Source organism: Paenibacillus shenyangensis (genome assembly GCF_000346635.1).
Taxonomy (GTDB): Bacteria; Bacillota; Bacilli; order Paenibacillales; family Paenibacillaceae; genus Saccharibacillus; species Saccharibacillus dauci.
The window spans coordinates 1-57,671 of the sequence record NZ_AOIG01000018.1 but is presented as its reverse complement, the minus strand read 5'-3'; the positions used below and the strand labels follow the sequence as shown (position 1 = coordinate 57,671).

47 protein-coding genes, 3 tRNA genes and 1 riboswitch (1 of these 51 running past the window's edge) are annotated in these 57,671 nt (G+C 46.9%); of the genes, 18 read left to right on the top strand and 32 right to left on the bottom strand.

Translation table 11 applies throughout. The features are described 5' to 3' along the window. On the bottom strand, positions 1–488 hold the 5' portion of the coding sequence (locus H065_RS0115325; protein WP_017813962.1) for a lantibiotic immunity ABC transporter MutE/EpiE family permease subunit. 265 nt of this gene lie to the left of the window's left edge; only the first 488 of its 753 coding nucleotides appear in the window; its start codon is at positions 486–488; its stop codon lies off the left edge, out of view. Next, on the bottom strand, positions 485–1,198 hold the full coding sequence (locus tag H065_RS0115320; RefSeq protein ID WP_017813961.1) for a lantibiotic protection ABC transporter ATP-binding protein: 714 nt from the start codon (positions 1,196–1,198) through the stop codon (positions 485–487). The genes H065_RS0115325 and H065_RS0115320 overlap by 4 nt, the downstream gene beginning before the upstream one ends. A gap of 220 nt (positions 1,199–1,418) precedes the next feature. On the opposite strand from H065_RS0115320, the gene H065_RS0115315 reads away from it, so the two are divergent. The 3 genes from H065_RS0115315 to H065_RS26045 all read left to right on the top strand — a co-directional run bounded on the left by H065_RS0115315 (position 1,419) and on the right by H065_RS26045 (position 3,031). After that, positions 1,419–1,928 carry an antibiotic biosynthesis monooxygenase family protein gene (locus H065_RS0115315; RefSeq protein WP_017813960.1) on the top strand — a complete coding sequence of 170 codons (510 nt, stop codon included), beginning with the start codon at positions 1,419–1,421 and terminating at the stop codon, positions 1,926–1,928. 286 nt (positions 1,929–2,214) lie between these two features. Further along, the gene (locus tag H065_RS0115310; protein ID WP_036630103.1) at positions 2,215–2,562 is read left to right on the top strand and encodes a TM2 domain-containing protein; all 348 of its coding nucleotides are present in this window, start codon (positions 2,215–2,217) and stop codon (positions 2,560–2,562) included. 7 nt (positions 2,563–2,569) lie between these two features. Then, a complete protein-coding gene (locus H065_RS26045) occupies positions 2,570–3,031 on the top strand; it encodes an NINE protein (protein ID WP_152425908.1) in 462 nt (153 codons plus the stop codon). Between the two features lie 184 nt (positions 3,032–3,215). Here H065_RS26045 and H065_RS0115300 read toward each other — a convergent pair whose 3' ends face one another. From H065_RS0115300 to H065_RS0115290, 3 genes are read right to left on the bottom strand one after another with little or no spacing between them, the layout of a single operon-like run. Then, a complete protein-coding gene (locus H065_RS0115300) occupies positions 3,216–5,072 on the bottom strand; it encodes an ABC transporter ATP-binding protein (protein ID WP_017813957.1) in 1,857 nt (618 codons plus the stop codon). Beyond that, positions 5,053–6,876, bottom strand: a complete 1,824-nt coding sequence (locus H065_RS0115295; RefSeq protein ID WP_017813956.1) for an ABC transporter ATP-binding protein — start codon at positions 6,874–6,876, stop codon at positions 5,053–5,055. Before H065_RS0115295 ends, H065_RS0115300 begins: the two co-directional genes overlap by 20 nt. Before the next feature lie 35 nt (positions 6,877–6,911). Further along, positions 6,912–7,613 (bottom strand): FHA domain-containing protein, encoded by a 702-nt coding sequence (locus H065_RS0115290; RefSeq protein WP_017813955.1) that lies wholly within the window; start codon positions 7,611–7,613, stop codon positions 6,912–6,914. A gap of 228 nt (positions 7,614–7,841) precedes the next feature. Between H065_RS0115290 and H065_RS0115285 the strand changes: the two genes are divergently transcribed. After that, complete coding sequence (locus H065_RS0115285; protein ID WP_017813954.1) at positions 7,842–8,054, top strand: hypothetical protein; 213 nt, start codon at positions 7,842–7,844, stop codon at positions 8,052–8,054. Positions 8,055–8,266: 212 nt separating this feature from the next. Here H065_RS0115285 and H065_RS0115280 read toward each other — a convergent pair whose 3' ends face one another. Continuing rightward, positions 8,267–8,512 carry a DUF6953 family protein gene (locus H065_RS0115280; RefSeq protein WP_017813953.1) on the bottom strand — a complete coding sequence of 82 codons (246 nt, stop codon included), beginning with the start codon at positions 8,510–8,512 and terminating at the stop codon, positions 8,267–8,269. 115 nt (positions 8,513–8,627) lie between these two features. On the opposite strand from H065_RS0115280, the gene H065_RS0115275 reads away from it, so the two are divergent. Next, a complete protein-coding gene (locus tag H065_RS0115275; protein WP_017813952.1) occupies positions 8,628–9,074 on the top strand; it encodes a DUF6376 family protein in 447 nt (148 codons plus the stop codon). A gap of 153 nt (positions 9,075–9,227) precedes the next feature. After that, positions 9,228–9,782: a GNAT family N-acetyltransferase gene (locus tag H065_RS0115270; RefSeq protein ID WP_017813951.1), complete on the top strand. Its 555-nt coding sequence runs from the start codon at positions 9,228–9,230 to the stop codon at positions 9,780–9,782. Positions 9,783–10,000: 218 nt separating this feature from the next. On the opposite strand, the gene H065_RS0115265 is transcribed toward H065_RS0115270, so the two are convergent. Next, positions 10,001–10,336: a DUF4870 domain-containing protein gene (locus H065_RS0115265; protein WP_017813950.1), complete on the bottom strand. Its 336-nt coding sequence runs from the start codon at positions 10,334–10,336 to the stop codon at positions 10,001–10,003. Positions 10,337–10,785: 449 nt separating this feature from the next. Here H065_RS0115265 and H065_RS0115260 point away from each other — a divergent pair, with 449 nt between their 5' ends. Then, the gene (locus H065_RS0115260) at positions 10,786–12,564 is read left to right on the top strand and encodes a helix-turn-helix transcriptional regulator (RefSeq protein WP_026136263.1); all 1,779 of its coding nucleotides are present in this window, start codon (positions 10,786–10,788) and stop codon (positions 12,562–12,564) included. Positions 12,565–12,641: 77 nt separating this feature from the next. On the opposite strand, the gene H065_RS0115255 is transcribed toward H065_RS0115260, so the two are convergent. The 5 genes from H065_RS0115255 to H065_RS0115235 form a co-directional block, all read right to left on the bottom strand. Further along, on the bottom strand, positions 12,642–14,636 hold the full coding sequence (locus H065_RS0115255; protein WP_017813948.1) for a serine hydrolase domain-containing protein: 1,995 nt from the start codon (positions 14,634–14,636) through the stop codon (positions 12,642–12,644). Positions 14,637–14,847: 211 nt separating this feature from the next. Further along, positions 14,848–17,286: an arabinan endo-1,5-alpha-L-arabinosidase AbnB gene (abnB, locus tag H065_RS0115250; protein ID WP_017813947.1), complete on the bottom strand. Its 2,439-nt coding sequence runs from the start codon at positions 17,284–17,286 to the stop codon at positions 14,848–14,850. A 447-nt stretch (positions 17,287–17,733) separates the two neighbouring features. Beyond that, complete coding sequence (locus H065_RS0115245; RefSeq protein ID WP_017813946.1) at positions 17,734–18,399, bottom strand: HAD family hydrolase; 666 nt, start codon at positions 18,397–18,399, stop codon at positions 17,734–17,736. A 108-nt stretch (positions 18,400–18,507) separates the two neighbouring features. Next, a complete protein-coding gene (locus H065_RS0115240; RefSeq protein WP_017813945.1) occupies positions 18,508–19,596 on the bottom strand; it encodes a C40 family peptidase in 1,089 nt (362 codons plus the stop codon). A 139-nt stretch (positions 19,597–19,735) separates the two neighbouring features. After that, complete coding sequence (locus H065_RS0115235) at positions 19,736–20,383, bottom strand: hypothetical protein (RefSeq protein ID WP_152425907.1); 648 nt, start codon at positions 20,381–20,383, stop codon at positions 19,736–19,738. A 221-nt stretch (positions 20,384–20,604) separates the two neighbouring features. On the opposite strand from H065_RS0115235, the gene H065_RS0115230 reads away from it, so the two are divergent. Continuing rightward, entirely contained in the window at positions 20,605–21,450 is an 846-nt protein-coding gene (locus H065_RS0115230) for an AraC family transcriptional regulator (protein WP_017813943.1), read from the top strand. Between the two features lie 58 nt (positions 21,451–21,508). Here H065_RS0115230 and H065_RS0115225 read toward each other — a convergent pair whose 3' ends face one another. Next, positions 21,509–22,285, bottom strand: coding sequence for an AraC family transcriptional regulator (locus H065_RS0115225; RefSeq protein ID WP_017813942.1), 777 nt, complete (start codon positions 22,283–22,285; stop codon positions 21,509–21,511). A gap of 299 nt (positions 22,286–22,584) precedes the next feature. Here H065_RS0115225 and pyk point away from each other — a divergent pair, with 299 nt between their 5' ends. After that, positions 22,585–24,000, top strand: a complete 1,416-nt coding sequence (gene pyk, locus H065_RS0115220) for a pyruvate kinase (protein ID WP_017813941.1) — start codon at positions 22,585–22,587, stop codon at positions 23,998–24,000. A 105-nt stretch (positions 24,001–24,105) separates the two neighbouring features. Here the strand turns inward: pyk and H065_RS0115215 are convergent, their stop codons facing one another. Continuing rightward, positions 24,106–25,194: a methyl-accepting chemotaxis protein gene (locus tag H065_RS0115215; RefSeq protein WP_443146861.1), complete on the bottom strand. Its 1,089-nt coding sequence runs from the start codon at positions 25,192–25,194 to the stop codon at positions 24,106–24,108. A 470-nt stretch (positions 25,195–25,664) separates the two neighbouring features. Between H065_RS0115215 and H065_RS0115210 the strand changes: the two genes are divergently transcribed. Next, complete coding sequence (locus H065_RS0115210; RefSeq protein ID WP_017813939.1) at positions 25,665–26,009, top strand: MGMT family protein; 345 nt, start codon at positions 25,665–25,667, stop codon at positions 26,007–26,009. A 200-nt stretch (positions 26,010–26,209) separates the two neighbouring features. On the opposite strand, the gene H065_RS0115205 is transcribed toward H065_RS0115210, so the two are convergent. Beyond that, positions 26,210–26,545, bottom strand: a complete 336-nt coding sequence (locus H065_RS0115205) for a cupin domain-containing protein (RefSeq protein ID WP_017813938.1) — start codon at positions 26,543–26,545, stop codon at positions 26,210–26,212. 386 nt (positions 26,546–26,931) lie between these two features. Beyond that, positions 26,932–27,720: an SDR family oxidoreductase gene (locus tag H065_RS0115200; protein WP_017813937.1), complete on the bottom strand. Its 789-nt coding sequence runs from the start codon at positions 27,718–27,720 to the stop codon at positions 26,932–26,934. Between the two features lie 367 nt (positions 27,721–28,087). Here H065_RS0115200 and H065_RS0115195 point away from each other — a divergent pair, with 367 nt between their 5' ends. Next, complete coding sequence (locus tag H065_RS0115195; RefSeq protein WP_036630085.1) at positions 28,088–29,197, top strand: HD-GYP domain-containing protein; 1,110 nt, start codon at positions 28,088–28,090, stop codon at positions 29,195–29,197. Here H065_RS0115195 and H065_RS0115190 read toward each other — a convergent pair. The 3 genes from H065_RS0115190 to H065_RS0115180 all read right to left on the bottom strand — a co-directional run bounded on the left by H065_RS0115190 (position 29,194) and on the right by H065_RS0115180 (position 34,806). Continuing rightward, positions 29,194–32,628, bottom strand: a complete 3,435-nt coding sequence (locus tag H065_RS0115190; RefSeq protein ID WP_017813935.1) for a DEAD/DEAH box helicase — start codon at positions 32,626–32,628, stop codon at positions 29,194–29,196. The two genes, H065_RS0115195 and H065_RS0115190, sit on opposite strands and share 4 nt — an antisense overlap. Before the next feature lie 70 nt (positions 32,629–32,698). Further along, positions 32,699–33,280 carry an MOSC domain-containing protein gene (locus tag H065_RS0115185; protein WP_017813934.1) on the bottom strand — a complete coding sequence of 194 codons (582 nt, stop codon included), beginning with the start codon at positions 33,278–33,280 and terminating at the stop codon, positions 32,699–32,701. 374 nt (positions 33,281–33,654) lie between these two features. After that, a complete protein-coding gene (locus H065_RS0115180; RefSeq protein ID WP_017813933.1) occupies positions 33,655–34,806 on the bottom strand; it encodes an iron-containing alcohol dehydrogenase in 1,152 nt (383 codons plus the stop codon). 272 nt (positions 34,807–35,078) lie between these two features. On the opposite strand from H065_RS0115180, the gene H065_RS27925 reads away from it, so the two are divergent. Beyond that, positions 35,079–35,219: a hypothetical protein gene (locus H065_RS27925; protein WP_193746782.1), complete on the top strand. Its 141-nt coding sequence runs from the start codon at positions 35,079–35,081 to the stop codon at positions 35,217–35,219. Positions 35,220–35,342: 123 nt separating this feature from the next. Here the strand turns inward: H065_RS27925 and H065_RS0115175 are convergent, their stop codons facing one another. Together H065_RS0115175 and H065_RS28275 are read right to left on the bottom strand one after the other, a co-directional pair. After that, positions 35,343–35,963 (bottom strand): VC0807 family protein, encoded by a 621-nt coding sequence (locus tag H065_RS0115175; RefSeq protein WP_017813932.1) that lies wholly within the window; start codon positions 35,961–35,963, stop codon positions 35,343–35,345. A 227-nt stretch (positions 35,964–36,190) separates the two neighbouring features. Next, a riboswitch (TPP riboswitch) is annotated at positions 36,191–36,295 on the top strand. Continuing rightward, a complete protein-coding gene (locus tag H065_RS28275) occupies positions 36,262–36,495 on the bottom strand; it encodes a hypothetical protein (RefSeq protein ID WP_238557968.1) in 234 nt (77 codons plus the stop codon). (Overlaps the previous riboswitch by 34 nt.) Positions 36,496–36,747: 252 nt before the next feature. On the opposite strand from H065_RS28275, the gene thiC reads away from it, so the two are divergent. Next, positions 36,748–38,490 (top strand): phosphomethylpyrimidine synthase ThiC, encoded by a 1,743-nt coding sequence (gene thiC / locus H065_RS0115170; RefSeq protein ID WP_017813931.1) that lies wholly within the window; start codon positions 36,748–36,750, stop codon positions 38,488–38,490. 456 nt (positions 38,491–38,946) lie between these two features. After that, complete coding sequence (locus H065_RS0115165) at positions 38,947–40,209, top strand: alkaline phosphatase (protein ID WP_017813930.1); 1,263 nt, start codon at positions 38,947–38,949, stop codon at positions 40,207–40,209. A gap of 88 nt (positions 40,210–40,297) precedes the next feature. On the opposite strand, the gene H065_RS0115160 is transcribed toward H065_RS0115165, so the two are convergent. From H065_RS0115160 to H065_RS26040, 8 genes are all read right to left on the bottom strand, one after another. After that, positions 40,298–41,314 (bottom strand): proline dehydrogenase family protein, encoded by a 1,017-nt coding sequence (locus H065_RS0115160; protein ID WP_017813929.1) that lies wholly within the window; start codon positions 41,312–41,314, stop codon positions 40,298–40,300. Between the two features lie 139 nt (positions 41,315–41,453). Next, positions 41,454–42,251, bottom strand: coding sequence for a helix-turn-helix transcriptional regulator (locus H065_RS0115155; RefSeq protein WP_238557971.1), 798 nt, complete (start codon positions 42,249–42,251; stop codon positions 41,454–41,456). A 171-nt stretch (positions 42,252–42,422) separates the two neighbouring features. Further along, positions 42,423–43,019, bottom strand: a complete 597-nt coding sequence (locus tag H065_RS0115150; RefSeq protein WP_026136259.1) for an esterase/lipase family protein — start codon at positions 43,017–43,019, stop codon at positions 42,423–42,425. 291 nt (positions 43,020–43,310) lie between these two features. Next, positions 43,311–46,397 (bottom strand): beta-galactosidase, LacZ type, encoded by a 3,087-nt coding sequence (lacZ, locus tag H065_RS0115145; protein ID WP_017813926.1) that lies wholly within the window; start codon positions 46,395–46,397, stop codon positions 43,311–43,313. A gap of 360 nt (positions 46,398–46,757) precedes the next feature. Continuing rightward, the gene (locus H065_RS0115140) at positions 46,758–47,582 is read right to left on the bottom strand and encodes a carbohydrate ABC transporter permease (protein ID WP_017813925.1); all 825 of its coding nucleotides are present in this window, start codon (positions 47,580–47,582) and stop codon (positions 46,758–46,760) included. Next, positions 47,575–48,504 (bottom strand): carbohydrate ABC transporter permease, encoded by a 930-nt coding sequence (locus H065_RS0115135; protein WP_017813924.1) that lies wholly within the window; start codon positions 48,502–48,504, stop codon positions 47,575–47,577. The genes H065_RS0115140 and H065_RS0115135 overlap by 8 nt, the downstream gene beginning before the upstream one ends. A 159-nt stretch (positions 48,505–48,663) precedes the next feature. Continuing rightward, a complete protein-coding gene (locus tag H065_RS0115130) occupies positions 48,664–49,947 on the bottom strand; it encodes an ABC transporter substrate-binding protein (RefSeq protein ID WP_017813923.1) in 1,284 nt (427 codons plus the stop codon). 634 nt (positions 49,948–50,581) lie between these two features. Then, on the bottom strand, positions 50,582–51,478 hold the full coding sequence (locus tag H065_RS26040) for a copper amine oxidase N-terminal domain-containing protein (RefSeq protein WP_017813922.1): 897 nt from the start codon (positions 51,476–51,478) through the stop codon (positions 50,582–50,584). Between the two features lie 632 nt (positions 51,479–52,110). On the opposite strand from H065_RS26040, the gene H065_RS0115120 reads away from it, so the two are divergent. From H065_RS0115120 to H065_RS0115100, 4 genes are all read left to right on the top strand, one after another. Next, a complete protein-coding gene (locus H065_RS0115120; RefSeq protein WP_017813921.1) occupies positions 52,111–53,601 on the top strand; it encodes a hypothetical protein in 1,491 nt (496 codons plus the stop codon). Then, complete coding sequence (locus H065_RS0115115; RefSeq protein ID WP_017813920.1) at positions 53,602–54,309, top strand: response regulator transcription factor; 708 nt, start codon at positions 53,602–53,604, stop codon at positions 54,307–54,309. It abuts the gene before it with no gap. Further along, on the top strand, positions 54,296–55,702 hold the full coding sequence (locus tag H065_RS0115110; protein ID WP_017813919.1) for a sensor histidine kinase: 1,407 nt from the start codon (positions 54,296–54,298) through the stop codon (positions 55,700–55,702). Before H065_RS0115115 ends, H065_RS0115110 begins: the two co-directional genes overlap by 14 nt. 639 nt (positions 55,703–56,341) lie before the next feature. Further along, positions 56,342–56,959 (top strand): DedA family protein, encoded by a 618-nt coding sequence (locus tag H065_RS0115100; protein ID WP_017813917.1) that lies wholly within the window; start codon positions 56,342–56,344, stop codon positions 56,957–56,959. A 353-nt stretch (positions 56,960–57,312) separates the two neighbouring features. On the opposite strand, the gene H065_RS0115095 is transcribed toward H065_RS0115100, so the two are convergent. From H065_RS0115095 to H065_RS0115085, 3 genes are all read right to left on the bottom strand, one after another. Continuing rightward, positions 57,313–57,386, bottom strand: a tRNA-Pro gene (locus tag H065_RS0115095). Between the two features lie 17 nt (positions 57,387–57,403). Then, positions 57,404–57,480 (bottom strand) — tRNA-Arg (locus H065_RS0115090). Between the two features lie 4 nt (positions 57,481–57,484). Next, positions 57,485–57,559 (bottom strand) — tRNA-Gly (locus tag H065_RS0115085). Positions 57,560–57,671: the final 112 nt, after the last annotated feature.

Here is a 57,671-nt window from a genome sequence, read left to right as displayed (position 1 = left end):
GTCATAACGTTGATCAGCAGTGTACCTGTCATTCCCCATCTGCGTGATAACCATAGACAAAATGGAATTTGCCAAAGTGTGCTCACCCATAGCAGCAGTATCGCCAGCAGTGTAGGAGATACTTGAACGAGAGATGGGAAAATGAGTTGCAGTGCGAACAACATGAGTTCAAATACCAGCAGCATCAGCAGCATATAAATGGCAATTACGAATACCTTCCCATACCAAATGCGGGAAAGCGAGACCGGAAGCGTAAAAATCCTGTTATAATTTACAGCCCGCTGTTCTTTTTGATGGGATAATCCGCTTAACAGTGCAACTGTTAAAGGTATAAAGAAAATAGACCACCAATTGAATGTATTGGTCACGGTATAGGTAGGATTCATCAAAAAAGAAACAAGTAAATTGAGCAACGGAACGATTACCACCAATTTGCGTGAAACCGATCGTCTGAACTTGAGGTGCTCTGCGGAAAGGTAGCGAATCACAATGCATCCTCCCTTTGTATATGGCTGGCTTGTACGACGTCCATAAATAACTGTTCAAGATTCTGACCGCGACAGATCGCTCCCTGATATTCCAGTTTGCCTTCACTGATAATGCCTATATGATCTGCAATCAATTCCACTTCGGACAGAATATGACTGGATAAAATGACGGTCATCCCTGTCTGGGGAAAAGAGCGAATAAGTTCACGCATTTTCTGGATACCCATGGGATCAAGTCCATTCGTAGGTTCATCCAGGATCAATAGTTGTGGACGATGAAGAAGAGCCATAGCAATGCCAAGCCGTTGTTTCATTCCCATAGAGAATTGACCGGCTTTTTTGCGACCTGTATTTTTCAAACCCACTATTTCCAGCACTTCATAAATGCGTACATCATTCAGACCAAGTAGAATACTCTGTACTTTTAAATTTTCATAAGCCGTCAGATTGGCATACAACGGCGGTGATTCAATAAGTGCACCAATCCGGGCAAGGTCACGTCGACTCCAGGGATGTCCATCGAATAAGATCTCTCCGGAGGTTGGAGCCAACAGACCGGTTAACATTTTCAGAGTCGTTGATTTTCCGGCACCATTCGGACCAAGCAGACCGTACACACTGTTGTGCTCTACGGTCAGGGACACGTCTCTAATAGCTGTTTCTTTTCCAAACTTGCGAGTCAGATTACGGGTAGTCAGAATATTACTCATTACTATTCATCCTTTATATTAAAATTTCCAAACTATTTATTTTGTGTCTCTGTAAAAAGCAGGATGTGACTGCTCTGATTAGACGTACGGTTAACTTGTATACTTGCCGGGTATGTAGATAACAGACTGCTGAAATTAACTGTACGTTTTGTATATATGCTAAATTAGAATTATCAAGTTTTTATCAGGATTCAGTTATTAATCGTGGAAGGGTGATTGTATGTACATTTATCTAAGCTCACGCAATATTCATGATCAGTTTCCCGAGGCTGCCCATTTGCCGGATGCGGTAGAGATGCACCATAATGGTGAGACCCGCTACGTTATGGAAATCGATGAGATTCTGCCTGTCGATATTCCTTCCGAAAATACATTTCGCTACGAGACACTCGACAGCAGCGGTGTAATCGGCGGCGGTTATGCGGTACTCAATAATATTCCGGTAACTGCTGATGGTCGTTCTGCCTTTGAAGCCCGTTTTATGAATCGGGCACGCAAAGTAGAAGACGAACCCGGATTTGTCGGCATACGTGTGCTGCGTCCGCTGGATGATGATACGTATGTGATTTTGACATTGTGGGATGCCGAAGAGAATTTTACGGCATGGCAGGAGTCCCAGGCGTACAGCCATGCTCACCGCAAACGGAACACCGAGGAAGGTATTGATGTACAGCAGCCTTCCATTTTCCCGCGACCTTCATTTGTGAAGACCTATGTAATCGAGAATTAATCTACTGCGCATAAACAGAAAGATTGTGCTTGACTGCCCTATTATCAAAGACCTCATCCGATCAGCCATTTTGCCGGATTGAGGTCTTTTTATGTGTGAATTTATCCTGTTTGCCCATTCACATCTATCATTTATTTATTTAAATTTGTATTTTTTTACAATTTTCTTGTAACCCCAGCCGCTTCAAATCGTAGAAGACGGTAGATTATATTCTGTATTGTTGTTAAAATGGCATTGTTATTGGAAGAAGCTATTACATTTAGAAATCGAGGGGTTATGTATGGGAATGAGTTACAACATGCAGCGCAAAAGTCAGTTGGACGCACGTGAACTGATGCTGCTTGAGTCGGAAGTAAAAACGTATGGTAAAAACATGGTCGTTGCTTATGTGCTGTGGTATTTCCTGGGCATTTTTGGAGGTCATCGCTTTTACATGGGCAAGATCGGAACAGCAGTTACACAGTTGATTCTGTCACTGACTGGTGTAGGACTGGTTGTTACAGGCGTATGGTGGGTTGTGGATGCCTTTCTGCTGCACACTTCGGTAAGAGAGCATAATGCTTATGTAGAGAATAATATTATTGATCAGATCCTAATCCAAAAGCCAATCACGCCACCAAGCTACAATTACTGATTCCAATATGCTAACCAGATATGAATTATCTCCACAGGAACTGATGCTGCTCAACTCGGAACTACGGTCCAAAGAGAAATCTTTGGCTCTATCCTACCTGATGCTAATTGGCGGACATCTGGGGGTACACCGTTTTTATCTGAGACGAACGATCAGTGCAATTGTTCAGCTTGTGTTGTTTTTGGTAGCTATGGTTGCCTATTTCGGATTTGCTTTTGCTACAGAATTTAGTGAAGAAGCGACCTGGTCATTTCTTATCTTGCTGCTGGCGACCGGATTCCCATTGTTTGTCTGGGTTGTGGTTGATCTATTCCTTATTCCGCGTATGGTAAGCGACCTAAATCAGAAAGCAGAGCAAGATGTGCTTCAGCAGATCGAGTGGCTAAGACAAAATCCTCCACCAGCACGTGAACCTATGGCTGCTCCTGCACCCGCTCCACAGCAGGGATATCAGCCGCCTCAGCTTTAATATTCGATAACAGGACTAGCTGAAACGTACACACATAGAACATACCAAAAAGAACGCTCTGTCGATGACAGGGCGTTCTTTTTGGTATTTGTAGATCGATTCTCTTACTGGTGCAGCAGTCTGTATAAGCCACAATATTTCCATACAAGATTCCCTACAAGCATGAATATTGGACTCCGGCAGATCAGGAAGATACCTTCAGCTGGCTATGGAATAGATCGCTATAGAATCCGCCTTGTTCCAGCAGCTGATCATGGGAACCCTTTTCCATAATCTGCCCGTCACGCAGGACGAGAATCTGGTCAGCTGACCGAATCGTGTTCAGCCGGTGGGCAATCACAAAGCTGGTACGTCCCTGCATCAGCCGCTGCAGTCCTTCCTGGATACGGATCTCGGTCACCGTATCAATACTGCTCGTCGCTTCATCGAGGACCAGAATTGCCGGATCGGACAACATCGCTCTGGCAATCGTGAGTAGCTGGCGCTGACCCTGACTGATCCCGCCGCCATCCCGTCCCAGATGATGCTGATATCCATCCGGCAGACGACGGATAAAGCTGTCGGCATTGGCCATTACTGCTGCCTGCTCTACCTCGGCATCTGTAGCCTCCAGCCGTCCATAACGGATATTATCCATAATCGTTCCCTCGAACAAAAATGAGTCCTGCAGCACAAATGCCATATGTTCACGCAGACTGGCACGACGCATCTGCTTGATATCCTGTCCATCTATCGTAATCATGCCTTCATCCGCATCATAAAAGCGCGAGATCAGCTGAATCAGCGTAGTCTTGCCTGCGCCGGTCGGCCCGACGAGTGCAATCATCTCTCCCGGCTCGGCTTTGAACGAGATATGCTGGAGGGTATCACGTCCTTCTCCTGTATCATAACCAAAGGACACATCACGGAATTCCACTTCTCCCTTGATTTGCTGGACAGCCTTAGCCTGCTGTTCATCGGCCTCTTCGATCTCTTCATCCATGATCTCGAATACCCGCTCGGCTCCTGCAATCGCCGACAGCAGCGTATTCCACTGATTCGCCAGATCATTGAGCGGACGTGTAAACTGGCGGGCATATTCTACGAAAATGACAATTACCCCGACAGTAATCGCACCACGGATCGCCAGTAGTCCTCCTGCTCCGGCAATCAGGGCAAAGCTCAGATTATTAAGCCCGTTCATCAGTTTGGGAATAAACCCGGAGATCGTCTGAGCCCAGAATCCGGAGAAGCGTATCCGGTCATTACGTTCGCCGAATTCACCAATTACCCGCTGCTCCTGGGCAAAGGCTTTGATAATTTTCTCTCCCGACAGCGTCTCTTCGATATAACCGTTCAGTTCACCCAGATTACGCTGCCGTTCCCGGAACAGTGGACCGGTACGCCGGGTAATCCAGCGCATTCCCAGCGCCATCAGCGGTACGACAATAAAGGTCAACAGCGTCAGCAACGGACTGAGCCACAGCATAACACCGAGCGTACCGATAAGCGTCAGCACGCTGGAGAAAATCTGAATCGCCGAGCTGTTCAGCGTCGAACTGACATTCTCGATATCATTGGTCACCCGGCTCATCAACTCGCCCTGCTGTCTCTGTCCGAAAAAAGGGATCGGCAGACGATGCAAATGCGAGAACAGATCGGCACGCATACGGTAGACCGTCTCTTGCGCAATCTCGATCATCCAAACATTTTGCAGCCAGGAAGTGACCGAGTTCAGAATATATACTGCACCCAGTGCAGCGAGAAACCAGATCCAGCTTCTGCCGGCATCCTGTTCCAGAAAATCATCAATTGCGATTCCGACCAGATACGGTCCCAGCAGTGTCAGTGCAGAGGTCAACAGCACCATGAACAGAACAAGAAACAGCTTAAAGCGGCGCTGGGAGAGATATTTCCATATCCGTCCCAGTGTACCTTTCCAGTCTTTGGCTCGTCGCTTCTTGCCTGCTGCCGGTGTTCCCTGAGGAATATCTCCCGGTTCTTCGGCCGCTACAGCCGGAGGTCTTGCAACACGAAAAGGATCAGTGAATGATTTCCACACGGCCAAGCTCCTCCTCTCCAAACTGGGATGCATATATTTTCCGGTACAGCTCCGACTGCTGAAGCAGCTCATCATGATTGCCCTGGGCGATCAGTTGTCCATCGCTGAGCAGCAGTACTTTGTCTGCCCGGATCGTCGAGCTGATCTTTTGGGTAATCAGAATTGTGGTACAGGACAACGTGCCGAGGCTCTCCAGCAGCAGTGATTCTGTGCGCACATCCAGCGCACTCGTGCTGTCATCCAGCAGCAGAATCTGTGGACGCCGCACCAGTGCTCGCGCAATAGAGAGACGCTGCTTCTGTCCGCCAGACAGATTGACTCCACGCTGGCCGAGCAAGGTATCATATCCATTCGGCAGCTGGGTAATCGTATCGTGAATCTGGGCCATCCGTGCAGCTTCTGCAATCTCTTCCATTGTGGCATGTTCATTGCCCCAGGCGATATTGTCACGAATAGTGCCGCTGAACAGTACGACTTCTTGCGGCACATAGCCAATGATACCTCGCAGCTGTTCTTCACTCATTTTGCGAATATCTTGTTCCTGCAAATAAATATGCCCGCTGTTCGCTTCGTACAGCCGTAAGATCATCTGGACCAATGACGATTTGCCCGAACCGGTCGCTCCCATAATCGCAGTCATCCGGCCTGCACGTGCTGTAAAGGAAATATCCGTCAGAATCGGCGTATCGACACCGGGATATTGAAAATAGACATGCTCAAATGCAATGCCGCGCTGTTCTTTTCGTAATGAAGAAGGATCTACCCTGGATTCGGTTAATCCTCTATTTTCAAAAACAGGATCATCGTTACGCGCTGCCGACCCTACCTCCTGATCAGATGATAGACGACTGCTCACTTCTTCTTCGGAAGCACTCATCACTTCGTCCATCCGTTCAGCCGAAGCTCTCGCTCTGGAAAAGGAAGCCACGATCATCGAGAACGCCGATAAGGCGCCCATGGTACGCATGGAGTAGTTGATAATCGCTACTACTTCACCCACTGAAGCGCTTCCACTCATAATGTCACGATGTCCAAACCACAGTACTGCAATAATACTGGCATTCATAATAAACAGGATAAACGGCATCGTCGTCTCGGTCAGACGCAGCGCAGCGACCGTATCCGTCATCAACTCACCGCTATGCTGTTCAAAACGTTTACGTTCATGATGGCGGCGAACGAATACACGAATCAGCCGCATCCCGGTCAGATTTTCCTGCATCACATTATTGACCTTATCCAGACGCCGCTGTACCAGCTGGAATCGCGCAGCAGCCCGTTTCATTACCGCGATAACAAACAATAACAGCACCGGAATACCCACGACCAGCAGCAGACCCAGCTTCACATTAACGATCAGCGCCATAATACTGCTGCCCACCACCAGCAGCGGCATCCGCAGCATGAAGCGCAGACCCATAAACAGCATGTCCTGCAAAATGGTCACATCATTGGTCAACCTTGTAATTAACGATGAAGAAGAAAAACGGCTGAACAGGGCATACGAGAAAGACTGTACTTTGGTATACAGCGCTTCCCGCAGATCATAGCCCAGCCCCTGGCTTGCATAGGAAGCATAGAACGAACTGAATATGCCGGCGACAAAAGCAATAACTGTACCCCCGACCAGAATTCCTCCCCACAGCAGCACTGTCGAAGCATCCTGACGGCTCACTCCATCATCTATAATTTTGGAGATGAGAAAGGGCTGCAGCAGTTCCAGCGCCAGCTCGATAAACATCATGAGCAGCGCCAGCACAGCGGCAACCCGGTACTTTTTGAGAAAGGCAAACATAAGCGACATGTGCATCCCCCTTGTGACAAATCTACCTTACAGCATCAGGACGGAGATACGATGTCGATCTCTTCATTCTGGGACTGTTTCTTCATATATACCCCTTTTTTGTACACTGACTTGATCATAAAGTGATTTCCCAGCTTTTTATTCGTACGGTAAATCAGTGAATTGACCTCATCCACGCCGACCAGCTCGGCATCTTCCACACAGCGCTCCGGCCAGACCTCGCGTACAATCTGTTCACGGGTTACAAAGTGGTCGAGGCAGTTATACAGCATTTTGAACAGCTGGTATTCCTTTTTGGACAGTGTAATACTGTCGCCACCGACTTGAATATTTTGCAAATAATCATTTAACCGCACTTCGTTTTCCAACAGATCGCTGATTCGGTATTCACGGGTCTCTTCAAAATCCACACCCCGTTCCAGACGCAGGCCGACCAATCCGTTTACCAGAGTCAGCTGGTCATTCTCGCTCACCGGATATTTCTGGTAAGGCTGCAGACGCTGACCATTCAGCTCGGTACCGTTCTTGCTGCCCAGGTCCTCGACGTATACGGTATTATGCTGGCGGGTAATCCGGCAGTGCTGTTTGGAGACCAGCTGATTATATAGCGGCAGATCGAGTTGGATCGTTCCGGTATGTCTGCCGATCATTGTTTCTTTTTGACTTTCTACATAAACAAACGAACCATGGCCTTCCTGGCCGGCCGTGTCGACAATCAATTTAATCATGTCCGGCATGTTAATCTCTCACTTTCGGGAATTTTGCCAAAGCTGTAATTCTGCATGTTTCCGCAGAGGCAGTGACAATTTCATCAGATTCATTTCATTGTTTGCTTGCCGTGTGGCTTTTATAGTGTATAGCAGAGAGACTGCACCACAATCAATATCCCAACCATCGACCAACATTCTTTTCATTCATTATACTATACAATTTGTGGAATATATTTCAAAGTGGAGACTGTTAATATGAAACCGAGACAAATTATTATCTATGGATTGCTTTCTTTTCTGATCGCGAGCAGCATGGCGCTGTATGTATATCTCGATCACCGAATTCTACCTCAAAGCAGCACAGATGGCGGAATACAGCAGCTGCGCATTCAGAATCTGGATGATCTGCAGCAGTTGATGCTCGACAAATCCGATAACTCCCGGACATCTACAATCCGTCCCCTCTGAGTATTGAATCTATATGCAGCTTGCCAGCAATCGTAATATCACCGTACAGTTTCGCTTGGAAAGGACAGCCATACCCTCATCCTCTTGTAGAAACGGCAGCGGCAAAATTCATTCTATTACAAAAAGCGCCTGCTTGATGCAGACGCTTTTTACTGTAACCGAATCTCTAACTTCGATATGCATTGTATTGCAGGATACAGGGAATTCGTCCCTTACGTCCATGCCCAGAAAAATCCGTCACGATCCCAGGCGACACGTCCACCATGAGACTTGCGGAATGCTTTTTTGATTTCTTTATCCAGCGAAATATTGCCGCTCTCACTGGTAAACAGGTACTGTTCTCCATATTCGGCGCGAACATGAGCGATCGCGTCCTCCTGCTTTAAGACACCCTGCTCTCGAATCTGGTCAACCATCCACTCTGCGATTTGCTGCTCTGTTGTTACTGTAGGTTCCATACTGTCTTCCTTTCCATGCTCGTTTCTTGGCGGGATGACGGTACATGATTTTGTGAAACCATAGGTTCTCCCTAACAGTAGTATACTGTAACCATCCGAAAAGGAGTGCATTCCCATGAAAAAATATATTTTATCTATCCTGCTGTTTGCTGGATTGCTGTCCGGCTGTTCAGCAGTCGATCAGGTCAGCCAGTCCGTGAACTATGTAAGTGAAGTCACTACCTATATCAATAATACTTCCCAGCTGTCCCAGCAGCTGCCTGAGCTTGCACAGCAGGCGATTACCGATCCCAGTGCACGCCAGAGCCTGATTCAGGAATTGCAAAATGCACAGAGCCAGATTAATCAGTTTCAGAATCTGCAGGTTCCCGGCTTTGCCCAGGATCTGCACCAGCAGTTATCCGGTTATACCGATACACTCGGCACGGAAGTGAATGGATTGATCGATCAGGCACAGGCAGGCAAGCTGACTCCTCAAGCACTGAACAACTCCCCTATTTTCCAGACGATCGACCAGATCACCGGTCTGTTGAACCAATTCCAGCAGCTTGGCAATAATTAACAGTATTTCACAAGCTATCTAATTTCAGCATAAACTATATAAAGGTCTTTACCAGATGATCGGGAACCTTGCCAATTAGCGAAATAAGGGTCCTGATCATTATTTTACATAATCATATATCCGTCATACACCACACGTTCAGGAGGTCTGAATATGGAACTGTCAACAACACGCTTATGGATCAGGGAATTGGTCATGGAAGATTGGCCAGCTGTACACCGATATGCTTCTGACCCTCAAGTGACTCTTCATACGATATGGGGACCCAATACAGAGCAGGATACGAGGCAATATGTACAGTCCATGCTGAATGAGCAGCAGCAGGAACCGCGTACGGTCTATGAGATGGCCGTCATTCGTCGGGAAGATAACCAACTCATAGGCGGTTGCGGCCTGCATCTATCCGATCAACAGCAGGCAGAGATTGGTTACTGTAATGATCCAGGCAGCTGGGGCAAAGGCTATGCTTCGGAAGCCGCCGCAGCCATGCTCGAATACGGATTCAACCAGCTGAATCTGCACCGAATTTATGCCAGATGCCGACCGGATAATATCGGTTCTGCCAAAGTTATGCAAAAAATAGGCATGAGCTATGAAGGGCATCTGCGGGAGCATATGTATTACAAGCAGCAGTGGTGGGATTCGTACCAGTACTCCATATTGCAGACAGAATTCCGCGAGAAAAACTCTTTTCAAAAAGGGGTTTAGCACGGCTCCGTCATAGCGCTGAACCAATATCCTCTACACCTCTGTCTTGCCACATCAATCATGACTCTACAAAAATAATAAAAGCTTCCCGATCCGCTAATGCGGAAAGAGAAGCTTTTTCTATTCGTTATTCTTATTCTAATGTAAGTAAGCTGGAGAGAAACAGAGCACAGCCTGCTGCAAACTTCATAGCAGCCGCGTATACAATTATTCTTAGCTTACTTGATCAGCTGGATATTGCCGATAAACGGCAGCGGCTTGCGCTGGCCATTGGCTGCATTAATGATACCGATGATCATAAAGACCAAAGTCGCCAGGAAAACGATAGGAGACAGGATAAATCCAATAAAGGGAATTACAGCCAGCACAACCTGTGCGGCTACTACGATAATAAACAGAACCAATCCTTGATTGGCATGATACATAGCAAACGGTGAATTACGCGCAGCCAGAAGCGGTACAAAGAACAGAATATAAGCCAGAATTGCCATTACCTTGTTACTTTGCACATCATTCGGATCTTCGTGCGGGTATGGATCTTGAAAATTGGACATGTGGATTACCTCTCTAATCTTTATATTTTCAGTTCATGATTAGCGGCAGAAAAGTAGACGTGAAGTATGCTATTATGTATGGTTGCCGTATCTTGAAATTCATCCAGAGTATAACATCAACAGACAGGTTTGAATAGATAGAATTATGCATATTCACTCAGAAGGAAAGAAGGCATGTATCTTCTTGGCAGCTTGTTAGAATCAAAATGTCATATGACAATATGCTACTGGTCAAACTGACATCAGAAACAGTAGGATACAACTGTAATCTGTACATAATAGAGATGAATCAGATTCATATGACATGCATCGCAGATGTCATATAGATCAGGATAGAATAACTGGAACAAGAGGAAATGTACGGGTATGTTCCAAATGATATTGCACTTTATACTTGTTACATCGTGTCATACTGAAGATTTTGGGAGTGGATATTATTGGTTCAGGAGATGAACAAATGGATTCAAAAGTGGTTTTGGTACAATTGGCTGATGCTGGGAATCCGCCTGCTCTGCAGCATCTCTTTGCTGCTTACTACAGTCGATAGACATGCTTATTTTATGCTGCCGTTTTGGATTCTTGTGTTATGGCAGCTGATTGCTTTTACTGTTCCATGGGTATGCTTGCAGCTCAATTACAAATACTATTTGCTTACCGAAATTGTGATTTCGGGTGGATTATGTCTTTATCTGGCATCCTTTTTTCCAGCAGCCTACCTTTCGTTCTTGTTATATGCCTTTTTGATAGCTGCCAATAGCAGACAACAATCTTATTACTGGTCTGCTCCTCTGGTTATACTGCTTGTACCCATTATATTTACACAGGTTGCCGAACAGAGTGATTTTTGGGCGATTCTGCTACAGTTTGGATTAGCGTATACGTTCGGGTTTTCTTTTCATTTACTAATGGTTAATCACCGTCAAAGCGAGATCATACGTGATCAGAATGCGGTGTTGGAGCAGTACCTGTCACAGGTAGAACGCATTACTCTAGCTGAGGAGCGGAGCCGATTGTCCAAAGAGCTCCATGATACAGTTGGACATGCTTATACCTCCTTGATTATGGGACTCGAAACCCTGCGCCCGGAGCTGGCAACAGTCACCGGTACCGAACGTCTCGATTCTCTGCTCTATCGAGCTCGTCAAAATATGGATGAAGTCAGAAATTATGTACACCAGATGCAATCGCCGCAGGAAGAACTGCCGCTCACCCAGTCTTTACAGGCTCTGGCAGATGAATTTCAGGAACATGCTAATGTGACGGTTCGTTTTCAGGCATTCGGAGAAGAGTACATGATAACCAGACAAGCCAAAACCATGCTGTATCGTTGCCTGCAGGAATCGCTGACAAATGCAGTGCGTCATGGACAGTCGACTGCAATTACCGTCTTTCTGCGATTTGAGCTTCAGCAGACCAGGCTGGAAATCCAGGATAATGGCCGCGGGACAGAACAATTGCGCGATGGATTCGGCCTTCGTGCCATGAAAGAACGGGCAATAAATGTTCAGGGACAGATTGCCATCTACAGTCAGCCGGATGAGGGCACACTTGTTACTTGCACGCTGCCAAGACAAATAGAAGCCGAAGATGAAGCAATACGTCTGTTGCTCGTCGATGATCAGCCCTTTATCCGTGATAGCCTGCAGATTATTCTGGAAGAGCAGCATGATTTACAGGTCGCCGGAATGGCAGAAGATGGTCGGCAGGCTATTGAACAGTGCCGACTGCTTCAACCGCAGTTGGTATTGATGGATCTGGATATGCCCCATATGGACGGAATCTCTGCCACCCGAATGATTAAGCAGACATGGCCGCATATCCATATTCTGATCCTCACCACATTTGAGGATACTGAACAGGCTCTGCAAGCCATGCAAAGTGGCGCAGATGGCTATTTACTAAAATCCATGCATCCGGGAGAACTGGCCGAGACTATCCGTACGGTTCATCGCGGAGGAACACTGATCGATCGGGGCATGTCACAGAAATTATTCGCACAGTTAAACGATTCGCCGATGATCCAGCCAGCTACATCCTATGATCTGACGCCGCGAGAGCTTGAGATTCTACAACTTGTCTCGGAAGGACTTCGTTACAAAACGATCGCCTCCAGATTGTATTTATCTGATGGAACCGTACGGAACTATGCTTCATCGGTCTATCTGAAGCTTGGTGTGCGCAACCGGGAAGAAGCGGTACAGAAGTCACGGGAACTGGGGATTTTATAACATCCGAAATAAATAAGAAAAGCGCAAGTGACAAGGACGTTCCCTGCCACCTGCGCTTTTTCACGTTGTTTTATGAATTAATGCTGGATAGGCAATGTATAGTAATTAAATGCCTGATCCAACCATGCACTGGCTTCCTGACGTTTCAGAAGCTGCTTGGAACGAAAGTCCAATGAGCCGTCAGTGTTGATTTGGGTATCCGGGTCGATAATACCTTGCGAGACAAGAGCAGTAATAGCTTTCGCTGCCCAAGGTGCTGTCTGATCTTTTAGTGTGATTTTGAATCGAGGCTCTGCCTGTTTGAGATTCTGGATCATTACCGCCGCTATTTCCCGGGTAATAGGCTCATTCTGCTCATACTGTGTTAATCCGGCGAGCATTTGCTTTCTATTCGGCTCGATCATAAAAGGTTGCTTGTACCACCCTTGAGCGCGCAGCAATACTTCCGAGAACTCTCCTTGAGTCATGGTTCCATCCGGGTCGAACAGATGCGCAGATTTACCGGGCATCACATTTAACGCATGAAGGTTATTAATATAAGTACGATATGAACTGTCTGCCCGTACATCGGAGAACGGTGAATCTACTTTTATTTTCTGTGCATAGGCAACCAGATCGGGCAGCTGCATATAATACAGATAAGCAATCTCGCCTGCTTTATTTTTATTGAATGTTAGTTTGTTGCCCGATTCATCTTCGAATAACAACGAATCAAGCATATGAAGAGTATGTTTACCCGACGTTCCTGTCTCCATCACCAATCTTCCATTGGAATAAGACACTTTGGATCTCAGAGCGGCAATACGTGTGTTCTGATATAATCCCACATATTCCTTGGCTTGCTGCGCAGTGATGATTTTGTGTATGGATTTGGGCGCTTTTGATTTTCGGGGATAATAATGATTCATGAATTCTTCGTATACATCCAGGCTCATCATCGAATCATTATTATAGGACATGTACATGGCTGTATTTTTCTCGGGCAAAATAACGATCAGAGAGGAGTGCCCGGTTACGTTTCCTCCTTTGAGAATAACATGCTGGTTGTTCATCTTGTCCTTAAAGTAGCCCTCAAATCCAATCGTAGTAACCGGAATTTTCTTGGAAGGAAACAATTGATACGTATGCATCTGCTTGATACTTTGTGGACTCACCACTTCTTTGCCCCGGTACGTTCCTTTGTTCAGGTGCATGATCAGATATTGGGCCATGTCCCTGGCAGTGGAGACCATACCGCCTTCCGGTTTTTCTGTAGGATTGAATCCTTCGAGTGCTATCCGTTTACCATCGGGTCCATAATGGGCAGCCATTCGCTTTAATAAAGAAGGCGTAAATTGTACGCTCGTCGATGACATCCCCAGCGGTTTGAAAATATTCTTTTGCATGTACTGGGAATAGGATGTACCTGCCACCTGTGCGATGGCATAGCCAGCCAGCATAAACCCGAAATTGTCATAGGTATAGGCTTCTCCGGGAGGTCTGACGACTGTAGGCATATGTGATTCGATATATGACTTCATTGGGAAATAGTGATGTACATATTCCGGATAGGATTCGTTGGCAATGTCCGGCTCATCAAATCCGCCTGAATAGGTAAGCAGGTCAAACATCGTCAGCTTTTGGCCTGTTGTATTCGGAACTTTGATTCCTCCCAAATAATCCTGAATATCACGATGCAAATCCATTTTCCCTTTATCCACCAGCTGCATCGCTGCCAATGCTGTGAACGATTTGGTCACCGACCCGATCTGGAACACCGTATTGGAGTCTACCGGAATTTTCTTCTCTCTGTCTGCATACCCGTATCCCTTACTAAGCATCACTTTACCATTGGTGATTACGACAAAATTGGAACCGACCGTATTGAATTTCTTCATTTTGTCCGCAAATACCCGGTCTGCGAATTTCTCCAGTTCTTTGGTATTGTTCGGCCCATCCCTGTCTATCTTCGAAGAGGTATGGGATATCATTGGAGCAGCAGCGGAATTACTGCTTGGTGTTGTCATACATGCGGTTGTGCATATAGAAGAGATGAGTATGACGATCAAACTGGTATACAACATTTTTTTCATGAATGGTTCTCCTTGAAATGTATTTTGCCGGATCGCATCTGGCATCACCCAGTATGGCAAAATGGCTGTCATACCGACCAGTTACATTTCGTCATGCATTACATTTCAGAGCCGGATGCCAAAAAGCAGAGCTGTTCCGTCTGTTAACGGATCGCTCTGCTTTTGGTATTTCTATGATGTATATCAAATGTCTTTTTTGCTGCTGCCGGATTTAATTCATGGTTTTGGCGAGCTGGGCAATTTCATCCGGGCTGAGTGCCTCGTTGTAGATACGTACATCATCCAGACTGCCTTTGAAATAGGCATCTGCAGCGAAGCGGCTTTTGCCCAGATAGGCTTCACGGGTCATGAGGTTTTTCGGATTAAACGTCATCTTGTCGTTCGTGCCCGCCAGTTGGCCGTTGAGGTACAATTTACCGGTATCGCCTGCCAGTGTTACTGTGACATGTACCCATTTGCCTTGTGGCATCGCTGAGCCAGTAACAATATTCTGGTTCGTATTATTCTGATGAATCGTAAACTGCATTCCGGTTCCTTGCGAAGGAGTCAGGAACATAAAGCCATTCATTCCATTGCCAAAGTCCATGATCCGCTGCCAGGCTGCGCCACCGTCCCATTTGACCCAGGCAGCAAAAGTAAAGTCCTCGCCATCGGTTACTGTTCCCGGCAGCTGTACATAATCATCCCGGCCATCCAGTGTAATCATGCCGCCACTGCCATATACATTTCGGGTTACGCCATTCATCAGCGTACCATCGTAATGATTATAGGTACTGTCTGTGACAGTGGTATCGGAAGTTTCATCGAATTTGTAATGACTTAGCAGCGGACCGCGTCCCTGCTCCAGTACAGTCACTTTGAAATTTTTGTTCTTTTTGGAACCATCTTTGGTAATGGTAGCAATCAGGGTTACTCTGGCATTGCCTTCACCAGCTGCCGGACGAGTCACTACTCCGGTATTCGAGATAATATCCGGCTTGTTGGAACGCCAGCTGATCTGTGAATCACGTGTGCCTTTTACCGGCAGATTCAGATCGTAGAATACCCCGCTAATATCACCCAGGCTCAGATCTTCATCCACACTGGAGACGATCTGTTTATCTTTGAGCTTTTCACGCTGGCTTCCCCATACACCAACACCGGACGAAGACAAGGCAGTGAGGGTGATGACTGTTTTTCCGGAATCGGCATTGGTCTCATGCAGGAATACGCCCGTATAGGTGACTCCATTCACTTTGAAAATCCCTGTATTTTTGCCTTGCAGCTCCCAGGTTCCACTAATATCACCGGTAATGGTACCGTCACTGTTCAGCTGAGCGGATACGGAATGATGAATATCCGCGCTGATATTTTTGTCCTGCGTAATCCACTGGTAGCTTCCGGCAATCTCATTTTTGCTGACTGTCGCCTGAGGCTGCTGCTCACCAGCGTACCGATATGGCGCTACGACCGGCCAGCCGTCTTTATTCATGAACATCTCATGGGTGCGTACTTCATGCGCTTCACCGCGTCCAGGGAAGCGGGAATGGAAGATCAGGAAATAACGTCCGGTCTGTTCATCATAGTAAGCAGAGTTGTGACCCGGTGATACCGCCCCTGCACCCGATCCTTCGCCGGGATCGCCAATTTCGCGGTCGAACTGGTAGTTCCCGATAATCTTGACGCCGTAGGGCTCGATCGAATCATCATCAAATAGCGGCTTGGTTGGATCAGCCTTGACGTTAGTCATCTCATTGCCTGCCGCATCGTAGAACGGTCCATCCGGTGTTTTGGAGCGGACAACGCGCAGATTGTATCCGCCAGTTGCATCCAGTCCGCCGAATGACAGGTACATGTAATAATAATCCGTATCCGGGCTATACATCATATAAGCGCCCTCGATCCGGCTGTGATTGCCACCGATTACTTTTTTGCCGTATCCCTGTCCAGGCAGAGGTTTACCGGTAGCCGGGTCCATCTGCATAACAAAGATACCGCCGGAATATGAACCATAGACCATCCATAGCTTGCCGTTCTTATCATAAAATACATCAGGGTCTACCGCATTCGGATGAATCCGTGCATCATAGATCGTGCCGTCCTCACTCTTTTGATCCCACATACCGGATTTCAGGAAAATGCCTTTATCCTTGTATGGACCTTCAATTTTGTCGGCTACTGCGATCCCCATTGCCGAACGTGGTGAATCGCCTTTGCATGCATTGTAGTACATATAGAATTTGCCATCAGCCAGCTGGATCACATCAGCAGCCCACAGCGTATCGGTCTGTGCCCAATCCAATGCTTCCTGCAGCTCGGTAGTTACATTCGGAATCAGTGCATTACCGTCGGCTACTCCGGAAGAGATCATATCCCAGTTCATTAGATCCTTGGATTTGGCAGATGCCAGATGGGAACCAAAGATATAAAATGTATCTCCCACTTTGATTACAGACGGATCATGTACAGAGGCTTCCTTATACAGAGGCGCAGCTGTACGACTGGCCTGAAGAGCTGCCATCTGCTGCTGCACATATCCCGATGATTGTACATTTACATAAGCTTGCGGCTGGTTGGCTTCGGATGCCGCAGAGATGCTGCCTGGCAGTAACAGAGCTGTTCCCAAAGCGAGAATGGTTGTTTTCTGCCATATTGGTTGTCTGGATTTCATTATTTTCTTCCTCTCTGTATATAAATCTGTGTATATATAAGGCGATAACGAAAAAATGATCAAATACATAATATTCCGTATTCGTTAATAAATATATTTACATTATTTAATTAAAACGCTTGCATAAAAGATGATATCTGTACAGATAGCGCTTACAAACATAATAATTCACTTATTTACAAATAGGCAAGAAATATATTTACATATTTGTGTATTATAAATATATAAGTTAAACAAGTAAACGATATATAATTCGTTATATTTATATCCGAGTCTTTTCCCCTTTTAGATTTACTGCTCTTCTTACCCGTATGTTCTTCCTTTTTTTCATCAAAAAAGCCTACCATCTTTCTTGATAGCAGGCTTGATTTATTGGGATCATATCCTGTTGTGGAACCAAAAAATGCTTTGTAGATGATCGGACAGATATTGTCCTCGATGTATAACCTACTCTGCTGCCAGCGTACGATTGTACACTTGCTTTTGCAGATAATCCATAAGTTGTGCCACGGAAGTAAACAGCTGATCCGGTTGTGCTTCGCGCAGTTCCTGTTCATCCCCGTCCGGTGCCCAGCAGGCAGAGGCAATAGGAATGCCTACTTCACGCGCTGCCTGGATATCACCGGGTTTGTCTCCGATATATAATGCTTCTTCGGCAGGAACGCCGAGTTGCTCCAATACACTACGAATCCCCTGCGGTTTGATCTCTTTCTCGGCAATTCCATTTTCCACCACTTCAAAATACGAAGCGATACCGAACTGATGCAGCGTATAATCGCTTGTCGGCTTACTTTTGCCTGTTACCATGGCAATATGCATACCCTGATTCCTCGCCCATGACAGTAGCTCCCGCATTCCTTCAAAAGGAGCCGGACAGATCGCGTCATGCATTTCTTTGTAGCACTGGATATAATCATGCAACGCTTCTTCCCGGTGATCCTGAAATAGCGTGCGGATAATTCCTTCCTCCGACGGGCCAAACGCATCCATAATTTCCTGATCGCTAATCTTTCTGCCCGCCCATGGTTCCAGCGCCTGATGGAACGCTTCCAGACAGAGCGGCTCAGTATTGCCAATAGTTCCATCCAGATCAAAAATAAGGCATGTAATCATGTCATGACCTCCTTGTACTGTGGAAGTATATTACCCTGATTACATGCCTATTATGACAGTAGTGATGTATAAAGTTATAGACCTTTTTGCTTGTGCAAGTGTTGTATCTTATTTGAGATATCGACGCGCTCCGGCAAATTCTTTTTTGTAGGCCGGTGTATCTACCGAAATAATCTCGACAGTCTTGCCTGCTTTTGGAGAATGCATCATTTTGCCGTCTCCGATATACATGGACACATGGTGTACACTGCCTTTGCCATTGTTATGAGCAAAAAACATCAGATCACCAGGCTGCATATCGCTCCAGCTTACCGGCGTGCCTTCCTTGATCTGGGCGGAAGCATCACGCGGCAGGGCAATCCCGTGGAAACTGTACAGTGTAGAAGTAAAGCCGGAACAGTCAAATCCATACGCGGAGATGCCGGCCCACAGATACGGCAGTCCGAGGAACTGTTTGCCTGTCTGAACAAGCTCTTCGCCGGTCGGTGCAGGAATATCGGATAATTGTTCATAGACATCCGCATCCTGCTTGCGCAGCCAGGCAGTGCCATTATCCGGCGTATGCACCTGCAGCCAGTTGTCTTCGTTCGCGACCACCGACAGACGTGTATTGAAGCTCAGCGTCAGCAGACTGCTTTTGCGATCCGTATCATATAACTTGGCCGTCTTGGCACTGACGATAGCTACCGGACATTTGCTGTAGGCAGCACATGTAGTCGTTGTCAGAATCTGCTTGCGCGGCAGCCAGCCCGGATAGCCGTACTTACTGCGCGGTGTGGATTGTCCGACGACAGCGACATACGCCCAGTCTCCCTGTACTTTTAGCAGACGAACTTCCTGGCCATATAATGCCTGTGTTTCTGTTTTGCCGGTCAGCCAGCGGCGTTGATCCGCTGTAGCCATATTGGATGTCCATTTCTCCATATCGACTGGACTCGACAGCGATGGGGTATCCATCTGACGTGACAGACCCGGTTCTGTCCACAAGGTAGCTACAGCGACATTTACATAATGCTTGCGTGCAGTTTGATTCACTTTACAGTCCTCTTTTGCTGCAGAATGGGATGTGGAGGCTGCTGCCGAAGTATGGCCTGCCGTTGTCCATGCAGCCAGTATCAGCAGACAGGCGGAGAGCAGCAGTGCCGCACCTGCCCAGCGTCCCGGGCGTCTGATCATCGTCGTAGATCTATTTTTCATATAAGTGATCTCCCTCGGGTACTGCACCCTATCTCATAGGATACGAAGCACCCGGATTCCATTTTTTGTATTATTTTAGCATAGCGAATCGCATCACGGTCGTTATTCCATTATAAAAATCATCATTTGCGAAAATTGATTATTTGCGCCGTAATTCTTCTTCCAGATCCTCGTCAAAACGAATGCACTGGATCAGCTGAAAAACAGCGGCCAGACCAAGAGCGCCCCAGATGCCGGAAGTATCTACACCCGGTTGAATCTCCGATAGTGTGTAGAGCAGAATCGTATTACGCACAATAGCAATCACCTGAGTCTGCCAGAACTTCAGACTGCGACGCAGCAGCGGATATACATATTCTACCGTAGCCGGCTGTACATAAATCGCCAGTAAAAATAAACCTGCGACCGTCCAGACGGAATAGATCAGTGCACTGTCCCGTCCGTCGAACCGGATCAGATGAATCAGCGAACCAAGGTAGAAAAAGGCATACGCTGCAAAAGAAGCACCTGCTACGACAACGACCAGTCCAAGCGAGATCAATATTGCCATCGACAGACGATCGAATAGACTCGAAGGGCGGAACATTTTTTCCAGTGGATCTACCGGCTGACTGGATTCGGGATCACGCCGCGGAGAGCGGACAAATTTGAAATAGGAATACATACAGATCAGCATAAATACGATTATGCAGGTGATTAGCAGATTCTTCTCAATATGGATATGCTTCCGCTCCCTTCTGAATAATAATCCAATGCTGATCTGATCACGGAATAATATGTATCTCATACTATCATAAACCACTTATTCTTTCCTCTGTCCCAATAAATCCTTTTGGACTAAACACCAGTGATTTCCTGCAATTCACTATATTGTCACCAATTGCTGTGAAATTCAATTTTTCATGTCATAATGCAAGTTTGTTTATTGAAATCATGCTTCTAAATCATTATATAACCTGTCATAATATAAATACACATGATATTCGTTTAGAAAGGAATCTTTATATTATGCCGCTTAATCATACAATCTATACTCACTCCGATGCCCACCAGCCGCTGGATCTTCATCTGCTTTTTTTTGGCAAGGAAGAATGTCTACCCGGTCATGCATGGGGACCCGGTATACGGGATGCCTATATTTTGCATTATATTCACGCAGGCACAGGTACCCTGCGAATAGGAGATGCAGAATATCATCTGGGCCACGGTCAGGGATTCTTGATTCCGCCGGATACGATTGTACAGTACGAGGCAGATCCTGTTGAACCATGGGTATATTCATGGATCGGCTTCCGCGGTTTGCAAGCGCTGTCGCTGATGGAGCGGTCGCAGCTCACGGTCTCCTCTCCCGTCTACCGGATGCATCCTGAATCGATATTTGGCAGCTTCTATGAGCGGCTGCTGGAGACAGCCAATCAACCTGCCGGAGATATCCAGGCCCAGGGTATCCTTTATCAGCTGATGTATACGCTGATTGCCCGCCTGCCGGTTCACACAGCTGCCGCCCACCACTCCCGCTCCAAGGAGTCCCATATCCGTCAGGCGATCGAATATATCGAGAACAGCTACAGCCAGAAGATCAGCGTATTGGACATTTCACAGGCAGCAGGTCTGGATCGTACCTATCTGTCCAGCCTGTTCAAAGCCAGGTTTGGCATGTCCCTTCAGGCATTTATGCTGGAGTACCGAATGAACCGTGCTGTAGAGTTGCTGCATCATACCGATCTGTCGGTCAGCGAAGTCTCTCGCTCGGTTGGCTATGAAGATCCTTTTTTATTCTCCAAAATGTTCAAAAAAATCAAAGGCGCTTCTCCGCGCCGTCTGCGTGAAGAGCTGCTGCAGACCGGTCCTTGATCCTGCTTTCTCTTGCTTCGCTCGCTCTGGTCGACATTTCTTCACAGCAGCTTGCTGCTTACAGAACAGAAGAGCGGTCATGCATCATCTCTGCCGGAGCCACACCCATTTTACGTTTGAATATCCGGTAAAAGTACGACACTTCCTGATAGCCCAGAAATTCGGCGATCTCGGCGATCGTCAGCTGGGATTCGGTTAGCATATAGACTGCCCGCTTCATACGCTGATCATGGACATATTCGCTGATCGTCTGGCCAGTTATATTTTTGAACAGCGAAGCCGCATAATTGGGAGTTCGCTGGATGAGTTCACCGAGATGCTCCTTGGTAATCCGGCGGCTGTAATTTTGCTGGATATGCTGCTTCATCGCATCAACCAGACGCTGCTTGTCCTCACGGATCATACCGCGATCATATTCACGGTTAAGCTCGACGAGTAGCTGCACCAACAGCGAATCCGCCAGCAGCCGATAATAGGCAGGCTTATCCCGCCACTGCATGGCAATATGCCGGAGACGATCATGGTATAGATCATAGCCGCCAGGCTTCATTTGCAATACCTTCTGGCTCTGCAGCAAAGGCAGTACATACTGTTGTACCCGGAAGCGAATCACCTGCTTGGTATGAACACGGGTAGGAACGCTTTTGCCATAATAAGCAGCTCCAGGCGGAATGAGTAGCAATTCTCCTTTCTCCAAAATCCGCTTTTGTCCATTCACCCAGTACACACAATTGCCATATGTAATCAAAACAAGACTGTATTCATCCTCTTTCAGATACTGTTCTTCATACCAGTCCATCTGGTGCTGTTCCTGCACTTCCACTACTTCCAGCATATGCTGTACCTCCTTGCATCAAACAGGATTTGAATCTTTTTCCGGAGATTATCAGACTTTTTAGCTGCATTTTGTCATAAACTGCGCTTTATTGCTGTTCTTAAATCATACTATAGTACATTGATTGTACAATAGTTCATAGCAGTCTGTGTATGTTACAGCTACAATGAATTATATACTACAGGTTGCCGGATAACGGTCCTCCCAGCATGGCAGGACAGAAATGGGACATTCGGACAGCCGCTACTACAACAAGGCTGATCCTTATACCAGCCTGCATACTCGAGGAGGATTATTCAATGTTAAGAACTAAAATCATCTGTACAATGGGACCCGCTTGTGACTCAATCGAAATGCTTAAGGAAATGATCCAGGCTGGCATGACTGTAGCCCGTCTGAATATGGCTCACGGCGAGCTGGAAGATCACGTGATGCGTATTCGTAACGTACGCCAGGCTGCAGCCGAGCTGAATACATTTGTACCAATCATGATGGATATCAAAGGACCTGAAGTACGTATTGGCAAACTCAAAGAAGCTTCCTTTGAACTGCGTACCGGCAATCAGCTTATTCTTACGACCGAAGAGATTCTGGGTGATGCCGAGCGTATCGGTGTTAACTATCCGCAGCTGAACCAGGATGTTCATGCCGGCGACCGTATTCTGCTGGATGATGGACTGATTGATCTGACCGTACGTGAAGTTCGCGATAGCGAGATTGTGTGTGATATCGTCAGCGGCGGTACCATCAAGCCTCGTAAAGGTGTCAATCTGCCGGGTATTCATACTTCCCTGCCGGGCGTTACCGAGCGTGACGTGATGCACATTCACTTTGGCCTGGAACAAAATATCGAGATGATCGCAGCTTCCTTTGTCCGCAAAGGCGATGATATCCGCGAAATCCGTGATATTCTGGCGAAAAACAATGCCGAAGATGTACAGATTTATTCCAAAATCGAGAATGCCGAAGGTATGGAAAACCTCGATGATATTATCGAAGCTTCCGATGGTATCATGGTAGCCCGTGGCGATCTGGGTGTTGAAGTGCCGATCCAGGACGTACCCGCTCTGCAAAAAGAAATGATCGATAAGTGTAATGTAGCCGGTAAACCGGTTATCGTTGCGACGCATATGTTGGAATCCATGCAGGTGAATCCTCGTCCTACCCGTTCCGAGGTCAGTGACGTTGCTAATGCTGTACTGCAAGGAGCAGACGTAATCATGCTGTCCGGAGAATCCGCTGCCGGTAAATATCCGGTACAGTCCGTACAGACGATGGCTGCTGTAGCCAAACGTGCCGAGAGCATGCTGGATTACCAAGAGCAATTTTCCCGCAAAAGAGCACTGCAATCTACCAACATTACCGAAGTGATCAGCCAGGGCGCAGTTAGCGCATCTCTCGAACTGAACGCCAAGGCAATCATTATCTCGACCGAGAGCGGCTTCACTGCCCGCATGATCTCCAAATATCGTCCAAGCGCTCCGATCATCGCTGTTACCCACAACGATGCGGTACTGAACAAAGTGTGCCTGCTGTCCGGCGTTATTCCGGTCAAAGGTGAAGCGGTATCCAGCACGGATGAAATGTTCGAATCCGCGATTCGCAATGCCGTAACTACAGGTCATATTTGCGCAGGCGATATCGTCGTTCTGTCTGCCGGTGTACCGATTGGTCAATCCGGTAACACCAACCTACTCAAAATCCAACAGGTATAAACCACTTCCTGTATCGTCCATATACAGCAACAAGCCACGAATCCTCTACAGTGATTCGTGGCTTGTTTTATTTAGCAAATGTGTTGAAATCGTAATCTGGAAAAATTAAATTTTGCGTGCATACTCTACCAGCGATTGGGACATATGATTGATCTCATCCATGGATGCATTCAGCTGCTGGGTCAATGCTGCCTGTGACTGGGTCAGCGTCGTCATATTGGCGATCTGCTCCAGAATTTCTCCGATCTGGTCTTTCATCTCACCCAGGCTACTCTCAATGTTCTCTGTAGCATTTGCACTGTGGATAGCCAGCTTGCGTACTTCATCGGCAACAACAGAGAATCCTCTTCCGTATTCACCGGCACGTGCTGCTTCGATCGATGCATTCAAGCCCAGCATATTGGTCTGATTGGCAATTTCACGGATAAAAGCAGAGATGTTTTTGGTTTCTTCTGCGCTATTCTGTGCTTTGTGGGCAGCTTCTGTAGAATGTTCCTGAGCACTTGCCAGATCCTGCGCCTGTCCGGTAACCGAATCAATCGCGGTAGACATCTCACTGATCGATTGAGACAACTGGGACATACGTGCAGTCATAGCCTCCACAACATCATTTTTGTTTTTCTCATACGTAATATCGCGGATCGTGCCTGCTACGCGCAGCGGTGCTCCTTTGGCATCCCGGAGCGTTGTGCCTCCTGCATGATACCAGCGGTATTCGCCATTTTTGAGCTGCAGACGATAATCGATGGCAAATGGTGTACGGCCGGTATGGTCATTCAAATGGGCTGCAAAAGCGTTCAATGCTTCTTCCTTGTCTTCCGGATGCAGACGCGAAGCCCAGCTGTCCAGCACATTCGGGAATTCCTGTTCACTGTGATAACCGAGCATATGACGGAATTCATCAGTCCATGTAAAAGCATTGTTCGGATTGACCGGATCGCCGGCTTCTACTTCCATATCCCACAGTCCCACATGAATCGCTTTGGTGACCAGATCCATGCGCATTTTCACATCATTTTTTTCGGTTTGTACAGCTTGAAGTACCTCATTGATGTTGTTTACAATCTCGATCATGCTGGCATCGTCGCTTTGCAGTTGTAATTGTGCTGAAGATTTGCGGGCATCAGCTGCCAGACGTCGGCTTGCTTCAAGCAGTTCGTTCAAGGATACATGAGTGCGTTTTGCAGTAAAAATAGACATTCGTTCTCTCCTTTGTGCAGACTATCGATCTGCTCATTCTGTAATACGGCTTATCCTGCTGCCGGCTTTCTTTTCCAAAAAACAAATCCTATCCGATGTTAAATGATTCCTTGGAATTAGTCTTTTCGAATCACTATAATTCTATTCTCGTAATTATTCGGCAAAATATTATAAGTCTTTGTACCCATTATTCGACTTTATATAACATTTTTCGATTAAAATAACGAAAAAATATCGAATCCATGGTAATTATTATGTGTTTTTATTTATAACCACCAATTTTATCGGTGTTATTTGTTATCCGTTATTCTGTAGTCTGCAAATGATACAATCGAGCAATGAGCGCAAACATGAGGTACATATAATGGATAAAGCGAATATCCACATCCTATATGGTACAGAGCAGCCTGCTTGCAAAAGAGACCGTTTATATTTGATAAAAAATCATTAAAAGGAGGTATATGATGCAGCCATTTACCGCAAAAGCCGTACAGGTTATTCGTTCTATTCCCGAGGGCAAAGTGATGTCCTATGGACAGGTAGCTGCAGCAGCCGGCAGTCCGCGTGCTGCAAGACAAGTGGTTCGTATTCTGCACTCCATGAGCCGCAAACATAATCTGCCCTGGCATCGTGTTGTTAATAAATACGGCGAGATTGCTATACAGGAGGATGAGTCCAGCTTTGAACAGCGTGCACTGCTGGAAGAGGAAGGCATTATATTTAGTATAGAGCAGCGGATTGACCTGACGAAGTATAGTTATTATCCATCGGAAGAGGACCTCATGAATCGTATTCAAGACGAGCAGTAAACCACTTATAGTAAGCCTGCCACCGGGCTGGTTCTGCTTGCTGCAAATAAAAAACAGCTGATCCGAAACCTCTTCTGCATGCATAAATGCAACAGAATAGATTCCGAATCAACTGTTAACTATCAACTGCCCACTTTATTACAATGTGGTTTTCACAACTTTGGAAAGGATGTGTTTAATACACTTACCTACAAATGACTTTACATCGTTCTAACAATATCCTCACGTACTGGAGTAAAGGTATCCAGCAGAATTCCTGGAGCCAGCGCACGGGCAGAATGAACTGCGCCTGCCGGAATATTCAGCGCTTTGCCTGCACTTAGTTCGTAGGCTTTACCATCAATAACAAAACGGAATAGCCCTTTCATGCAGTAGCTCATCTGCTCATGCGGATGGGAATGCTCGGCACTCTGCGCACCGGCTTCAAAGTGGACTTCCATCATCATTAGAGAGGTGCCTGGTTCAAATACTTTACGTCGTACCCCCGGCTCCACCAATTCCCAGATTCCAATATTACTCAAGCTCGTGTTAATCATTTCTTACATCTCCTCCTCATTTGTTAGTATCTTGTACGTTTATTCAACAACAAGTGTTATATTTAAAAGCTCCGATTCATGTGATACATTCCGATTCATGTGATACATATTGTAACACTTTTTTGAAACAAAGAAACAGTGTATACTTTCACAAAAAACAAAATAAATAAGTAGTTACTTTTTACCATTAATATTGGAAAAAGTCGATTTTTATCGTTTAAAAGACCAAAAAGGCCGGAATATAGAATTCCCGGCCTTTTATATATCACATTATCCCACAGATATGACACATTATTGTCACATATATTGAAATCGAATACTCTAATCGTTTGCCAAATTGTGCTTTTCATTCTCGAATACAGCTAATCCGTATGCGTTCCATTGGCTTAGTATGCCCGGATCGTTCCGCCATCTACCAGCAGAGACTGTCCGGTTACATACGTATTGGCAAAGGAACCATAGAAAGCGACCATCCGGCCAAATTCTTCGGGTGTACCCAAACGCCCCAGTGGAATCTGACGTAGTGATTCGGTCTGTATCTCCTCCAGCGTCCGCTGCTCTGTCCCGGCGCGTTTTTGATCCAGCTCCATAATGCGTTCTGTTGCAATCCGTCCAGGTGCTACCGTATTAATCAGAATACGATCAGCAGCATATTCCGAAGCCAGGCTTTTGGTGAGTGCCTGAATACCGGCACGGAACACATTGGAGAGAATCAGTCCATCGATCGGCTGCTTGACCGAAGAAGAAGCGATATTCACGATACGTCCACCACCTGCTGCCTGAAGAGCAGGTAGAGCGGCGCGAATCAGACGGATCGTACTGAGCAGATTCTGTTCAAACGACTGCTGCCACTGCTCATCATCCATATCCGCAAACTTACCAGCTGGCGGTCCGCCTGCATTGGTGACCAGCACATCCAGCCGTCCATACGTATCCTGTGCACTCTGGATGGCCTGCTGGATCTGTTCCTTATCTCCCACATCCATGCGTACCGTATGTACCTGTTGTCCGGTCGCCGCTTCGATCTCTCGCGCTGCCTCTGCCAAATGTTCCATATTACGACTTGCTATCGTCACCAGTGCTCCTTCCCGGGCAAATTCCAGTGCGCTTGCCCGCCCGAGACCTTTGCTGCCTGCTGCGACAAATACCGATTTTCCATATAATCCGAGTTCCATTGTTCTTCCTCCTCTTCCTGACGGGAATTTAGATACGATCCAAATTTATCTTATTGGCGTCAAAATCTGCTGTTTTCCAGTCATTCCTTATGAAAATGGGAACATACGAGCGTTTAATCTGCCTTATTTCCATTCGCCTATCTGAACTTCCAATACTAGCTCTGTCGTATTTTACAAATACGCCCTATAATTATTATAAATTTGTGAAGAAATGACGATATACTTTATATACTGTCCGCATACATGCCCTTACTTTTGCACTCATCCACATACATAGTCATTCTACGGCAGTTTATACGGAAGTGAATCATGTGGCCAGTGCCGACTCATGAGTGGCTAACTCCAGAACAGATGGAAGTGACAAATATTGAGGCTATTACCTATCACCTCGCTCCAGCCCGGGATGCGACTCGCGAAAAAAATATACAATGACGAAGGTGTTGTGCTGCTTTCCGAAGGAGTGGAACTGACCTCCGGCATTATTCGCAAATTATATAATCATGGTCTGGACTATATCTATATCCTGGATAAAGATACGGATGATGTAATTGTCCGAGATATTGTCTCCCCAGATATCAAGCGCAAAGCACTCAGTGAGATTCGTACTCATTTCCGAACTCTTGCTGATCCAAGTGTACAGAAGAAATCCTATCCGATTATCGGCAAATCATTTGCCGGTATTATTGATACTATTATCAGTGAGATCAGCGCCGATCCGGAAGTTATGGTAATGCTGATGAGCATGCATACCAAGGATAACTATTTATATTACCACTCGCTCAATGTATGCATCTATACACTTTTACTGGGAAAAGTACACGGATATTCCCAGGAGGAAATGAAGGTGCTGGGCATTGGCTCCCTGCTGCACGATGTAGGCAAATCCTATATTCCAAATGAAGTACTGTTCAAGCCGGGCAGACTGACGGATGCGGAATATAATATCATCAAACTTCACACCGAGTACGGTTACAAAATGCTAAAAGATGAGCCCGGCATTCCCCTACTGGCCGCTCACTGCGCCTATCAGCATCATGAACGGCTGAACGGAAGCGGCTATCCGCGCGGTCTGCGGGAACATGAGATTCATGAATATGCCAAATGGATCGGTATTGCCGATTCCTATGACGCGCTTACGACCAGTCGGGTCTATCGTGCTGCGATGCTGCCCCATGAGGCGCTGGAAGTACTGTATTCCGGCTCCGGCAGTCTGTATGACAAAGACATGCTCGCTATCTTCAAAAGCCGTATTGCTATTTACCCGATTGGACTGACCGTAACCTTGAGTAGTGGCTTACGGGGAGTTGTCGTCCATATTCACTCCGCTATTCCACAGCGTCCCATCGTACGAATTCTGTACAACGAAGCCGGTGAACGAATCATGGCACCTTTTGATCTGGATCTGCTGGCTCACCATACCGTTATGATTACCGCAGTAGAAGGCATGAATGCCCATATGCCCGCACCAACCACCTAAATCATCAGCAGTTCCCGGATATCCTGCTCGGTCAGCACAGGCGTCGCATCTTGACCGGGTTGGATAATTTCGTCGATCAAATCTTTTTTGCTCTGCTGCAGCTCCAGCATTTTCTCCTCTACGGTTCCTCTGGCTACCATGCGAATGACCTGCACCCGATTCTGCTGTCCCATGCGGTGTGCCCGATCAGCTGCCTGTTCCTCTACAGCCGGATTCCACCACAGATCATACAATATGACTGTATCCGCTCCGGTCAGATTCAGTCCGGTTCCTCCCGCTTTGAGTGAAATCAGAAATACATCCTGTTCTCCTTCGTTAAATCTTCGGCACAGTTCAACCCGTTCCGCTGAAGGTGTAGAGCCATCCAGATAAAAATAAGGTACATTGTACTGACGCAATTCTTCACGAATCCTCGATAACATGCCTGTAAACTGCGAGAATACAAGGATACGTTTGCCGGCATCCCGGTAATCATTCACAATCTCCAGCAGCTGTTCCAGCTTGGCAGAGCCACCTTCATAATCCTGTACGAACAATCCCGGATGACAGCAAATCTGGCGCAGACGAGTGAGTCCAGCCAGAATGCGAATCTGGTATTCGGCAAAATTCTTCTCGTATAGATGCTCCAGTGCATCCTGCTGCAGCTGGGCCAAATAAGCGGCATATATTTTTTTCTGCTCGGGCAGAAGTTCCGATACATGAGTCGTCTCCAGCTTGTCCGGCAGTTCTTTTAATACGTCCGATTTCATGCGTCTTAGTACAAATGGACGTATTCTTTTGGCAATCGTACGTGCTTCCAGATCGGCAAACTCCTTGCGTGTACCGAGCAGTCCAGGCATAATGACATGCATGATCGACCACAGCTCATAGATTGAATTCTCAATCGGTGTACCGGTCAGAGCGAATCGATGGCGCGCCTGAATCTGCTTGACGGCTCGCGCTGTCTGCGTAAGTGCATTTTTGAAGGACTGCGCCTCATCCAGAATCATGGTATGAAATGAACCCTGACGGGCATATTCCACATCCCGGCGCAGCAGTGGATAGGACGTGATAATAACATCCGTGCCCAGTCCATTACTGTCCGAGCGATGAATCTCCTGCCATTGCCGCTGACGCTGTATTCGGCTGCCATCGATAATGGTTGTACGAATATCGGGTGTGAAGCGGCGGAACTCATACTGCCAATTGTAGGTCAATGAAGCAGGGGCTACGATAATCGCCGGCTCGCCGCTGCTGCGGATCTCCGACAATACCGAAGCGATAAAGGTAATACTTTGCAGCGTCTTGCCAAGTCCCATATCATCTGCCAGAATACCACCAAATCCGTAATGGGCCAGTGTTCTGAGCCATTGATAGCCATACTGCTGATAATCCCGCAGAATCGGCGCCAGTGATGAGGGCACAGGGGCATCATACAGATCGGGATTACGGATACTTTCCAGCAGTCTTCTTACCGAACGGTCAAACCGAACCACTTCATTCTGATCCGCCGCATCGAGTGCTTCCAGCCCATGAATAACCGGTATACGGAACAATACCCCGTCTTCCAGTGCCTGTTCATCCGTAGGCAGTGCCATACCCGTACGGCGGATAAAATCAGCCGCCTGCCGGAACTGCTCATCCTCCAGAGGCAAAAAGGTTCCGCTCGGCAGACGATAATATCGACGCTGTTCCTGCAGCGATTTCAGAACCTGCACAATAGCCGATTCCGGAATACCATCCAGTTCGAATTTGAATTCCAGCCAGTCATGCCGGGAATCGGTATGTACCGTAATGCGCGGCGCAGCGAGAGGGTCCTGGATTCTCGATTTGACTACAGAAGTGGCATAGATCTTAACCAGCTTTTCCAACCGGGGAACGATATGATACAGAAATTCATACTCCGCTTCCTCATCGTTCAGAAAATAGCCACCTTCGGTAGCTGCAAAAGAAGCCTCGTCTATCAGCCTCAGGATTTCTTCTTCTTTTTCACCGTCACGTAGCAGGATGCGTTCGTCCTCTTGTGCAGGTGTAGGATTCAGCGGATTAATAATGACATCCCCATATTGAAATTCCAGACCTGCCAGCAACCGATCCCGGACGTGATCCAGATACAGTCTCGCCTGCAGGGGAGTCTGCACGACAATCTCCGATACCCGGCGAGTCATCTGGACATTTCCCAGTCGGGTGAGTCCGGGAATAACCTGCTGTACCAACGGTTCCAGCTGATCCGGCGGAATGATGAGCCGGTGCTGCTGATGAGCCGAAGCTGCCATCAGCTGCTGCAGTCCGCTTAACCGGCGGCAGTCTTCTTCTTGGAGCGAGATAAATTCACCGTTATAAATGACCATCCCATAGGATTCCAGCACGATCATCTGCTGAATACCGTCTACACGCAGTTGGTACATCGTATCTGCTGTACGGCTTCGGACGGAAGCCTCGTGAAGTGGACTCTGTTCGTCCCCTTTTTCCTGGTCATCCAGCAGATCCAGTTCAAAGTACAACGGCAGCGGTCCCGGACGATGGACGATACCTTCAAAAGTCTGCTCCTGATACGCCAGCCGGACTATGGGTGCCTGGATAATAGCCTGCAGCAGCTGGGGCCAATGAGATACCGGGATTATCAACATCCGCTGATTGGGCTGACCTGCCGCACTTGGTATCGGTCGACTATGACCTGTACCTTTCCCAGCCCATTGATCAGCTGGCAGCTCCGGCTGTTCGTCCCGCTGAATAAGCAGCAGCTGCCGGATCACTTCATCATCTTCCCGGCTGAAGCTGTGCAGCTCCGGGTCATACATAAATTTGGCCGAGAACACATAGCTTCTGCGGCTGCGTACACATTCCAGAAATTCCTGAATATGCTGCACAATATAAGGACGTTTCAGTCCTGCTTTCATTTCCAGACCGAGCCGGTATTGTCCATTACCGTAGGCCACCGGTCGGCAGATCCATTCCACATGCAGTGCAGTACGGGTCTCAAAGTAGGTTCTTCGTCCGCCAGGTCGTCGGATAGGACTCGTGAACAGACTGAGTAATTCTGCAGCCAGCTGGTTATCTGTATCTTCATCGGTAGCTGTAACTGGCTGCTGGGCAGACTCAACGTTGTGCACGGCTGAAATAGAAGCTGTCGTATCCAAAAGCGGCGGTAATCCCAGCTCTCCCGACTCGTAGACATGAATCATTACAGCTGCCACATGCTGGCAGTAAGATGTATAGGAAGCCAGCGAGGGGCAGGTACAATGCGCATGGGCCTTGCCTGCTTCATCAAAATGCAGATGGACCTGTTCCTGCTGATTGGTTCGAATCTGTATATTCGCTTCATATTGCCTACGATGATCATCGTAACGCGTAAAAGATACTTTTCCTGAACGGTAATAAGCCATTCCTTTGTTGTAGGATGTTTTGCCGCACCATCGCTGAATGGCGGGCAGATTGAATTCAGTGCTCATGGGCATGCTCCTGTCCGGCTGATTGATTCAGCCTGTTTTGCCATACCGCGATAGGGATGATAGATACGTATCATAGATGGGCAGTGATGATCTGTATCGTATCCCCTTGACGAATAATACCTTCCCGCTCGACCGAGCAGACAATGCCGCGGCGCTTTTTGGCAGCAGGCATGAATCGGGAAGCAATTCCCGGCTGTTCAAGGATACTTTCTATCATTTTGGCAGGCTTGCGGCAGGGTTCATTTTCCCCTTCACAAATCAGTCCGGTTCCATCCGGAAATAACAGCCTTGCTCCCGCAGGCAGCAGAGTCAGCTGCTCCAGTCCACGTATAATCAGATTGGCACCGAGCCATTCCGGCCGTATCTCCGTCAGCTTCATGTGCTGCGCAATCTCCAGACATTCCTCGTAGGAAACGATACTGATCTGACGGCGATTTGCAATCATCGTTCCGCGCTTGTATATTTTCTGGCGGGCATCCGCGCGGCGCAGCAGTCCATAATGTCGATCACCGGGGATTCCTGCCAGTTCGACCGCAATCTCCGGCACTTCGCGCGTAACAAAGCTGCCTTTTGTATCTGCAATATATACACTCTCTACCGTAATCGGCTGGGTAGGTGGAATCGATGGAATTGTTGGGTCCAGTTGGCTCATGGAATGTCTCCTTTGATCATGACAAGAATAGTCAGCTTATCGCTTATTCGATTATGACATACCCGGCAGAGCATTCACCAGACACAACCTTTTTCTGCCGTCCCTAAATTGCATAGACAGCATAATAATCCTTCTTGCATCGAACTGTATATGAATATTCCATGCGCATGATTATACAAGGTGAAGAATTCCCTTATATGCTTCTATTCTGCATCTTCTCCTGTTACACAGTTGGACAAGTTACAGTATTCTTTTCCTTACGAATAGCAAAAAGACCCACCAATCAGCGGGCCTCTCAGGAAAATATCGTACTATGGATAATCAAATTGCCTTGCCAGCACCGCATGATACCTCAATTCAGAAGTGTAGGATATCTACAGAATCTCCTGGAACATACGGATAACTTCCTCACGCTCCGGTTGATATGGATTACCAGGCGCACAGGCATCCTTCATCGCATTGTCTGCCAGCCGATCCAGATCCACTTCATTGACTCCCAGCTCCTGCAGTCGTGCCGGAATACCAACTTCTGCTGCCAGCAGACGGATCGCTTCGATCAGTTCTTCTGCACACTGCTGATCGGATTTGCCATCTACCGTAATGCCTGCAGCCCGTGCAATCGCACGGAATTTGGATGGGTCATGCTTGGCGTTCTCACTCTCTACAATCGGCAACAGCATCGCATTGCAGACACCATGCGGCAGATCGTAGATTCCTCCCAGCTGATGAGCCATCGCATGCACATAACCCAGACCGGCATTGTTAAAGGCAAGTCCCGCCAAAAACATCACATAGGTCATTTGCTCACGGGCTTCGATATCATGACCATTACGGACAGCCCGGGGCAGATAATTGAAAATGATCTCTACTGCTGCCAGTGCCGTCGCATCTGTCACAGTAAATGCTCCGGGTGTCACTATCGCTTCGATCGCATGGGTCAGTGCATCCATGCCGGTCGCAGCAGTTAGTGCTGCAGGTTTGTCGATCATCAGCTCGGGATCGTTGACCGAGATCGTTACCAGACTGTTTTTGTCGACCATGACCATTTTGACCCCGCGCTCTTCATTCGTAATGACATAGTTAATTGTATATTCACTCGATGTACCTGCTGTTGTATTAATCGCCACAATCGGTACAGAGGCGTTTTTGGTTTTGCCTACTCCTTCATAGCTGCGCAAATCCCCACCATTTGTCACATATAGACCAATGCCTTTGGCCGCATCCTGGGGAGAGCCGCCGCCGACCGAAATAATAAACTCGCATTTATTCTCGTTATATACATTTACTCCATCATACACGTTGGCTATTGTAGGATTGGGTTTGACGTCATCGTATACTTTATAGCTCATGCCGGCATTCTCCAGAATGGTCAACACTTTGCACAGTGTTCCATTGTGACTGAGAAATTTATCGGTAACTACCAAGGCTTTGGAGAATCCCAGCTCTTCAATACATGCACCGGCATCCTGCAAGCAACCCTGACCCATCAGATTTATACTCGGTACATACACAATATGCGTACTCATAACGTTTCCTCCTCAAGGATGGAAAATGGTTTGTTTACGTCTGTTTTTGATTGTATTTCTTTACTTATACATCATATCATGAGACGAATATTTCTTTTGTGAATATAATCACAATATAATGCGATGAACTAAGCTAGCACTTTTATGATCATTTCCAGAGTTCTAGTGTTCTCTATTCTATATTTTAGCAACGTTCCATTATTTTCCACGTATGCATTTTGAAAAGACTTTTCGCCTTTTATGTCACACTACTATTTCAGGGAGGAAACGGAATGAATACCCCGGTAAAATCATCCAGTACTGCATGGTCACGCAATGAATGGGCTGAGGCTGCACTTCATCTGATACTTTCGTTCCCCGGCATGGCGTATCGGGCTTGTGTATGCATACTCGCATGCATATTTGGCAGCTAATCCTCTGCAGACGATTCGAATAGGGATCGATATGCCAATATCACCAAACAAAGATCCGATACCTGAATCGATAGGCATCGGATCTTTGTTTGATATGCAGAACTATTCTGATTATTCTATTTTTCAGGAAAAATTATGTTTGATCTGCTGCATTCTCGCCGAGGATCTACGGCGGTATACAATCGTAAGCAAAATAGCCAGACCGATAAATCCATACGATACTACACTGGAAAATGCCAGAACGGTCGCTGTACTAAGTTCGGCGATCATGACTATTTTCGTCACTGCTTCCAGTACCAGAATGATTCCCCACATCAGCGTCATATTGCGCATCACATTTCGGAAATAAGGATACTTCCAGTTCTCTTCCCCATTTACAGTAGGTGTAAACCGGCTCACCATATGGTAGATCAGCGGTCTTTGCATTAATAATGATCCCAGGAATAATGCTCCGACCCCTGCTGTAATAAAGGACTCACGCATCAACAGTAGCTTCTCGCTGCCTCCGAGCAGCACCATAACCAGCGAGAGGACAAAGGTAAAGAGCATAATGCCTCCGAATACATCCAGATTCCGATGCCGATACAGATGAATCAGATTGTCCAGCAAAGGTACCACTGTCGCAATCGATAATGCTGTCAGGCTGCTCATATGCGGTTTGAGCAAAATATAGATCAGCCATGGAATCAATCCGTTAATAATCAATGTCATAATAATATATTTTCGCCCAGGCAGTACGGACATAAACACATCTCCTCCAGATCCATTGAATTGCACAAACTATGTATACACGGATTATATATTTAAATTTATGCATATTCATCCCACTTTAAGCTTAGATCATCTACGTCTATAGACCGAAATAATCAGGAATTTATCTGTTTATCCTCCTGCACACAATCATATATACGAACTTTTCCTCAAAATAACAAAAGTTGACAATTACATCCAGATCAACTTATAGTGTTAACTGTATCCACTAGGGGCGCCTGTACGGGCTGAGATAAAGCATCTGCTTTGGTCCCTTTGAACCTGATCTGGGTCATGCCAGCGTAGGAAAGTGGTTGAGACTTCGTTGATACGACGATACCGTTTCTGCCGCTTCCTGCCCGGAGGCGGCTTTGTGCTGCCCTCCGGCAGGAAGTCTGACAGAGGAATCGCCGGTCTGCACACGTACATAAATTAACAGATAGATAACAGGCACATAGCAATAGACTGTGAACAGACTATGAGCTGCGCATGCATATGAGGCATCAGATGAGCCTACTCGCTGCATACTGGATCGATTGGATACAGAACCGCTTATAGGTTCTATTGTATATGCCAGGGAGCGAGCGCATATAGTCAGCCTTTCTCTTCAGGCTCTGCCGATTCACAGGCTTGGTCATTATCCGTCTATGATTCGCCTTCTTTCTGTACTGCAGATTATCACTTCACCCCAGTCTTCTCCTCTACCTTGATGCTTTCATCCCTGTATTAGTGTGTCTCCTAGCGGATATCTACATTCGCGAGGAGGTTTTTTATTTATATGGCTATTTACCAGACACCACTACCCGGCAGCCGCAAAGTATATCTTGAGGGTTCACGGTCAGACATTCAGGTACCCGTACGCGAGATTGCTTTATCCGATAGCGAGATCCGCGGAGAGATCGTTCCCAATGCGCCGCTGCATATTTATGATTCCAGCGGTCCTTATACCGATACCCGGCGTGAAGTGAATATCCGTCAGGGTCTGGCTCCGCTTCGGCAGAACTGGATCGAGGAGCGCAGGGATACGCTACGATATGAAGGGCGTCATGTACTGCCGCAGGATAATGGATTCCAGAGCAGCGAGCGCGAAGCACGTCAGGGTGCCGAATTATTCCCGCAGGCTCATCACCAGCCGGCTGCAGCTGTCCCTGGGGGCAATGTCACCCAACTGCATTATGCACGTCGCGGCATCATTACTCCCGAGATGGAATTTATCGCCCTGCGTGAAGGCATGGAACCTGAATTTGTCCGCGCCGAAGTGGCAGCCGGGCGAGCTGTTATTCCTGCCAATATCAATCATCCCGAGAGTGAGCCGATGATTATCGGGCGGCATTTTCATGTGAAAATCAATGCCAATATCGGCAACTCCGCTGTCGCTTCATCGATCGAGGAAGAAGTGGAGAAGATGACCTGGGCGATCCGCTGGGGCGCAGACACGATCATGGATCTGTCCACCGGCAAAAATATTCATACGACCCGTGAATGGATCATTCGCAATTCGCCGGTACCTGTTGGCACCGTACCCATTTATCAGGCACTGGAGAAGGTAAACGGCCGCGCGGAAGATCTGAGCTGGGAAGTATTTCGCGATACGCTGATCGAGCAGGCCGAGCAGGGTGTAGACTACTTTACTATTCATGCCGGTGTGCTGCTGCGCTATATTCCGCTGACAGCCAATCGGGTGACCGGCATCGTCAGCCGCGGTGGTTCGATTATGGCTGCATGGTGTCTGGCCCATCATCGGGAGAATTTTCTGTATACGCATTTTGAAGAAATTTGCGAGATTATGAAGCGTTATGATATCACCTTTTCCCTCGGTGACGGACTGCGTCCGGGCTCTATCGCCGATGCCAATGATGAAGCCCAGTTCGCGGAGCTCGATACACTTGGCGAACTGACCCATATTGCGTGGAAGCATGACGTGCAGGTCATGATCGAGGGACCAGGTCATGTACCGATCCATCTGATCAAGGAAAATATGGACCGCCAGCTGGAAGTATGCGACGAGGCCCCTTTTTATACCCTGGGACCGCTGACGACGGATATTGCCCCCGGCTACGACCATATTACTTCGGCGATTGGCGCTGCGATGATTGGCTGGTATGGAACGGCCATGCTCTGCTATGTCACGCCCAAGGAACATCTCGGCCTGCCCAACCGCGAAGACGTCAAGGAAGGCGTAATTGCCTACAAAATAGCTGCCCATGCTGCCGATCTCGCCAAAGGACATCCGCAGGCACGCAAGCGAGATGATGCCCTGTCGAGAGCACGCTTTGAATTCCGTTGGCGGGATCAATTCCACCTCTCCCTCGATCCGGAACGCGCGATGAGCTACCATGACGAGACACTGCCTGCCGAAGGTGCCAAAAGCGCTCATTTCTGCTCCATGTGCGGTCCCAAGTTCTGCAGCATGAAGATTACCCAGGATATCCGCGATCAATACGGCGATGTACAGGTGGAACAAGCAATGCAGGAGAAATCACAGGAATTCAAGGCAGGCGGTAGCCGAATTTATAGTTAGAGAAACTTACCATACCAAGCCTGCGATACGTAGGAAGATGCAATATATAGAGAGAGAATAAGCAGCTCCTATACAGAGAATCAGTAATTGCTATTCCTTATAGCTCTCCATATGAATGACTCAGACATCCGGAAATGTCACTGATTACAGTGATGTTTTCGGGGTTTTCTATCTGTGTATACTGCATTTTTCTTTCTCTCCTTTCCTTATGCAAAAGAGATACGTGTTTTCTGTTTCTCTTTTCTATACAAGGCATCTTATTATGCTTGTTATCACAATCCGGTATAACACTCTTGCACAGCACCCCTGATTCCACCTTGGACTTATGGCGTATTCCCTCCTGCCGAAGCCGGAATATGCAATTTTATATTGCGTTTACAAAATAAGGATTTTAATATGACAAATCGGATATATGATCAATCTATCATATGAATACATATTAGGAGAGTGACAATCTTGAATAATTTTTCCATGAAAAAAGCGGCTCTGTCCCTGGGCGCTGCCGCTGTATTAAGCGTGCCTTTATTTTCCGGCGGTTTGACAACAGCCGATGCAGCTGCAACCACCAAAAAAGTAACGGCTCCCAAAAATGTGATCCTGTTTATCGGTGATGGCATGGGTGAAGCAAGTCGTAATGCAATCCGTTATGCGACAGTTGGCAAGAATGGCACACTGGAAATGGATAAAATGCCGGTATCCGGTCTCGTACGCACCAGTTCCAGCGACAGTCTGGTTACCGACTCTGCAGCAGCGGCAACGGCTATTGCAACCGGTGTTAAAACCTATAACGGTGCGATCGGCATGGATGCCAAGAAAAAGCCGGTTACCACTGTCATGGAACTTGCCAAAAAAGCCGGTATGTCCACAGGCGTGGTCACGACCAGCCAGGTAACGGACGCAACCGGTGCAGCTTTTGGTTCGCATGTGGAGAACCGCTCTGCACAGAGCGATATCGCCAAACAGTATATCGAGAACAGCAAAATTGATGTTCTGCTCGGTGGCGGCGAAGACTTCTGGTATCCAAAAGGAACGGCTGGTGCTCATCCGGATGCTCCTGCCGAAGATCCATCAGAAGGCAGCAAAGGTACTCAGGGCAATCTGGTAGACCGCGCTAAAAAGCTGGGTTATGACTACGTAACCGATACAGCCGAGATGAAAGCATCCAAAAGCGGCAAGCTGCTGGGTCTGTTCGCCAACGAAGAAATGTTCCAGGCACACAACGAACTGGGTAACAAATATAACCCAACTGTCTCCCTTCCGGACATGACTACCAAAGCGCTGGACGTACTGTCCAAAAACAATAAAGGCTTCTTCCTGATGGTAGAAGAAGAAGGAACGGACGAGATGGCACATGACAACGATGCTGCTCTGACAATCAAAGCCGGCCAACAGCTCGATAAAGCTGTCAAAGTTGCCAAAGACTATGCCAAAAAGCACCCTGATACCCTCGTACTCGTAACAGCTGACCACGAGACAGGCGGTATGGTTATCGAGGAAGTCGATGCGGATGATGAGTCCGGTGACGGCGAATCCAAAGAAGATGGACCGTTCACAATCGCAAACTCCAAGGATCAGTTCTATGTGGACTGGACAACAGGAGGACACAGCGCTGTAGATGTAGCGCTGACTGCAATGGGTCCGGGTGCCGAAGAATTTACCGGCAACTACCAGAACACAGCGATTCATGACAAGCTGGTCAAACTGCTGAAATTGAAATAATTCGGTACTGGATCGCTGACATCCAGCACCCTATTCTTCACATCAAAAAGCAGGCTGTCCCTTACGGGGAAACAGCCTGCTTTTTAATTTATTGGGGCGAAGTAGTGATTCCTTCTGCCACATACTGCTGTACAAAGTCAGGCTGATCCTCGCTCACCATATCCACGACGGCCTGGAACAGATTCGGTGGATACTCCGCAATCCGGTGGCACAGATACAGGTACCACTCATGACCATAGGTCAGATAGATCCGTACCGGATAGCCATGGTCCAGCAGACGACGGCTCAGCTCCGGACGAATACCATACAGCAGTTCATATTCCAGATAACCTTCTGCTTCTGATATCTGCGCTTTTGCCAGCAGTTGATCGATCAATACTTCATCATGTGTAGCTACCGATACTCGGCAGCCCTGCTGCAGTACATCTTCTACCAGTTTCATATAACGTGTATCCAGTTCCTCAGAGCGTGGCAGGGCAATCGATTCCTGCTCCTGGTAGGCACCTTTGACGATCCGTACATGGGCACCGACAGGCAGCCTGGAAGTCACATCTTCCGGTGTTCGGTGCAGATGAGCCTGCAGGGTAATCCCGATATGCTCCGGATACTGCTTCACTGCCTGGGTATAGACAGACAGAATGCGATCTGTTTTGGCGGACTCTTCCATACTGATGAATAGTTCTACTCCTCTGGGCTCAGCCTGTCTGGCCAGCTTCAGCAGATACTGAAGAGTTACGTTGGTATCCAGCAGCAATCCGATATGTGACAGGTCAAAAGATACCCGGGTGCTTCCACTCGCTTTTCCGGCTTCATCGATCAGCGCAGTTAATTCCTCCACCGCCTGCTCGCATGCTGCCGCATTGTCTGTATTTTCCCCGATATATTCGAGCGAAACGGCATAACCTTCGCTCTCCAGCTGCTTCGCTGTGATCAGTGCCTGTGAACGATGTTCCCCGGTGACATAGCGGTCGGCTGCTTTTCTCAGCAATCGGTTCATCAGCGGGTCCTGATCGATATATTCCTTGATATCCTGTCTGCGAGCGATAGATTTTAGCGCATCGGATAGCTGTTTCTCCAGCGCCTGATTGCGTATAGTTGTATTCATGATATACTCCCCTTTCCTGATCTATTCCCGAGCATACCGGAACGCCATGGATAAGGATTGTACAAAATTGCTATTAAGCTGGAATTTCTGCAATGATTGCTTTTAGCATAGAATAACCCATATGCACCGGACAGTAACCCTAGATCGACAAGCTGTACCGGCCCGGTGTTACACCGACCATACGGGTGAACAATCGTGTCAGGTGACTCTGGTCATAGAAGCCCGCTTCCAAAGCAATATCGGCGATCGGACGCTGACGGGCCAGCTCTGTTTTGGCATAATTGATCCGCAGTACATTCTGATACCGATGCGGTGGCAGATGATTCCATTGCTTGAACAGACGAATCAGATGGAAGCGGCTGATCCCCATCTCCTGTTCCAGCTGAGTGAGCGTAATTTTCTCATTAAAATGCGCATTTAGATAATCGCGAATCCGTCCTATGTATTTATGATCATGGCGATAAGAACGTTCGTGATTCATATCTCCAGGCTCTGCTCCCGTCAGTGCCTGCAGCAGTTCGATCAGTCCACTTTCTATTGTCAGCGCATTGTCCTGCTGTCGCAGCTGCTGCATGATTTGGCGAATATAATTTCTGCACATTTCATTTTTGCCATTAGACAGCAGATAGGGAATATCGATAGCTTCCATCTCTCGCTGCTCCAGTCCCTGCAACCACTCCGGCTGGATAAATAGCATCTGATACTGCCAATCCAGTCCACGATCCGGATGACATGCATGCAGCATCTGCGGCGGAAAGCTGATCACCCGCCCTTCCTCGACCAGCATGGATGTGCCATCACACCAGGCCTTCGTCTGTCCCCGTTCAATCCATCCCACTGAATATTCTTCATGAAAATGCTTGTGATAAGCCAGATCGTCCGCTGCGCATTGCTTGGCTTCGAGAAAAGGCAAATCCGGATGACGGTAAAATGTCATATCAGCCACGGTACGCACCTCCTTTGACGAATAGTATGGATAGCAAAAAGCCGCCAGTCAAGGGGTTCCCCTGACCAGCGGCCGGATTGTACGATCATTCCCATGCCTGTGGGCACTATGGATGATATTTATACGATTCTGGATAACGGTAAATGGTATTGCTTGTCTGCTCTATTCCTGCAAAGCATTCAGGATCAGACTGTTCACATAGGAGTTGAAGATCAGCCCTACATGATAGACACCAGCGATACGGATGTTGTTCGCACCATCCACAATGGACAGATAGTTGCTGACAACCTGATCATTGATGCTGTAGATGGAAGTCATATTGATACCTGCAGGTGCTGTACCTGTCGTCAGACGGTTGGCTCCACCGAGTGTGATCAGCTTATCGACTTTCTCTGCGCCGCCGTAGTTGAGAATATAGTACAGACTGTTGGCGCCGCCCATGCTGTGAGCGATAATATTAACTTTGGAGCTGCCTGTTCTGGCAAGAATATCATCCACCATACTGCGGATAGCTGGAGCATTCATAACCTGTGTACCATTTTTGCTTGGCAGATCGATAGAGTACAGCTCATTTTGCGTCCATCCCTGGCTCAGCAGGTAGCTCTTGATATACATAAAGTTGCTGGATGATCCTCCCAATCCATGCACAAAAAGAACCGGTGTGTGGGTAGTTGCGGCTGAAGCCTGTGTAGTAAATACCGGCAGGCAGAAAATAGTGGACAGCAGGGCTGCCAACATAGTGAACTTGATTGTAGTCATAAAATTACGCATATTTTTTATTGCTCCCATTCTGTATGATTTGAATAAATATGTATTATTTGCGTACTATTGATTCTTATATACACCACCAATCAATTTAGGAATAAAACGAACAAACTAAATATAAAGTAAAACTTTATATTTGTCAATTGATGTAATAAATAGGATTGTGTCCTTGATTTCACCAGATCAAGACTACCGATGACAACGAACACATATTCAATAGTAATAAAAAACCGCTGAAGAATTTGCTTCAGCGGTTTCGTATATTCATACTGTTTTGATTCATACTTACGGACGAAGATTACGAATCGTGAATTCGAACTCCAGATCCTGATCTGCCGGAATCTGGTACTCTTCATGTACCGGAGCTCCCCAGCTGTCGTCACCGCCGACACCCATTTGCTTGCCGGCTACCGTAACGACCGTATAATGAACTTCAGGCAGCTCGTAGACATGGGCTGCACTTTCCAGTTCCATCGCTGTGTACGGGGAAATATTGCATTCCACCGGCGCAGAAGCCGGAGCTGTCAGACGCAGACCATACTGCTCGTCATTCATGATATCGACCCGGCGTACTCCTGTACGATTGCCCGATTCCTGAGGAACCACATAACCCGACACATTATCAGCTGCATCATTACGGAAATGTCCCAATCTTGCTCCAAAGGCGCGATCAATATAGTTCTCATCCGGTCCCATAGCATACCAGTCCAGATGATGGTAGTCTGCCGGAATCTTGAAGGACAGTGCCACAATCGGCAGATTCGGCAGTCCTGCAGCGCCGGTATAGCGTGATTTCACCTGCAAGCTTCCATCCGAATGCACCGTATAGGCTGTTGTCATACGCACATCTGTATGGATACTGAACATGTACTGGAATGTGACTGTGACACGATCCTGCTCCTGCTGGAGTTCCACGTGAGTACAGCGTCGTGCGAGGCTAGCTGCCAGCCATGCTCCGGAAGTGTAGCCTTGAGCAGTTCCTTTGTCATTGTCGGTTGTGGCACGCCAGAACATCGGTACTGGCGGAGCAGCGATATATTCACGTCCACCGTAACGCAGGGATGTCAGGCTGCCGGCTCCTTTGGAGAACATAATACTGTATCCATTGCCGTGAACACCGATATTCACATCTCCTTCAGCGACACGCATCTCTCCTGAAGATACAGGAACATCCTGCTCGCCTTCTACTACAAATACATACTCGCCAAAGGATACTTCATATCCTGATTCCGCCCACAACTGATCTGCTTTCAGTACCAGCGATGTGTGGATCGCATACTCACCTGGTTGGCCGGAGACATCCGGCATTTTCACTTCTACATAACCTTCCTGTCCAGCAGCTACCTGTACATCCATCAGCATCTCATAGACCTGTACCCCGTTGCGGTTCAAGCGATACAGTAGCTGATAGGCATCTGTTCCTTCAAACAGATTCTCGTTGCGTACATGTACTCCGCCCTGATCGGGAGTCAGCTTGATATTCTGGTAAAGGAATTTCACTTCCTGCATTTTTGGAGATACTTGGCGATCCGCATACACGATTCCGTCTGTACAGAACCCGTAATCGGTTGCGCGGTCATCATAGTCTCCACCATAAGCCAGATATTCGACGCCGTAGCGATTTTTCTTCATAACGGCCTGATCGATATAATCCCAGATAAAGCCGCCCTGGTACATGTCGTATTTATTTTCCAGTTCCGTGTATTTGTGCATGCCGCCGACAGAGTTGCCCATGGCATGCATATATTCACAGCTAATATACGGCTTGGATGGATTGCTGTTCAGATATTCTTCGATATCAGCCGGTTTGGCATACATCCGGCTCTCCATATCGCTGGTGGCATCGTAATCACGATTGTGGAATACACCTTCATAATGTACCAAGCGTGTTGGATCTTTTTCCCGGAAATAATCCGCTACATTCAGGATCACCTGACCGGCATAGGATTCGTTACCACAGGACCAGATCAGAATCGATGGATGGTTTTTGTCACGTTCTACCATCGAGATCGCCCGATCCATAACGATGTCCTGCCATTCCGGCAGATTGCCCGGGATATTCCAGGACGGCTCTACAGCGCCCATCTTCTGCCAGGAGCCGTGTGTCTCCAGATTCATCTCGTCGATCAGGTAAATGCCGTACTCGTCGCATAGTTCGTACCAGCGCGTCTGGTTTGGATAGTGAGAGGTACGCACCGCATTCATATTGTTCTGCTTGATCGTACGGATATCCCACAGCATATCTTCTTCGGTTACCGCACGTCCGGTACGACAGTTGAACTCATGGCGGTTCACACCTTTGAAGACAATACGCTTGCCATTGAGATGCATTACCTTATTGATCATCTCGAATCGGCGGAAGCCGACACGCTGTGGAATAACCTCCACTACTCCACCAGCCGCATTGTATACCGTGATATAGAGTGTATACAGATAAGGATGCTCTGCGCTCCAGGCAGTTACCGTCTCTAGCTTAGCTTCAAAAGAAGCCTGTGCTCCACCGGCAGTATCCGTGAATGTACTCTCACCGGAGCAGACAATCTGTCCTGCATGATCATGCAGCTCTAGCCCAACGCGTGCACCTGCAGAAGGTTGTCCCTGCTCCAGTGTCAGCTTCACATCCAGCTGGCCTTGTGTATACTGATCGTCCAGCCCGGCATTTACATGCAGATCACGCACATGCACTTCCGGCACCGTGTACAGATATACATCGCGGAAAATACCGGAGAAGCGCCAGAAATCCTGATCTTCCAGCCATGCTCCCGTACTGCGCTGGTATACTTCGACGGCCAGCTTATTTTCGCCCTCCTGTATGTACGGAGTCAGATCAAAATCCGACGGTGTAAAGCTGTCTTCGCTGTAACCGACAAATTGTCCGTTTAGCCATACATAAAATGCTGATTCCACACCCTGGAAGGAAATATAGACAGGCTGTCCCGCTTTCATATTTTCCGGTAAAGAAAAATGCTTCACATAACTGCCTACCGGATTGGACTCCTGCGAGATCATCGGTGGACGCAGATTCTCCTGACCATCCCATGGATACATTGTATTCACATACTGCATTTGTCCATACCCTTGCGTCTGGATATGACCCGGTACCTGAATATCTCCCCAGCCTGCACAGGCAAAACCCTGCTCATAGAATCCCTGCGGACGGCTGGACGGATTCACCGCATAATTGAACTTCCAGCTACCATTTAGACTATGACGCCACTCCATTGCTCCGCGTGTTTGAGCCTGTGCCAGCGTCGCATAATATTTATGATCGGAGTACGCCCATAACCGATTTACCGCAAATACACTTACATCACTGAGCCAATCCAGTGAAGGAGAGGTTACTCTATCCTGTACCCATGTCGTTTTATTCATATCTGATCACTCCATCCTATTTGTTTCAGTCATTTTTATTATATATTTCTCTGCACTGCACTTTTAATATAATAAAATCGCATCATGTATTGTTCCATATTCTCATACAAACTACATAGTTCATTCTTGAAAAACTCTTTTGGCTGTGTCTATTCCTGTATTTGCATGGCCTGAATCTCTTGTTCATACAGCATGTTATACCAACGAATTTGCCAAATAATCATATTGAAGGGTCGGATATTTTTCCTGTCAAAGGAAATTCAATATATCCGACCCTTCACAGCAGCTCTTCAAAACAGCTATTTTACCAAAGCGGCTGAAGTACTGCATTTGCCTCTCTGTTTACCACATCAGTTGTAATTATTTCACCGATCCTACCATACCTGCTACAAAGTGCTTCTGCATCAGGAAGAATACAAGCGCTGTTGGCAGTGTGGAAATTACGATCGCGATCATGATTACACCGTAATCCGGGGAATAACTGGAACCCAGATTGGAGATCAGCAGTGGAATCGTCTGATTCTCCGGTGTCTGCAGGATAACGAGCGGCCACAGATAGTTGTTCCAGCTGGACATAAAGGTAATGATCGCAGCTGCAGCATAGGATGTCTTCATCGTTGGCATATACACGCGGAAGAATAGTCCCAGCTCACTCAGTCCATCCATACGTCCGGCTTCCAGCAGATCTCTCGGGAACATCTTGGTACTCTGGCGGAAGAAGAAAATCAGGAATGCTGTAGTCATTGTTGGAATAACGACAGCTGCCGGTGTATCAATTCCGATAAACGGAATAAAGTTGGTGACTTGTCCCAACATCCGGTACAGCGGCACCATCAGGGCTGCAAACGGAATCATCATGGACAACAGCAAAATGTTGAAGACAATGTCTTTGGCTTTACTGCGATATACTTCAAATCCATAACCGGCCAGCGAAGCGATTAGCATGGCCAGAATGGTCGTGGATATTGCGATTTTGGCGGAATTCCACATCGCATTCCAGATATCCACCGATTCGGTTAATTTGTGCAGGTTATCAATCAGATGTGCACCGGGCAGCAGTTTGCCTCCGGTCACTTCTACAGACAGGTTGGTCGAGCTGACGATCATCCAGAAGAACGGGAAGATCGAGACAAATGCAGCAACGATCAGGAACAGATACGTAAATGTTAATTTTGTTTTAGCCATTGCGCTCACCTGCCACTTTGAACTGGATAAAGGAAAGAATGATGATCATAATAACGATCGAATACGATACGGTTGCCGCATAACCAAAGTCCGGTGAATATTTAAAGGACAGGTTATAGATATACTGCGAGATACTCGTTGTCGCATTACCCGGTCCACCCTTGGTAATATTCACGACTTCATCGAACAGCTGCAGGGTACCGATCGTGGATGTGATCGATGTGAACAGAATGATTGGCTTGAGCAGTGGTACCGTGATGCTGAAGAACTGACGAATTGCTGAAGCACCATCGATACGGGCTGCTTCATAAATGGAACTGTCGATATTTTGCAGGCCCGACAGATAGAAGATCATGTTATAGCCGGTCCAGCGCCATGTAATAGCGATAATAATCGTTACTTTTGCCCAGAATGGATCAGTGATCCAATCGATAGGGGTATTCGTAAGGTGCAAGTTGAGCAGCATCGCATTAACCAGTCCGTCCGAAGAGAACAGGTATTTGAACACAACCGCATAAGCAACGAGCGATGTAATACACGGCAGGAAGATCGCCGTACGGAAGAATCCTTTGAATTTCAGGTTTTTATCGTTTAGCAGCACCGAGATGAACAGTGCCAGAATGACCATAAGCGGAACCTGGAAAATCAGATAAATGAATGTATTTTTGACGGCTGTGAGGAACATGCTGTCTGTGAACAGTCGTGTATAGTTATCAAAGCCGTTAAATTTCAAGTTCATGCCTGTTCCTGTCTGGAAAGACAGAATCAGGGCCTGGATCATTGGATAGAAAAAGAAGATAAAAATCAGTAATGCGGCAATTCCAACGAACGTCCAGCCCGTTATGCCTTCTTTCACACGATTGCCCATCCGGGCGCGAGTCGCTTTTTTGCCTGTATTCAGAGCAGGATCTGCTGTCTTCATATCGTCTCATCTCCCTCATATCGCCGGTTTGCCTTATCTGTATGGTTTGCTTACTTGCGGGTTGTACACCTATCCATATACCTATCCATAAGGAAAAATAAAACCTTGAACGTTTAAGCCCAAGGTTTTATCTCCCGATTCATTCATGCTGTTGATGAATTATTTCAGCTGGGCTTCAGCCTGTGCCTGTACATCTTTCATCATTGTATCTACATCTTTGCTACCGCTCAGATAGTTTTGTACTTCTACCGCCATGATATCTTCGATTGCATACGTATGCAGACCGTAGTTGACGTTAGGTACTTCTTTTGTCCATTTTGCAAAATCAGCGTATACTTTTTGTCCACCGAAGAATTCATCTGGTTTGTCATAAGCTTCGTTCTCGGAAGATGTTTTCAGTGTACCGATGATACCGATTTTGGTCAGCATATCCTGATACAGATCTTTATCCGAACCAAATGTGGATTTCAGGAAGTCTGCTGCAGTGTCCTGTCCGTCTACGTTCATAACATACCAGGAAGCACCACCAATGTTGGAAGCATGTACAGAGTTAGCTACACCTTTGAGTACAGGGAATGGGATAACTGCCCATTTACCGGATTGGGAAGCTTCAGCTTTGACAGATGGTGTGATCCAGTTACCTGTAGGTACGGAAGCAACTGCGCCGCTGTTGAATGCAGCCAGGAATTGGCTCCAGTCGGAATTGGCTTTAACGATATTCGCATCGTACATCGCTTTGTAGGTTTCCAAAGCTTTTTTCAGAGCTTCGTTACCTGCGATATTAGGAGTTTTACCGTCTTCTTTCAGGTACCAGCTGCCTGCGGACTGAATCATGGAACGGATCAGACCAAGGTCATTTGGATCCTGTGTCAGCATGTCTTTACCTGTTGCCGCTTTTACTTTTTTACCGATTTCGATAAATTGATCCCAATCGATGTTTTGCAGATCAGCTACTTTGTAGCCCGCTTGTTCCAGATAATCTGTACGTACATACAGACCGGTTACACCGGAATCGAAAGGTACGCCGTATTGCTTGCCTTCATAGCCAGTAGGACCAGCTTTGTAGTCGGCAAAATCAGTAGCTTTGATCGAAGAAGACATATCACGGAAAGCGTCTGGATACGCTTGCAGGAATCCCTGTGAGCGATAATCCTCGATCAGTACAATGTTTGGCAAGCCTTTAGTTGTACCGGAGTTAAGACCCGTGTTCAGCTTTTGTACGATATCAGCCTGCGCATTCTCCACGATGTTGATCTTCACATCAGGATGTGCCGCCATATATTTCTCTTTTGCCAGGTTCAATGCGGCAATGTTAAAGTTCGGATCCCATGCCCAGACAGTAATTTCTTTTTTACCCGGGTCAGAGCTTGCGTTACCGCCACCGCCGGAACATGCGGACAATAACAGTACGCTTGCCAGTAAAAGGAACATCAATTTTTTCATTCTGTTCAACCCCTGCTCTTTGTATGATGTGCATCTGTATACCACGTTATCCCAGATGGGAATGCGCCGGTATGGAAGCATTACGGCTTTCATGCAATGCCTGAACGTTGTGTCTCGCCAAGTTGAAAGCGTTTGCTTGTTTATGAATTTATCTTATCATCACGCTCTGTTCTCCCGTTAGGAATATCTTTGTACGGATTTGTGATATCGTTGGTTCTCTTCAAAATGATAGCGTTATCATTTGTACTTTTTTTAGGTATTGGTAAAATTTTAATATATTGAACTGTAATAAATGTAAACGGATACTTTTATGTAAATAAAATGGAACTCCTACTTTGCTTCGCTTTACCGTATGTTCTGCTTGTAACGCCTATTACGCTTGTTGTACCTTTTTGAATGGCTTCAAATGTTTTCTTGCCTAAAGCTCAACTTCAACTCCTCTTACATCGGAGTTGATTTCCTAGCAAAAAAAGACCGGATCCAGGCATATATCTTCCTGGATCCGGTCTTTTGGCAGATGCATCGTGAAATCTGTTCGGATTGCTGCACATGGCTGTATAGATTCCACAGCACATTGAACTATTCTGCTGTGAATACTTACTACAAATTATGATATCCTGCTTGAATGTTACACTTATTTTTTGACTTCTCCGGTAATATTGCCAAATCGACCTGGTGCCTGATTGCTGCCTGCACCTGTGGCTGGCGCAGCCGGACTGATATATCCGGAACGCGTCGCGCCAGTAATGGGCAGGGTATCATAGAAAGCGACCCGGCCTGTGATGCTTGGCGTTGTACCTGCCTGTGATGCCATTACATAAGGCAGGAAGAAGATAGGCGAAGTGGAAGTCTGGTTCATGTTCAGCTTGGCGGTCCATACTAATTCACTATGATTATCCTGCATTTCATAATACGAGATGACATCGCCGCGCTGCTCAAAGAACGGGAAACTTTGTCCTTCCGGGAAATAATACGTATAGCCTGCATTGCTGTCGTCCGACGGTGCATAGCTTTTCAGCTTGCTGATTCGCGGCATACTCACTGCTGCTTCGCGACCCAGCGCCAGGTTGTTTCCATTGGCCTGCTGGATAAGCTGTGGTGGCGTTTTGGCCACATAGACTGTACGGCTTGCAGGATTCCAGCTGACTGCTGCTTGTGCAGCTTCTGCCAGGAAACGCAGCGGTACCATTGCACGTCCGCTTCGCAGGGACGGCGCAACCGGCAGAGTCACGGTACGGTCACCGATCGTCGCTGTTGTCTGTCCGATCACCAGTTTGATTACCGTACCATCCTGGCTGACCGTCACCGTCTGGGTCGTATTATTCCAAATTGTTGAATTACCTGGTATGTACTGCAGGGCTTTGATTGGTATCATAGTGGTGCCCTTTTCCACATACGGTTCTACGCCGGCATATACCGTTGAATTATTAACGATAACCTGAATATCGGGAACAGCGGCCTGTACGGTTCCTGCTCCTATACCGAGAGCTACTACCACTGATAATGCCAGTCTGGAAAATGCTTTGATCATATCCGATTCCTCCATTGATCATCATACAGTCAGTTGTACATTATTAAACCAAACAAACTTCAATTCCACATGCCACTTTTATCTTACCACCTTTCATGCCTTAACTACTAATTGAGCGAAGTATCCGCTATACTTTACCGGCAAAGCATGTAACCCCGTAGATTCGCACTTAACCGGTCTGTAACTCTTTTCCATCTTTTTCATTTTACAATGATATCGACAGTCCAACTGTCGGGATACACATTCAAATGAATCCTTTTGGAAGAATGAGTCATGAATCGCTGCCGTCCACCCAATTTCTCATTCTGTTAACAGCACTTATTTTCTCCGGGTCGGTACGCCTGTGATTTCCGCGATACCGGATTTGGCGTATAAGCAACAATAAAAGGACAGACGGAACAGGAAAATTGTTTCCGATTCGGAGGTTTTTTTCTCTGATGCCTGTATTGGATTCACTTCATTTTCATGGTCGAGACAGGAATGGCCTGTGCTCGGCCATTCTTATTTTCTGGTATACAGCCGATATAATACAGTAACTATGTTATATTCATACCTGTATCTCAGGTCATTGCCAGTGTTAGAGGACAGCCCGGCTCAGCCGCAGGTATAATAAAGGTGAAAGGGGCCTATCCATGAAAATGATGAAATTAATCGGTCTGTGCATGCTCCTTCTGATCGTCTCCGGCTGCAGCCAGATTGTCTCTCCCGGCGACCTGCTGCACGCTCCGAATCGTACCAATGAAGAGCAGACGTTATTCAAAGCCGTACAGCCTTTTCTTCCTGCCGGATACCGGCTGACCATACCCGCCTCCTATGATCAGGGCAGTGCCATTCGTCTGGCTGATCTGGATGGAGACGGACAACAGGAATTAATCGCCTTTTACAAAAAAAGCCAGCTTGATTATGAAATTAATGTACTTATTTTGCATCAGCAAAACGGAATATGGGAACAAGCTGATCTTATTACACATAGTGGACTGAATATTGACTATGTCGGGATTCTTCCGGTAGCCAGCCAGAAATCTCCCTATTTGCTGCTTGGATTTGCCGGTGGCGGAAACGGACTGCCCAAAGAACTGTATGTATACTCCTACAGTAATTTCAAAGCTTCTCAGGTATTTAATCGTACCTACGATCTTATAGCTGTAGGAGATATGGATGGAAGCGGGCTGTCACAAATCGCTCTCGTTCCTCCCTTTGAGAATGTAACGAATTCTCAGAATCCTGCAGAACTTAATTCACAGATACTTCTGTTTGGCAGTCAGGACAGCAAGATTATCAAGCTTGCTTCACGTAATGTAGATGGAATGGTGACCAGCATGCAAATGAGACGGGCCGCAGCCAACAACCGTACGGGACTGTTCCTGAGTATACCGGCAGGAACCCACTCTTCTTATACCGCCCTGCTTGTATGGGATAAGCATACGTTAGCAAATGTTCTGACGTCTTCGGGTTCTGTATCGGGTGCAATTGCCGAACGGAAGCCTCTTCCATTGAGCAAACCGGATGACAGTACTGCTCCGGTTCATATGGATAAGGTATCTGCCACCGAATACCCAACAGAGAGCAAAGATGTGAACCGTGATGGAATTACCGAGACAGTGTTGCTAACCGTACCACCGGGTACAGGAAATATGCCACCGCTGGTCATACCCTACATTAGTACGTACTATCAATGGGATGGAGATCGGCATCTGACCTTTATACAGGATCGGTTTGAACAATGGGGTTATGATTTCCGTATTCCGGATCGCTGGCTGGGACAGTATCGTATTCAGCTTTCGGACAATGCAGTTAATGCACAAAACGAGATTCGTTTTATTTATCCAAAAAGCGGCCAGCCTACCGCAGATTTGCTCGTTCTGCGGCAGATTCCCCAGTCAGACTGGAAAATTCTCGAAGAGAAGCTCAAAAAACAGAAAGAAGCCTATGTGGTCCTAAAACATATCAGTGCAGCAATGACCGGGACTACTCCTCAGGTTAGTGTCGCCTTGCTGCCCAACCACAGCAGCCATTTGACAGGCGAAGCCCTGCAGCAGTATAAAAAGCTTCGTCTAAATGTATCCGAAGTTCTGCTGCTTGCAGGCAATAACGGGGTTATTCCGGGAAAGGAGGCGCAGTAAGTGAAAGTGCTCATACTTGAAGACGAAAAACCGATTCGTGATTTTGTACGGATCAATCTTAAACGCGCCGGCTTTGACGTTGTCGAAGCCGCAACCGGTGAAGATGCGCTGACCACTATTCATACCCATTCCGATATTGATATGGCTGTGCTTGATGTGATGCTGCCAGGAATCAGCGGACTGGAAGTATGTTCTTCCCTGCGCAGACTCAATTCCCGGATGGGCATTATTATGCTAACTGCCAGAGGACAGGAGAATGACAAGATTCATGGACTTGATCTGGGTGCTGATGATTATATAGTTAAACCTTTCAGTCCCGGAGAACTTGTTGCCAGATTGAACTCCTTGTATCGGCGTCTTCGCCCGGCTGAAGAGATTCCGGAAGAACATGTACTGATCAGTCATCCATTTCAGCTGCTGCTCGATCAGCGTAAACTGATGCGTGGCGAGCAGACGATTCTTTTGACTCCCAAAGAATTCGATATTCTCCGACTGCTTATGGAGAATCCCAACAAGGCCATACACCGTGATGATATCCTAAATGAAGTGTGGGGCAACTTTTTTACAGGTGATATGAAGACGGTAGACGTAAATATTCGTCGGATCCGTCAGAAGATTGAAAAGGATGATGCGCATCCCGAATATATAGAGACTGTATGGGGATATGGTTATCTCTGGAGGAAGGACACGCATCATGAAAGGAATTAAAGCCAGACTGCTATTTCAGATTGGTGTGCTGCTGCTGGCTATCGTACTGTTGCTGGAAGCTGTATTTGCCTTTGCGGTGTACTCGTATTATTTCAGCAGCGCAAGGCAGATCATGCAGTCACGCGCAGTAACGGCGACTACCTTTTCCAATCAATTCATGGATGGATATCCGCTGGCTGACCGGGCGCGATATATTTTGGAGAATCTGGTTGCCAATGAGAACAGCCGGGTAGAAGTATTAAATCTGGAAGGCCAGACCGTGATCGACTCCTATGGATTCTCTTCCCCCGAGCATATTGATACCGAGGATGTACAGACAGCGCTACAGGGAGGCATCGGTAATTATACCGGCTTCTCTCCGCTGTTTGAGCAGCGAATTATGGCAGTATCCAGCCCACTTACCAGTTCTGGTCAGGTAATCGGCGTGCTGCGCTTCTCTGTATCTACAGAGCCACTGTATAAGGCTGTATTTATACTGATCGGCTGGGCAGTTGCGATTGGGATCGTCGTTATCGTATTGGGCTTTGCTTTTAGCCTGATTATTGCACGGCGAATCATCGATCCGGTCAAAGAACTGACTGTCATTTCCCGTCAAATGGCTACAGGCGATTTCTCCGCCAGAGCAGTTCGCAAATATAATGATGAAGTGGGTACACTCGCTGATTCACTTAATCATATGAATGAAGAACTCTCCAAAAGTGAAAAGATGAAAAATGATTTTATCTCCACTGTCTCTCATGAGCTGCGAACTCCACTGACCTCTATCAAGGGGTGGGGCGAGACACTGGTTGTCGGTGGCCTAGAAGACGAAGAAGAGACCCTGCTGGGGCTTGAGGTGATTAACGGGGAGACCGAGCGATTGATCGGACTGGTAGAAGACCTGCTCGACTTTTCCAAATATCAGTCTGGTGAAATCCAGCTGCGCCGTACAGCCACCGATCTGCATAAGCTGCTTCGAGAGGTGGAGCTTCAATACAGCTACACCGGCAACAAACGCAATGTAACACTTAAGACAGATTTAACCCGGGAAATGCTGCCGATAGAAGCAGATTTGAATCGTCTCAAGCAAGTATTCGTGAATCTGATCGATAACGCTATTAAATTCTCCAAGCAAAATGGAGTAGTGCTGCTGACTGCTGTACGCCAGGAGAGACAGGTCTGTATCACTGTACAGGATTATGGAGAAGGTATACCGCTGGAAGACATGGATAAGATCGGAGAACGCTTTTACAAAGGCCGTTCCAAAATGTCCGGTAGCGGACTCGGACTCGCTATCAGCAAAGAGATTGTTCGTCTGCATAACGGACAGCTCCGTATCGAAAGTGAATACGGTACCGGAACTACCATAACCGTGACCCTGCCCCTGCTGCCAGAAGATAATCGTAATGATTGACTTTGAATTATAATTAATGAGACCAAGATACCAAGAGACCAAGATACCAAGAGACCAAGATACCAAGATACCAAGATACCAAGATACCAAGATACCAAGATACCAAGATACCAAGATACCAAGATACCAAGATACCAAGATACCAAGATACCAAGATACCAAGATACCAAGATACCAAGATACCAAGATACCAAGATACCAAGATACCAAGATACCAAGATACCAAGATACCAAGATACCAAGATACCAAGATACCAAGATACCAAGATACCAAGATACCAAGATACCAAGATACCAAGATACCAAGATACCAAGATACCAAGATACCAAGATACCAAGATACCAAGATACCAAGATACCAAGATACCAAGATACCAAGATACCAAGATACCAAGATACCAAGATACCAAGATACCAAGATACCAAGATACCAAGATACCAAGATACCAAGATACCAAGTCGCAATTATGCTTTGAACCTTATAGAAATGTCAAAAAAGCGCATGCAAAACTTAAATTTTGCATGCGCTTCTCTTATATTGTATATTCTAAACAAGCCAATTATTATACAAATGTATATTATTACATAAACTCAGCAAATAATCAATGCCCTATGTGATGATATTAGAGGAGGTTTATTTTGCAAAACTGGATTACAAGCTTTATGGAGGAATACGGATATATCGGAATAGCGTTTATTATTGCTTTGGAAAATGTCTTTCCACCGATCCCTTCGGAAATTGTGCTTCCCTTCGGCGGTTTTATGACTACCAATTCTTCTCTGACGGTAATCGGCGTCATCATTGCTGCTACAATCGGTTCTGTGGCTGGAGCGGTCATTTTATATGGTATCGGCCGCGCCCTGGATGTCGCACGTCTAGAGAAAATTATTGATCGCTGGGGCCATATCCTGCGTATCAAAAAAGAAGATGTTCACCGTGCAGATGCCTGGTTTGATAAATATGGATACTGGACTGTTCTTTTTTGCCGAATGATCCCACTGGTACGCAGTCTAATCTCTATCCCTGCCGGTATGTCCAATATGAAGTTTGGACTATTTCTGCTGTTCACTACAATCGGTACAGTGATCTGGAATACTATTCTAGTTACAGTTGGGGCTGCTCTTGGAGAGAACTGGCATTCCATCACGAATTTTATGGATATTTACTCTAATATTGCTTATGCGGTTATTGCTGTAGCAGGAATTAGTCTGATCATCTGGTTCGTACGTCGTAACAAAAAAGCCAGTGTCAAATAAACCCCAACTTGTATACAGGACAGTATGCTATCATTCAATAATCACTTCAAGCACTTTCAAGCAATATTATCTTCATCACAATCAATATCTCATTACCATATTTGAAGATGTAATAGAACTGTCAGATAACAGAGCAGTCAAACTCAAACGAATAAATAAAACACAAAAAAGTCGATTCCTAATTTAGTCATGGATCGGCTTTTTTGCACACCAGTCAGTCATTTAAAATATAAATAAAATATAAAAAAACACCTCTTCTACTGTTCACTTATGTCGTAAGACAAAAGAACAATAGGAGAGGTGTTTTGGTATATATAATGTCCTGAGAATATTCAAGCACATTATATATTCAATCGGGATGACACGATTTGAACATGCGACCCCCTGGTCCCAAACCAGGTGCTCTACCAAGCTGAGCTACATCCCGATATACAGTAATAAAAGTGGCGCGCCCTAAGAGATTCGAACTCCTGACCTTTTGATTCGTAGTCAAACGCTCTATCCAGCTGAGCTAAGGGCGCATATTGGAGCGGACGACGGGAATCGAACCCGCGACCCTCGCCTTGGCAAGGCGATGCTCTACCGCTGAGCCACGTCCGCAAACAAATTAAGCCTTACAAAAAATAATATTGATAACCAATCCGGCTATCAATGTCATTCCACTATGTATTCACTAATGAATAACTTAGAAAAAATGGCGGAACCGACGGGA

Excerpts from the sequence above, each read along its gene's own strand:
- H065_RS0115320 (WP_017813961.1), bottom strand. The coding sequence starts at position 1,198 with ATGAGTAATATTCTGACTACCCGTAATCTGACTCGCAAGTTTGGAAAA.
- H065_RS0115315 (WP_017813960.1), top strand. The coding sequence starts at position 1,419 with ATGTACATTTATCTAAGCTCACGCAATATTCATGATCAGTTTCCCGAG.
- H065_RS0115310 (WP_036630103.1), top strand. The coding sequence starts at position 2,215 with ATGAGTTACAACATGCAGCGCAAAAGTCAGTTGGACGCACGTGAACTG.
- H065_RS26045 (WP_152425908.1), top strand. The coding sequence starts at position 2,570 with ATGCTAACCAGATATGAATTATCTCCACAGGAACTGATGCTGCTCAAC.
- H065_RS0115295 (WP_017813956.1), bottom strand. The coding sequence starts at position 6,876 with ATGTCGCTTATGTTTGCCTTTCTCAAAAAGTACCGGGTTGCCGCTGTG.
- H065_RS0115290 (WP_017813955.1), bottom strand. The coding sequence starts at position 7,613 with ATGCCGGACATGATTAAATTGATTGTCGACACGGCCGGCCAGGAAGGC.
- H065_RS0115285 (WP_017813954.1), top strand. The coding sequence starts at position 7,842 with ATGAAACCGAGACAAATTATTATCTATGGATTGCTTTCTTTTCTGATC.
- H065_RS0115280 (WP_017813953.1), bottom strand. The coding sequence starts at position 8,512 with ATGGAACCTACAGTAACAACAGAGCAGCAAATCGCAGAGTGGATGGTT.
- H065_RS0115275 (WP_017813952.1), top strand. The coding sequence starts at position 8,628 with ATGAAAAAATATATTTTATCTATCCTGCTGTTTGCTGGATTGCTGTCC.
- H065_RS0115270 (WP_017813951.1), top strand. The coding sequence starts at position 9,228 with ATGGAACTGTCAACAACACGCTTATGGATCAGGGAATTGGTCATGGAA.
- H065_RS0115265 (WP_017813950.1), bottom strand. The coding sequence starts at position 10,336 with ATGTCCAATTTTCAAGATCCATACCCGCACGAAGATCCGAATGATGTG.
- H065_RS0115260 (WP_026136263.1), top strand. The coding sequence starts at position 10,786 with ATGAACAAATGGATTCAAAAGTGGTTTTGGTACAATTGGCTGATGCTG.
- H065_RS0115255 (WP_017813948.1), bottom strand. The coding sequence starts at position 14,636 with ATGAAAAAAATGTTGTATACCAGTTTGATCGTCATACTCATCTCTTCT.
- abnB (WP_017813947.1), bottom strand. The coding sequence starts at position 17,286 with ATGAAATCCAGACAACCAATATGGCAGAAAACAACCATTCTCGCTTTG.
- H065_RS0115245 (WP_017813946.1), bottom strand. The coding sequence starts at position 18,399 with ATGATTACATGCCTTATTTTTGATCTGGATGGAACTATTGGCAATACT.
- H065_RS0115240 (WP_017813945.1), bottom strand. The coding sequence starts at position 19,596 with ATGAAAAATAGATCTACGACGATGATCAGACGCCCGGGACGCTGGGCA.
- H065_RS0115235 (WP_152425907.1), bottom strand. The coding sequence starts at position 20,383 with ATGAGATACATATTATTCCGTGATCAGATCAGCATTGGATTATTATTC.
- H065_RS0115230 (WP_017813943.1), top strand. The coding sequence starts at position 20,605 with ATGCCGCTTAATCATACAATCTATACTCACTCCGATGCCCACCAGCCG.
- H065_RS0115225 (WP_017813942.1), bottom strand. The coding sequence starts at position 22,285 with ATGCTGGAAGTAGTGGAAGTGCAGGAACAGCACCAGATGGACTGGTAT.
- pyk (WP_017813941.1), top strand. The coding sequence starts at position 22,585 with ATGTTAAGAACTAAAATCATCTGTACAATGGGACCCGCTTGTGACTCA.
- H065_RS0115210 (WP_017813939.1), top strand. The coding sequence starts at position 25,665 with ATGCAGCCATTTACCGCAAAAGCCGTACAGGTTATTCGTTCTATTCCC.
- H065_RS0115205 (WP_017813938.1), bottom strand. The coding sequence starts at position 26,545 with ATGATTAACACGAGCTTGAGTAATATTGGAATCTGGGAATTGGTGGAG.
- H065_RS0115200 (WP_017813937.1), bottom strand. The coding sequence starts at position 27,720 with ATGGAACTCGGATTATATGGAAAATCGGTATTTGTCGCAGCAGGCAGC.
- H065_RS0115190 (WP_017813935.1), bottom strand. The coding sequence starts at position 32,628 with ATGAGCACTGAATTCAATCTGCCCGCCATTCAGCGATGGTGCGGCAAA.
- H065_RS0115185 (WP_017813934.1), bottom strand. The coding sequence starts at position 33,280 with ATGAGCCAACTGGACCCAACAATTCCATCGATTCCACCTACCCAGCCG.
- H065_RS0115180 (WP_017813933.1), bottom strand. The coding sequence starts at position 34,806 with ATGAGTACGCATATTGTGTATGTACCGAGTATAAATCTGATGGGTCAG.
- H065_RS27925 (WP_193746782.1), top strand. The coding sequence starts at position 35,079 with ATGAATACCCCGGTAAAATCATCCAGTACTGCATGGTCACGCAATGAA.
- H065_RS0115175 (WP_017813932.1), bottom strand. The coding sequence starts at position 35,963 with ATGTCCGTACTGCCTGGGCGAAAATATATTATTATGACATTGATTATT.
- H065_RS28275 (WP_238557968.1), bottom strand. The coding sequence starts at position 36,495 with ATGCAGCGAGTAGGCTCATCTGATGCCTCATATGCATGCGCAGCTCAT.
- thiC (WP_017813931.1), top strand. The coding sequence starts at position 36,748 with ATGGCTATTTACCAGACACCACTACCCGGCAGCCGCAAAGTATATCTT.
- H065_RS0115160 (WP_017813929.1), bottom strand. The coding sequence starts at position 41,314 with ATGAATACAACTATACGCAATCAGGCGCTGGAGAAACAGCTATCCGAT.
- H065_RS0115155 (WP_238557971.1), bottom strand. The coding sequence starts at position 42,251 with ATGACATTTTACCGTCATCCGGATTTGCCTTTTCTCGAAGCCAAGCAA.
- H065_RS0115150 (WP_026136259.1), bottom strand. The coding sequence starts at position 43,019 with ATGACTACAATCAAGTTCACTATGTTGGCAGCCCTGCTGTCCACTATT.
- lacZ (WP_017813926.1), bottom strand. The coding sequence starts at position 46,397 with ATGAATAAAACGACATGGGTACAGGATAGAGTAACCTCTCCTTCACTG.
- H065_RS0115140 (WP_017813925.1), bottom strand. The coding sequence starts at position 47,582 with ATGGCTAAAACAAAATTAACATTTACGTATCTGTTCCTGATCGTTGCT.
- H065_RS0115135 (WP_017813924.1), bottom strand. The coding sequence starts at position 48,504 with ATGAAGACAGCAGATCCTGCTCTGAATACAGGCAAAAAAGCGACTCGC.
- H065_RS0115130 (WP_017813923.1), bottom strand. The coding sequence starts at position 49,947 with ATGAAAAAATTGATGTTCCTTTTACTGGCAAGCGTACTGTTATTGTCC.
- H065_RS26040 (WP_017813922.1), bottom strand. The coding sequence starts at position 51,478 with ATGATCAAAGCATTTTCCAGACTGGCATTATCAGTGGTAGTAGCTCTC.
- H065_RS0115120 (WP_017813921.1), top strand. The coding sequence starts at position 52,111 with ATGAAAATGATGAAATTAATCGGTCTGTGCATGCTCCTTCTGATCGTC.
- H065_RS0115110 (WP_017813919.1), top strand. The coding sequence starts at position 54,296 with ATGAAAGGAATTAAAGCCAGACTGCTATTTCAGATTGGTGTGCTGCTG.